Raw genomic sequence first — 51,630 nt, 5'->3', positions numbered from 1 at the left:
GTAGGACTAACAATGAATAAAATTTAAATCTGTAAACTTTTTTCAGGACGGGTCAGTCTTTGAGACCTCGAAGGTTTTTTCGTGAACGCTTAGTAAGAGACGGGGTTCGGAAAACCCCAAAGATCAATATCCGTAACCTTTGGGGTCTTTGAGACCTCGAAGGTTTTTTCGTGAACGCTTCGGAAAAAGACCTTCGGGGTTCGGAAAACCCCAAAGGTCAATATCCATAACCTTTGAGGTCTTTGAGACCCCGATGGTTTTTTTCGTAAACGTACAGGAAAGACCTTCTTTAGATTATTTTATAAGCAACTTCATTTGATAAAAAGTAACCTTATCCTCCTCCACCCCAAAATAATCCTGGTCCTTCAGACCCAAAATAGCTCCCTTTTCATCCAACACACTGCTGAGCGTGATACCCTGTGGAACCGCAATATCCTTTTGCAGTATCCGATGTTCCCGGTCCAGAACCGCCAGGTAGTTTTTGATTTGGTGTAAAAAAGCCCTGCTTTCTTCCATCGTATTCCTGGGAAGGGATTTGGCTTTTTCCTCCTCCATACCCTTGGTGTAATGGATGAGGATCTGGCTGTCCAACACATACAGGTTTTGAATCCTGCCAAAGACATTGTAAAGACTCGCTTCGTAGTAATCATCCATGTTGGCCATGGGAACGCCTTTTATTGCGACGGCATCTTTCAGGTCCAGGTCGATGGTTTTTTGGTAATCCAATTCTCCCCCTGCCTGTGTGTACACGTGATAGGCCAATTCGCCCCTGAAATAGACCAGCCACCCCTCTCCTGCAGGAATCACGGTAGGAAAGGTCCAGTGGTAAAAATTGCCGTCCTCGTATATCGTTCCGGGTGGAAAAGGCATGGTCTGCCTGTAGGCACCTGTTTCCGGATCAACAAGCTCCAGAATGGGACTGCGGTAAATGCTTTCGAACATTTCGGCCTGGTTGGTATAATCCTGTTCTCCCCTTTCCGGTCGGATATAGGCCAGTTCCTTTCCGAAGGCATGAACGGGACTTTTGAGCCCATTGATAAAGGTGTACGGTGGATTTAAATCCAAGCGCTTGACGATTTCTCCCTCCCTGGAAAAAAACAGCAAGCCCTTTGCGGCATCCATTACCGTGAACTGCCCCTTAAAAAAGCCCCATCCCATGGCCCAGGAGATGGCATTGGGGCCATCCTTTGCCAGGTGAAACCGGGAACTGACGGTTCCTTCCCTGTCAAACAGCAGTACTTCATCCGTACCGTTGTCCATGCCCAGAAACAGGTGGGTTGACGAGTCATAGTCATAAAGAAACAGATTCCCCTGATAATCCACCTGAATGGAATCGGTCAGCATCAATTGATAGCCGGAAAAAGGATCGTCTCTTATTTTATCTTTATTCCTGCACCCAAAAAAGGCCAAAGCCAAACAGCATATACAAAGCCCTATTTTCATCTTCCCAAGATTCACAAAAGAAAATGAAACATTACGTAAAAGATGTTAAATTAAATTTACTCTTCCCCTAAATCCAAACTGTATTGATACAAGGTATGAAAATCCTCTTCCACGCCGGCATATTCCTGGTCCTTAAAGGCAACGATCCGTTCTTCTCTGTCAACGAGGGCCTCAAAAGGAACCATGCTTTTCGGAATGGGCAGGTCCACTGCGCGCAGGCCAAACTCGGAATCAAAAACGGCAAACTCCATGGGAAAGGAGTACACCAATTCCCGCCGCTGCGCAGGATCAGACACATCATAGGCCGCTTTCGTTTCGGGAGATACGCCCTTGCTGTAAAAGGCGATCAAATGCTCCTTCAGGGGTAAAAACCGGTGGATCTGGGGGATACGGTAGACAAGCCCGTTTTTTTCGAAAAAGGTATCCATCTGCTCCAATGGGACCGGCTGGTCCGGGAAGGCGTTCTTCGAAGGAATTTTTACCGTCCGCTCAAAGAGCAATTGTTGTTCCTTTTCGCTGTAAACATGAAACTCCAGGGCATTATTGACCGAAAGGAACCATTGGGAGCCGCTATTTTGGATAAGGGGCGTAGGGTATCCATAAAAGAGCCCTTCTTCAAAGGCACCGGTTTCCGGAAACTGCATGGTAGGATAGTATTCGCCGCTGATCGTATCCAGCACCTCCATCATGGGTCCTCCGTCCAGCATGCGTTGGTAGGCTGCCTGCCGGTCTTGGCCTTCTTCCGCCGATTCAGGTTTATGGTACAGCAACTTATCCCCCAGCGAAGAGGCTGCTATATGTGCGCCCCCCACGATCCAAAAATAGGTATAGGGTATCTCCGTCCGGTTCAGCAGCTTTCCCTCTCGGCTCAGGGTATAGATTTTATCACCAAAGATACAGATGTTTCCTGCCGAGAAGGTGGGGTTCAGCCCATAGCCGCTGATGGCCTCCGGGCCGTCGTCTTGCAGGATAAAAAAATGTTGGATAGCTCCTGAGGCATCAAAAATCAAGACTTCCCTTTTTTGTTGGTTATAGGCCAGGTAGCGGTTGGTTTCCGGATCGTAATCCTTTAGTTCCAGGCTGCCCATATAATCGATGCGAACGGAGTCCACCAATTGAAGGGAATAGCTGCCAGCACCGGAAGTTTCCTTTTGGGAGCGGGAGCAGGAAAGCAGGCAAGTTGCTAGTAGTGTTATTAGGACTAGGCGAAGATTCGACATGATTAAAAGTAAAACTATTGGTTTAAAAAAACAAAGCAAAGCTTCCTACTTGCTGCTGTTAGAGGAATTTTTTTCAGACCGTTTAAATGGCATTTATTCAGCTTTAGTTGGTTAACTGTCCATTAGATTTACATGCACTAGTGGACCGCTAGCGCTTTCGGGTAGTGTAACTAAATCCCTCCGCCGCGGCCTTTGAAAGGGGGATTTGCTGAAATGGTAATTTGTGGCTAAAGTCGGGAAATTTAGTCGGTCGGCGGAATGGCAAGGCTTCTGAATTCCGTAAACCCGAACGTGCACAAATCCCCCTTGCTAAGGGGGAAAAAGGGGGATTTTTTCGAGCATACTAATTATTTAAGGGTTGAAAGTTACGTTAGTAATCCCCCTGCCCCCTTTGAAAGGGGGATTTAACTTTTTCAAAATTTGCAAGTACGTTCCTGGATTTCGATATGCTCAACACTTTTTTATGCCCCTTAGGGATCTTTCCCGGGTGGGATCACCTGAATGCTGGGGTTGATGGTGAGCAGGTCGGCAATCAGGGCATCACTGTCTTCCGGGGCAATGTACACATCGTCATACCGGTTGTATTTTACAATCAAGCCTCCGGTAGCCAATGCAGGCTTCACTCCCACCCAGCGGGTTTTGCCTTTAAGGATGGTCCGGATGCTACCTATGTCAATTTCTCCCTTGATATAGCCTGACTTGTAGTAAAAGGTATGACCCCGTACCCAATACCGGGTGTCAAAATACGGCCAGATAATCAATAAGGCCGGAGCGGTAAGGGGGATGATCCTTCGCAACTTTTCCTTCCACGGTTTGGTACCCAAAAACCCGTATGCCAGTGGCAATACCAACATGGCGAGCAGAATACCCTGCATCAGGGGTCCTTTTTTGGCTTTGTATGTTTTCATTTTAAGTGGCGTCATCCCATTATTTTTACTACTAAAAATAGCGAAGATTTGAGATTATTTAAAAATATCAAGGTAATTTTCAATGGAATCCAACACTCTCAGGGCTAAAGGGTCGGGAGGGTTTTGGATTGTTCAGACCTGATTTTTTGTCATTGGAATTGCTTTGAGTAGGAAAAGAGGTGGTTAAGGTTTACTGTTTAATTTTATGTAATTTGAAAGTTTTACTTTCAAATTACATACTTTCTGGTTAATTTTATTAAAAACCTACTGAATTTAAGTAATAATGATCCGTCGGATTCTTGAAGATAAACTGATCCAGGGTTTAAAATCCATGCCAGTAGTCGTCCTATTGGGACCCAGACAGGTCGGAAAGACAACCCTTGCAATAGACCTGACCAAATTAGACCTGGGTAAACCCCTCCATTACCTGGATCTGGAACTTGATTCGGATCTGGCAAAGCTGGATGATGCGGAAAGCTACCTGAGAAGGTTTGAAAACCAACTAATGGTAATCGATGAAATTCAACGTCGCCCCGCGTTATTTAAAATCCTCCGGGGATTGGTGGACGTAAGGAAAAGAGCTGGGGAAAGAACCTGCCAATTTTTGCTTTTGGGGTCTGCTTCGAAAGATCTATTGCAGCAGTCTTCTGAGACCTTGGCTGGCAGAATCAGGTATTTGGAACTCAGTCCATTTTCAGTCATGGAGCTGTATCAGAATGATCCTTCGGGATTCAACTATGAGAAACTCTGGTTTAGAGGAGGGTTTCCAGATAGCTATCTGGCCGAAACGGATAGTGACAGTTGGGATTGGAGATACGATTTTATCACTACCTACGTAGAACGGGACATACCCTTATTTGGAGCCCAGGTTTCAGCTACCCGCATGAAACGATTTTGGTCCATGCTGGCGCATTACCATGGCCAACAAGCCGTGCTTAGCGAAATAGCTAAAAGTCTGGAAGTCAGTCACACCACCATTCGGACGTATTTGGACATTCTTCAGGATTTCTTTATGGTGAGGCAGTTGCAGCCCTGGTCTGGGAATACCAGAAAAAGATTGGTCAAGTCCCCGAAGATTTATATTCGGGATACGGGTTTGTTACACAGTCTATTAACGATCCCCAGTTTCGAACAATTGATGGGACACCCGTTGGTTGGCGCTAGCTGGGAAGGGTTTGTTATAGAAAATATCAGTACGCTCCTGACCCCCGATTGGGTCAGCAGCTATTATCGATCAAGCAATCAAAGTGAAATAGACTTGGTTTTGGAAGGACCTGCCCGGGAGGTTTGGGCGATAGAAATAAAAAAATCGGTTTCCCCAACCTTGAGTTCAGGATTTTACCATGCTTGTGAAGACATACAAGCCACAAGAAAGCTTGTGATTTATTCCGGTTCCGACCAATTCCCTATGAAAGGCGGTATTGAAGTAATAGGATTGGTGGCATTTTTGAAAATGATTAGGGAAAAAAATTAGGACAAATCCGAAATCGAACCATTTGCACATTAGCAAATCAATTTATCAGCCAATCATTCATCAAACCATTGTACCATCATATAATAAGATGATCAATTTGTGCTGGGTGAAATTTGTAATTTCTCCCTGATATTTACGAAAATGCAATTTGGAACACCATATTCCAAAAGGTCATTTGTAATGGCCAGGCGTAAATGAAATTTAGTTATTTCTTCATAAAACCATGTAATCGTTTGAAATCACGTAATTGAAATCACGTAATCAGGATTGTAAATCCTGCTAATCCGGGTTCGGCATGGCAAATTCCGAACAGCACGGGTTACCAATAAAATGCAGATAATTACTAGGAACCTTTGTTTTTTTCAAATCACTCTTTGCTTCTTTGACAAATTTTGTCAAGTTTTAAGTATCCAAAATCCAAAAATTGTATGCGTAGCCTGGGAGAAACCATCAGGGAATTAAGGAATGAAAGGGAACTTCCACTTCGGACGGTGGCTGATCATCTCGGTATTGACCAGGCTATTTTGAGTAAGATCGAACGCGGACTCCGAAGACCAAAGCGGGAGCTGGTAGTCAGGCTGGCTGCTTATTTTCAAATTTCCGAAAAAGATTTATTGCTGGCCTGGTTAGCAGACAAAATAACGTATGAGCTTGGTGATGAAGAGCTCGCTTTGGAAGCATTGCAAATGGCTGAAGAAAGGGCAGCTTATGCCGCATTTCAGAAAATTGACAGGGATCGGATTCTGAGAAAAATACAAAATGGAATCAGCAAATTCAAGCAGGTAAAAAAGGCCTGGATATATGGATCATTTGCCAGGCAAGATGATGGGCCGAAAAGCGATGTGGACATTGCGGTTCAAGCTGATCCCACTTTCTCCTATTTTGATCTGGTGGATATCCAATATGCCTTGGAAAAAACCATCGACCGCAAGGTGGATATAGGATTTATCGATTCATTTAAACCTTATATTTTTGAGCAGGTAAAAAAGGACCTAAAATTGATATATGAAAGATAAGCATTGGGATAGCCAGAGGAGATTAGCGCAAATCCTTAAAGCCATAATTACCATCGACCGATATGTAGAAGGGTTGGATCGGATTGCTTTCTGCAAAAACGGGCTTGTTCAGGATGCTGTATTGATGCAATTTATTATTATCGGGGAGTCAATCGACTACGTGGAAAACGAAAAATTGGTTAAATATGACTATCCATGGTATAAGGTTAAGTCCTTTAGAAATATGATCGCTCACGACTATTTCAACATCAAAATGACAGCCGTTTGGGAAATTATCCAAAAAGACTTACCCCATTTAAAATCAATGGTTTCCGTAATTTTACAATCGGAGTTTTGACTTTTCGTATGCCGGATTGTACTCGTTTGCGGTAGCCATGGTGGTGGTTAAGGGTTAAAGGGCCGGAAACGCTTTGGAAGCTGACAAAAATAGGGATATTCTGTGTTTCTTTTACGGCAATTTGATAAGACGGGTAGGAAAAGGGTTGTTTAGATTTCGTCAGATGATATTGGCCTGGGCAGCAAAGTACCCTGGTAGTCTTTTGGGGTTTTGTATCGAAATCCAGGCCTCCAGACCATGTTTCCGTTACCGATAGGTATTTCTCGCAGAATTGATTGGTTTTTATTATTTTTATCAATCATTGACGTGTTTTGTTAGCCCTATGGAAACGCAACCTGAAAAAAACATAGCCAAAGAACCTGACTTTGCTTACGGCTCCTATACGTATGCGGATTATCTTACCTGGGAGATAGATGAAATGGTAGAACTGATCCGTGGAAAGGTGTTTCGACAGGCAGCCGCACCAGGAGTGATACACCAACGGATTTCCGGAAAAATTTTCTACTCGCTGTACGATTTTCTAAAGGGTAAGCCTTGTGAAGTATTCTCAGCACCTTTTGATGTACGACTGCCAGTGGCTTCAAAAAAGAATGAAGATATCGATACGGTTGTCCAACCGGACTTATGTGTCGTATGTGATGCAGGGAAGATAGACGAACGTGGCTGTCTTGGTGCACCAGACTTGATCATAGAAATACTTTCTCCCGGCAATAATCGAAAAGACTTGAAGTTGAAATACGATGTATATGAGGCTTCGGGAGTGAAAGAATACTGGGTCATCCATCCGGATGAGCGAACGCTACTTGTCTATTCCCTTAATAAGCGGAAATATCGCGCCTCCCGTTTATTCACCTTGGGTGACAGGGTAATTTCTGAAGCCGTGCCTGGATTTGAGCTGGAGCTGGATCATGTTTTTGGAGGATTATAGTTTGGTCTCTGACTTGGGATTCCCAGGCACAAAAAAGAATACTAAAACAGTATCATATACGAAGCCAGTATTTCGGACTACAGTAGAACAACACCTAAGCTATTATAGGGTGAATCAAAAAGAACAATGTATTATGTCCTGATTACAATATCATCCAAGATCCCTCAAGCGCTTGTATTGGAACAATATGTTATTTTTTTGCCATACCTGCGTATCAAAGAAACGAAAGACAGCATTTGCTATCCAGTTATTCAAACCCAAGCACTGAAGGTGCGCAATACCCAAACACAGGGTGTAGCCCTGTGTCTAAACCCGAAACCTAAACCCCAGCCCTGAAAGGGCGAAATATGTTTGGCACACATCGACAGAAAAGAATATGCCGCCCGTTCACGGGATAAAACTGCCAGTTCACGGGGAATATAATTAATCCTATATGAAGTGTATCGCTAATTATTCCAATTTAGGCTAAGGCTTCTCCTCATTTCAAGCCTTCGATGAATGAAAACCGAACGGAATCCCAAGCACTGAAGGTGCTTAATACCAAAGCACAGGGTGCAGCCCTGTGTTTAAACCCAAAATCTAAACCCCAGCCCTGTAAGGGCGAAATATATTTGCCAAACCGCTCATCAGTCCATAGAAAAAAATATGCCGCCCATACAGGGCTCAGAGCAATCGGGGATTCCCATATCGATGGGCTACACCCATCGCTGAGGTATCCCGCCCTTTCAGGGCTTGGATGAATGAAAACCGAACGGAATCCCGAGCACTGAAGGTGCACAATACCAAAGCACAGGGTGCAGCCCTGTGTCTAAACCCGAAACCTAAACCCCAGCCCTGTAAGGGCGAAATATGTTTGGCACACATCGACAGAAAAGAATATGCCGCCCGTTCACGGGAAAAACAGGCCAGTTCACGGGAAATACAATTATTCAATTCTATTTTTTGATTTTATCCATTAGATTGGGAAGTAATAAGAGCAAAAACATATATAGATTCCTACTTTTCTGGTAATCTACCTACCATTAAGCTGTTTGAATCGCATGAATAATTGTTTCCACTGCTCCGGGAAGATTCCTGAATAGCGAAAATTCGCTTTACCAAAGGAATACTGAATCGCAGACATCAAAGAAATAATGCTTAAAAATAGGCATATAAAGATATTCTATTGCGATAAATGGGCACAAATCCCGGGTGTCCTTATTTGGTCCGGGAGAACAATAAACTTTCTTAATCAAAAGAGAAATGAAAAAGTTGAATTTAGAAAAATTAAAGCTGGCGGCAGAGGATGTGCTGCAACGTGGCCAATTGGCTACTATTTATGGAGGTTCAGGAGGTTCTTGCTACCACTCATTAACCTGTATTGATGGAACTGAAATAAATGATAGAACTGGACCATGTCCTTCATCCTCAAGCGGTGGTTGTATAAATAATGGCGGGATAGACCAATGCACCCAGGCAGGTTGCTAAATCATCCATCGATACTATCTTATTTTGTAAGTTAGTATCGATGCTTTTAGAAATGATTTCATTTTTCAGATTAAATTGCTCTTCAATTGGGTTTAAATCATCAAAGCCAATAACGAAATAGCGGCAAAAAAACCTTCAAGATGGTTAAAGAAGTCAAAGAAATAAAAACACAATACATATTGTTACTCTTATTATGGTTTTCATGCGGTAGAGAAAATAATACCAGGTCTCAAAACCAAATTGCACCCACCTATTATCTGGAAAAGGTAGATTCCATCCAAATAGACCGGGGAAACATCATCAGGGTATTGGATTATAGCCCTGTGAACAATCGCTTCCTGGCCTTTGACCAAATCACGCAAGAGTTTTTGGTTTTTAATGATCAAGGACAGATACTGGAATCGGTTTACCGGGAGGGAGAAGGTCCGAATGAGTATAATTCAAGCCTAATAGCTGCCTCCTTTAACGATGAAGACGGGGGGTATTTTATGCTTAGTTCAATTGAATTCCTTCGTTACAATGAAAAATGGGAAGTTGAAGAAAGAATCCGTTTTACTTCTTATGTTCAATTAAGATTTTATTCAGGTCCAAAAGTCGCCATACCCTATTATTCACTTTCGGACACTTCAGAGAATTATTTTTTTACTAGTTTTTTCTCAGGAATAAATACTTTTGTTGGTAGCAATGCCAAAGAAATCAGTCCAGACTATCTTATTGAGCAGTATAACCCAACTAAAAAAAGTATTGAATGGAAGCTACCATTTGAAACCGAATTGCTACCGGAATTTGAATCAAACGAAGAGAGTGGGAAAACTAAACCTACACAGGTATTCTCATTGGATAAGGAAGCAAACCTTCTCTACCTTACTTTTGAACGATCAAAGGAAATTGGTGTGTATGATATAGCTGAAGATTTTAAGTTACAGAAAAAAATAAAATTTGATCACGAGAGCTTCCTTCATTCCAATAAATCAAAGAATACAGGTCTTTTCAACTTTGGGGATGAGAAGTTTGCTGTACTTTATTATAAGGGTCTTTCTGAGGCGGCCACCGAGGCTCGAAAAATCAATAATTCAGGTTTCCCTCTCCACGACCCTTCTTTGTACAGTTTGATCCTGTTGGAAGCTGGTTTTCAGCAAGAGATGGAGTTTCCTATGATCTGTGAACCCCATTTGGAATTCATCAAATTACCTGGAAATCGCATCATGCTGCGGGACAAATTTAAAGGAGCAAAAGAGCCTGAGCATTCCAACTATTCAATTTTTGAATTGAAGCAAAAATGAAAAGTAGAAGGCTTCAAAAATATTTTGTGTGTTTAAAAATTAAAGCTGGCAGCAACGGATGTGCTACAACGAAGTCAGATGGGGACCATTTATTGGGGATCTGGAGGTAGTACGAACTGCCAATGGGTATGCACCTGTGATGGTGGTGAACCTTTTTCCCTTTGGGATTGCTCCGGGGATCCAACCAAAATTTGTGAAGTAGGTAGCCATTGTAGCGGACAAGATTAACAGTACAATTTGTGTTGCGAACTATTGACTAATGAAATGGAGGGTCTGTTGATCCTCCATTATTTAAAACTTTACAACGCTATGTTAGGTAAAAATTCTATTCGTGTTTTTCTATTATTCGTTGCTTCCCCTTTTTTGATATTTGGTTGTAGTAAAACCCCAAAAACGGACCTTACATCGATACATGTCCCAAATAAAATAGATGAACCTGTTCTCCTTTCTGAACTAGCCATCACAGATAAGAAGATAAAATTAGAGACAAAAGATGGCGTTTTTCTTGGAAATATTGTTGATGTTAAATTATATAAAGACAGGTTATTTGTCTCTGATAAAAAAAAGGTTTCAATTTTTGATTTGGAAGGAAATTTTATTCAATTTTTGGGTGAGGAAGGCGAGGGTCCAGGAGAGTATAAACTGGTTACTTCTATGGATATCGATTCTGCTTCAGGTCTAATCTATGTTTCATCATACAATAAGCTTTTGGTTTTTGGAGCTGACTTAGGGCTTGTCGAAGAAAGAAAATTGGGCTATCCTATAGGGTATTTGAAAGTTTTGGATGGAGACCTATGGATAGTTTCTGAGGAGATAGGGATAAAGGTTGGGGATAAAACTGCTAATCAGACCAACCTCTACAAGCTGGGTAATACTTTCGAGATTTCAGATACCATTCCCTTTAGGAGGGTGATTTTGGACAAAATACAAATAGGAGGCTATTGGTTTAGGTATTGGTTGTCAGATACTGGAGAAGGAATATTTTTGTTCATGCCGGTTCTTACACCGGAAAATACGCTCCGGGACACTTTGTACCAGTTATCAGATGGGATGATAAAACCAGCTATTAAGTTCCATTTTGAACGGGCCCAATCCCTGAATGAGCAGGGTTACCAAACGCTTTTGCTGTATAACGTTGTGAACAGTTCTTCATATTATATTTTAGAATATGCCCAAGATTGGGAACCATTCATGTTTCTGTATGACAAGAAAAACAAAATAGGATACAACCTTAGCAAGGGATTGACCGATGCTGATGGCGATCCTGTGTTTTTGAGACCGTTGGATTTGGATGCGGATCTCTTTTATTATACCAAAAAGAAAGCATTTAGCGACCTATCCACTGAGGAAGAAAATCCCGAAATTGGAATTGTTAAGTTAAGATAATCATCAAACCATCACATCATCGAATCATCACACCATTCCGGACAATCATTTCTTTCAGGGCATAAAACCGCCCATTTACGGGGAAGATAATTACCCCTATTTGAATTATATCTTTAATTATTTTAATGCAAGCTGAGGTTTCTCCCCATTTCAGGGCGTGGATGACTGGAAAACGAACAGAATCTCAAGCACTGAAAGTGCGCAATACCCAAACACAGGGTGCAGCCCTGTGTCTAAACCCGAAACGGGAACCCAAGCCCTGCCGGGGCGAAATATGTTTGGCAAACCCCACATCCGATATAGAAAAAAATATACCGCCCGTTCACGGGAAAAATGGGGCAGTTCAAGGGAAATACACTTATTCACTTATATTTTTTGATTTTATCCATTAGATTGGGCAGTAACAAGCTAAAAAGCATAGACAGATGACTTTAACCGGCTGAAACAGGCACAGTTTCCCCTGATCGCCCATTGGGATAAAAGGCACTTTGTGGTGGTGTACCGGATCTATATCTCCCTGCAGGAAATACATTCAATCAATGGATTAATTCCATCCAAGTGTTTTTCTCAAACCGAAATGCCATTTTTAGGTTTTCAATGAAACTTATGACTTTCTGTTGAGTAATTTTACTCATTATATTGAGTAAATTATAAAATGACACCTTTAATGATTGATATTCTGCTATTTATAAAATAATTTTATCCCAGGTAAACCAATAAATGAAAGCCACAAGGTCTGCCATTTAAAACAAATCCAACACATTCGTTTGCAAAAATTCTTGCCAATGAACGCCAGCTTCCCCTATCAGCAGGGATTTTTCAGGTTTGAATTTTTTGTCAAAAGCCCCCAAGCCGGATAGCTTTCCTGTTTTTTCTGTTCTTTGGTATGCCATAATTATTTTACTCAATATATTGAGTAAATGCGAATCTTTAGTTTATTGTAGAGACCAAAAGCATGATGCTCCGAAACGGGGAACTTTTTTCCAAATTTCTAAAAACCTCTTTATCATTTCATAAAGCTCCTCTACTTTACAACTATTTAATAGCATGGGTACTGACACTACGTAAGTAAGAGCCAATAATAAAATAAAAACTCGAATTTAAATTAGGTTTTCCGATTGACAACCACATATCTATTTGTTAAATTGAGTTAACTAAGATAAATTATACCAAATTCAACGGCTAAAATGTATATGAAGAATTTGATCTTCCTTTTTACCATACTCACATTTTTAAGTTCCTGTGAAAAAAAAGAACATACAGCATCCGAAAAAGCGGTTAATACCGTTTCACTCCAAAAGTTGGACAGCATACAGATTTACTATTTAGGTACTCCTATTGTACATGATATTGACCCATTATCTGAAACGGTAGTCTTTATGGAACAAAAGGAGTTCTTGGCAAAAATCCTGGTAGCGGATTTTGATGGGAACATCTTACATTCCTATTTAAAATCCGGGGATGTTCCTGATAGCTACGGTGGCCTTATTTCTACCCTTAAAATTGAAAGCGACAGCTCATTTATTGCCTATGGATCCAATGGGTTTTTAAGATATGATTTTTCAGGAAAGCTTTTATCTCAGGTAGATCACCAAGATTTTCAACCTCCCATATTCAAACAACTTGCTATGCAGTTTGGGATGGAAAAAATTGGGGATCGTTATATTTTTGAGGAACAGGACTATCGCGGCGTAAACGTACGTGACAGTGATCATTATAAGGATTTATATTTGCTCTCTTGGCTTGACCCTGAAACAGGAGAGAGGGAACCGTTTCTTAAGATTCCAGAGACCAGTATCTTTCGAAACGGAAAATATTTCTTTGCTCATTCCTGGAAACCAATTTTCACGATTTCAGAAGATCTAATATATGTAGCATTTGGCATAGAACCCGTTATTTATGCTTTTAAAAGCGTAGCTCCCTACGCCCTGGTAAAGAAAATTCCACTTGATCTTGAGGAATATCGCTATTTTAAAGGTGGAAATGACTATTCTTCCGTCGCTAACTTCATGCATTTACGTAATAGAACCGGCAGAATAGAGGCCATTAATATTATCGATGGATATTATATTATTTCTTATTTTCCAGGATTTAATAGAGTGGATATTGAACAGGCGTTAATGAATAAATCACCAGAAGAGGCAACGTTTTTTCGAGAGCGCATGCAAGAAAAATACCCAAATAGAATTGCCATTTTTGATTCATTGGGTATTCGGTTAAACGATTTTGTTCCAAAGGGACTAGTGGCTGAGGAAATGCTACTCCGCAATGGCGGGCTATGGATGGTAGGAAAGGAAGACCCCAATACAGAAAAAGACTATTTCATGCTATACAATTTAGAGCTTAAAAAAATGGAGTGATAAAAGATGATACTATTAAACGACTTAAGCCCCCCCCAAATGAACAAAAAGCCGGGTAAACATTTTGCGAACGGTGGGAAAATTTGGATTTATGAGAATGGGAATGATGAAATGGGATTTGTCCGTTTGGGGATGAGTAAATTGTAAATGAAATTTAGAAGCCCTGAATAACAGATGTTATTTTTCTATATTATTTATATTAATTTAAAGCCAAACCCACCCCAAAAAACAATGATCTATCTTCGAGGCTTGTCATTATTACTAGCGATTCCTTTTACCGCATCTACATTCATTTTTTCTTGCGCACCAAATACAAAGCGGGCTAAAAACGAAAAAACCTTCACCTTCGAAACGCTGCCAGAGTCGATCTCCCTTCAGGGTAAAAAAATATATTATCCTGAACTAAAAATGCCTTATACCCTGTTCACGAATAATGAATTGTTAATTGTAGGAGAGAGCAGAAGAACCTATGACGAATTCCCTCCCATTCACCTTATTCACAGCCAAAAAATGGATTACCTGGGCGCTAAAGGAGTGATCGGATTTGGTCCAGGAGAACTTTCAGATGTTGCCGGAATGGATGCAGGTTCAAATGAAAATACATTTTGGGTGTACAGTGCCATGGAGAAGCGGTTTTCCGAATTCAGTCTGGAAGACACGGCCTCCCTTTCTTCCAATCAAATCAAACAAGAGGGAGATTTTTTTATGGCAATGGCGATGAAGTTTTCTTCCGATAGCACGGTGATGTGCCGAATGGTCAACGATCCCTTTCGATTCGTAGAATTTAGTTTGGATGGGCAGCGAATTAAAAATTATGGCAAATGGAAAGACATTTTGGTTCGAAAAGATTTTACTAATTACATGATGGCCGATCTGCACCTAGGCTATTTTCAGGGAAATCAACGTAACCAAACCTACGCATATGCCAGTGCATACCGGGACCGCCTGGAAATTTTAGATAAGAAATCGGAACAAATATATCTGGTAGATGGTCCATATAATTTTATTCCTGAGTTTACAGCAGCGACTTCCGGCGGTAAATCCAATGGTGTCATCGTAGACATCAACGAACCCATGGCTTATGCAGCCGTAGAGGTAAGTGATGATTACATTTATGGCCTCTATTGTGGCAGAACATTCAGGGAAGTACGTGAAGGCAGCGAATATGCTACTGAAATCTACGTATTTGATCTACAGGGCACTATTATCTGTGAATTAAAACTGGATACGAGCATCCGGGCCCTTGCCGTAAATGAGCAGGCCGGCAAATTGTATGGTATCACCACAGATGAAGATCCTGGAATTGCTGTTTTTGATTTACCTTCGTTCGACTAACAAAAAAGGCACTATTTCACATCCTTTAACGATACAGACTATATTCATAATTGGATTAGATTTTTAAACAAGCTATTTTCACCTACTGGACCCCTTCCCTAGCTGAGTTTAAGGAGAAATTCTTTAGGCCTCCGATTGTAAACGTAAATCAAACGCTGTTTTGATAGCCTTTCTACAAATACTAAGTGTATTCTCATGTTTTATCCTGTCGCCTTCTGATACCAGTAGGTTTATATCCGTGCCCCTGGACCACCGGGATCCCCGCGGCAAGCAAATAGAAATCAGTTATACCCTCTTCCAACCCTACGAGGAACAAAAAGAAACCATCCTGCTTCTGGAGGATCCACTGGACAGCTATTTTCAGCAAGGCATGGAGCTCCGGGAACTGGCGGATGAATTTAACCTGGTGCAAATCAAAGGCCGCAATACGATGTATTGGCGGAGTTCTACCCCCAGTCCAGCCTGATGCTGCTCCGGGATGGACATGCTTTGGGGAAATTGAGGGCTACCGGATTGCAACGGGAGCTTATCCGCTCCTTTTTACTTGAGGATAATCAGGAAAAAATCGGCGTTTACCAGTCCCTGCAGGAAGCTGGGCTGCTGTATGATAAAAGAGACAGCAATAACCTTTGAGGTCTTTGAGACCTCGATGGTTTTTTCGTGAACGCTCCGAGTCAGACCTTCGGGGTTGGGAAAACCCCAAAGGTCAATAGTCTTAAACCTTTGAGGTCTTTGAGACCTCGAAGGTTTCAAACGTACACGTTCCAAGAAAGACCTTCGGGGTTGAAGAAACCCCAATGGTCAATACCCGAAACCTTTGAGGTCTTTGGGACCTCAAAGGTTTTAAACGTACACGTTCCAGAAAAGACCTTCGGGGTTGGGGAAACCCCAAAGGTCAATGCCCGAAACCTTTGAGGTCTTTGGGACCTCAAAGGTTTTGTTCTTTTCCCTAACCTCACTTTTTCTTAAAAAGCGAATCCACAAATTCCCGGCGGTCAAAGACCTGCAAATCCGTCATCTTCTCTCCCACCCCAATATACTTTACCGGAATCTTGAATTGATCCGAAATGCCGATGACCACACCTCCTTTGGCCGTCCCGTCCAGTTTGGTGATGGCCAGGGCGCTGATCTCGGTCGCTTTGGTAAATTCCTTGGCCTGAATAAAGGCATTCTGACCGGTAGAGCCATCCAATACCAGCAAAATCTCATGCGGCGCCTCAGGGATGAATTTTTGCATCACCCGCTTGATCTTGGTCAGTTCGTTCATCAGGTTGACCTTGGTATGTAGCCGGCCCGCCGTATCCACAATCACCACATCCGCCTTCATTTCCACGGCCTTTTTTACCGTGTCAAAGGCTACCGAAGCAGGGTCGGTGTTCATGCCATGGGAGATAACCGGCACGTCCACCCGTTCCCCCCAGAGGATAAGCTGGTCCACGGCAGCTGCCCGGAAGGTATCCGCCGCTCCCAGCACCACTGACTTTCCGGCCTGCTTGAATTGGTGGGCCAGTTTTCCGATCGTCGTCGTCTTGCCCACCCCGTTGACCCCTACTACCATGATGACGTAGGGCTTTTTGCCTTCCGGAAGGTCAAAGTCGCCCAGATCCTGGGTATTGTTCTCCTCCAAAAGTCCGGACACCTCCTCCCGTAACAGTAGGTCCAGTTCGGCGGTATTCACATATTTGTCTCGGGCCACCCGCTCTTCAATGCGCCGGATGATCTTGATGGTGGTATCCACACCTACATCGGAGGTGATCAGGATCTCTTCCAGCTCATCCAGGATATCCTCATCCACTTTGGACTTGCCCACGATGGCTTTGCCCAGCTTTGAAAAAAGGTTATTGCTGGATTTCTCCAGCCCCTTGTCCAGACTCTCTTTTTCCTCTTTAGAAAAAAAACCAAATATTCCCATAAGTACGTTTCTATGACCCGAATATACGCAAAAATCCCTTTCGATAAGAACCGAAAGGGATGTATAAATGCGTGAATGGCGGGATAATCCTTATTTTTTAAGGGTCTCCTGAACCAAAGGACTGGGCACCATTTCCTCCTTGAAGGTATAGGCTCCGGTCTTCTCGGACCGAACCGCTTTGATCACTTTGGCATACGAGACACCACCTTCTTTTTTCAGTGTTGCTACTACTTTCTTAGCCATAATATTTCTGTTTTATCCCGAAGGAAGTGATTACTTGATTTCTTTATGAACCGTCACTTTTTTCAAAATGGGATTGAATTTTTTCAATTCCAAGCGCTCGGTAGTATTTTTTCTATTCTTGGTGGTGATGTACCGGGAAGTACCGGGCATACCACTTTGCTTGTGTTCCGTACATTCCAGGATTACCTGTACTCTGTTACCTTTCTTAGCCATTGCGTATTATGATTTAGTGTGGTTGGAAGTAGACACCTTATTTGATGACGATTTCTCCTTTTTTCTGCGCCTCTTTCAATACCGCACTGATTCCTTTTTTATTGATGGTCCTCAAAGCAGAAGAGGATACTTTCAACGTAATCCAGGCATCTTCCTCCGGGATGTAAAAGCTCTTCTTGTGCAGGTTGGGGTAAAATCTACGCTTGGTTTTGTTATTGGCGTGTGATACGTTATTTCCTACCTGAGGCCTTTTTCCAGTAATGTCACAAATTTTTGCCATGATATATATGTATCCGTGTTGTTTTTACTTTTTCAATTGGGTTTGCAAATATCGGAAGTTTTCATTAAATAACAAAAGTAGGTAACATAATTATTAAATAAATCCCTGCCTACCAACTTTTTGGTTTTGCCTCCGGTTTCCGAATCCCTTTTCTTATATTTGCCCTTTCGGAAAGAAATTGCTCCGAAACACCATTTAAAAGAATTAAACAGGAGATCCATGATGCAGGAGATCAGTTCAAGCAAGGAAGCGATACAATTAGAACATATCCACGGGGCCCACAATTACCACCCCTTACCCGTTGTACTTACAAAAGGAGAAGGAGTATTCCTTTGGGACGTGGAAGGAAAAAAATATTTTGACTTTCTTTCGGCCTATTCGGCCGTCAATCAGGGGCATTGCCATCCCCGTATTAAGGAGGCCCTTATCGCACAGGCCGGTACCCTGACCCTTACCTCCAGGGCATTTCACAATGACGTGCTGGGGCCCTATGAAAAATACATTACCGAATACTTTGGCTTCGACAAGGTGTTGCCCATGAATACCGGCGTAGAGGCAGTGGAGACCGCCATCAAAATCGCCCGAAAATGGGGCTATGAGAAAAAAGGAGTACCCGAGCAGCAGGCAAAAATCATCGTGGCAGAGAACAACTTCCACGGCCGAACCACCACCGTCATTTCCTTTTCCAATGATGAAAATGCCCGGAAAAACTTCGGGCCCTATACCCCTGGGTTTATACGGATCCCCTATAATGATCTGACTGCTTTGAAAGCAGCCCTGACTAACCATCCGGAGACAGTGGCCTTTCTGATCGAACCCATTCAGGGCGAGGCGGGCGTCAACACTCCGGATGAAGACTACATGATGCAGGCTAAAAAACTCTGTCAGGAACATCAGACATTATTACTGGCAGATGAAATCCAAACAGGAATCGGAAGAACGGGGTCCCTGCTGGCGGTCTGTGGCAACTGTAGCTGCGAGGGCCACTGCGAAAAACAGGAATCCTATGTGGAACCGGATATTTTGATCCTGGGCAAGGCACTTTCCGGAGGATTTTTTCCGGTTTCAGCCGTTTTGGCCAATAATCCCATCATGGAGGTCATTCACCCGGGACAACACGGGTCTACCTTTGGAGGCAACCCCCTGGGTGCCAAAATAGCCATCACTGCGCTGGAGATCGTGCGGGATGAAAAACTGTCCCAAAACGCCCGAGCGCTAGGAAAGGTATTTCGGGAACGCATGGAACTGCTTGCCGAGAAATCCCATTGGGTAAAACTGGTACGGGGCTGGGGCTTGCTGAATGCCATCGTAATCAATGACAGCCCGGACAGCAGCACGGCCTGGGACATTTGTGTTGCTTTAAAAGACAACGGCCTACTGGCCAAACCCACACACGGCAATATCATTCGTTTTGCTCCTCCGCTGGTTATGAGCATGGAAGAGTTGCACAGCTGCTGCGATATCATCGAAAAGACCATACTGGCATTTGAAAAAACCGAAGTAGAATGAAGGAGCAGGCCATCATTTTCGATATGGACGGTGTGATCTGTCATACCAATCCTTTCCACTCGGAGGCGTTTCGCGTGTTTTTTGGCAAACGGGGTTTGAATCCCAGCGAAGAAGAATTTGCCCGGCACATGTACGGCAAAAGCAACAAATACATCTTTGCTCATTTTCTGGGCAGAGAGGTGGTTGGGACTGAGTTCACGACACTGGAGCAAGAGAAAGAGGGTTTATTTCGGGAAATTTATGCCGATAAGGTAGAGACACTACCCGAATTTCTGCCTTTTCTTCAGGCACTCAAAAAAGAAGGCTACAGTACCGGAGTCGCTACCTCTGCCCCCCGTGCCAACCTGGATTTAATTATGGGGCATCTGGGTTTCGGGCCCAGTATGGAGTCGGTTATGGCCAGCGAAAATGTAACAAAACACAAACCCGACCCGGAAGTGTACCTCAGCTCTGCCAGAAACCTGAATGTAGACCCGGCCCGATGCCTGGTCTTTGAGGATTCTCATTCCGGTGTATCCGCTGCCCGAAACGCTGGCATGCGCGTGGTGGGTGTGCTTTCTTCCCATAGCAAGGAGGAATTGCCCCCTTGCGATCACTATATTAACGATTACCGGGACATTAATCTGGAGATGGTTTCAGGCTTATTTTCCTGATTGAAAAACCAGCCCAATTAGCCCACCTTCAGTTTACTCCTATAGTATACACCTTTCCAGAACCTTATTCGCCATGCTTAGAAGACCCCGAAGAAACCGAAAATCCGCCGCCATTCGCTCTCTGGTAGAGGAAACCAGGCTCTCCGTCAGCGATTTTATTTTTCCATTGTTTCTGATCGATGGAATCAACCAAAAAGTAGAAGTAAAATCCATGCCGGGTATTTACCGGTATTCGCTGGACCTGATGCTGGAGGAGATTGATTCCTGTCTAAGGCTGGGGATCAATGCATTCGATATTTTCCCGGCCTATCCGGAAGACAAAAAGGATCGCTTTGCCACGGAGAGTTACCGCGAAGACACCTTTTATTTAAAGGCTTTGCGAACCATCAAGCAGAGCTTTCCCCAGGCCTGCATCATGACCGATGTGGCCATGGACCCCTACAATTCCGACGGGCACGACGGACTGATAGAAAATGGTAAAATCCTGAATGATGAGACGCTGGAAATTCTGGGCAAAATGACCCTGGCTCAGGCAAAAGCAGGGGCAGACATCATCGGTCCCTCCGACATGATGGACGGCAGGGTGGGCTATCTTCGTAAATTGCTAGACGAAAACGGCTACAAGGAAGTCTCGATTATGTCCTACACGGCCAAATACGCCAGTGCTTTCTACAACCCCTTTCGGGATGCCCTGGATTCTGCACCCAAATCAGGAGATAAAAAAACCTATCAGATGGATCCTGCCAACAGCCAGGAGGCTTTGATTGAGGGGCGGTTGGATATGGAAGAGGGAGCGGATTTTCTGATGGTCAAGCCTGCCCTGGCCTATCTGGACATCATCAAACTGCTTCATGACCGTTTCCCCCTACCCATTGCCGCCTATAATGTGAGCGGTGAATATGCCATGATCAAGGCTTCGGCAGCCAATGGCTGGCTGGATGGAGAACGAGCCATGCTGGAATCCCTACTCAGCATCAAGAGGGCCGGCGCGAAAATCATTTTGACCTACTTTGCCAAAGAAGTGGCCACAGTTTTAGCATAATTTATAAAGAATTCTTTTTTAATTTCAGCAGGAAACCGGTCCCCAGTCCAAAAGGGACCATTTTTTCTGGATTCCGAATTCAGGTTTCGTCGTCCAACTCCCTTATATTTATTTAGCAAGCTTATTGACAGTTCGGGTAACGTACCTGAAGTAGTACCGCATGCCATAACGAAACCTCAATCGAACACCACCTTTACAACGGAAACTCGCACTCCCGTTCGTTTTTAAACCAATTTATCCTGATTTTACATAAATTGACGAAAACCTCCTTAAAATTATCATAACCAAGCTTGTTCTTCGAGAATGCTATAAAAAATAAGCATTAAGACTAATATTCCAATCAAATTTCAGTGTTCTGCCACTGGTCATTTATTTTTACGGACCTAATTCAATGCAGGTAATTACCAAAACCGTATATCAAAATCATTTTTTATGAAAAAAAAGCAACAATTTTATTTTTTTTTAATAAAAATGAAAAATAAAATAAATCTTTGAAAATTCACATCTTACTAATCACATCAGAAACATTTTTCAACCACCTATTTTAAAAATAAAATTTTACATTATACTATATCACCCATATTTTTACTTATTTTATAGTTTTAAACAAACTATTTTTCCTTTATTTTATATTTAATCAGTTTTTTGTAAATGATTATTAATAGGTATCACGTACATATGATAAACAATTTATTAACATATTTTTTTATATTTTAAGATAATTTTATACCCTACAGAACTCATATTCATGCTGATCTTCATTTTTTTGGTTATTTTTTTAACCAATTTATGTTTAGATTTGAAAAATACTCTTGTTATTTGCTGAAAGAGTAGCTTATTATTAACCCTAAAATTTAGATTCTATGGAAGGTATTTTCCCAATTTTAACTCAGGTTAACGCAGATGCGGTATCTGAGGGAATGGATTACGGTAGTGCTATCACCCAAAACTTATTGACTACCAATAATGTCTGGATGATGTTGGCCACCGCACTGGTCTTTATCATGCATTTAGGTTTTGCCGGGGTAGAGGCTGGATTTGGTCAGGCCAAAAACACGGTAAATATTCTCTTTAAGAACACCGTAACACCTATTATAGGAATAGTGTCCTATGCATTGATTGGATTCTTTTTAATGTATCCGGGATTCGATGTTCCGGGTTGGTTTGGATTTGATGGAGCTGGCTGGAGCATGTTCTGGTTTAATCCCGGAGATGCAGACATCACTGCGGGATATGCCGATGCTGGATATACGTACTGGACGGACTTCTTATTTCAGGCCATGTTTGCAGCTACGGCCGCTACCATTGTATCAGGAGCGATTGCTGAAAGGGTAAAGCTCTGGGCATACCTGGTGTTTACGGTCATTTTTGTAGGAATTGTATATCCGCTCATTGGAAGTTGGAAATGGGGAGGAGGCGCATTGGATGCCATGGGATTTTATGACTTTGCCGGTTCCACGCTTGTTCATTCCGTAGGTGGATGGGGAGCATTGGCTGGTGTCATCATGGTAGGGCCTCGGATCGGAAAATATGTTAATGGAAAAACCATTGAAAAACCTGGATCTAGTGTTCCTTTGGCCGTGATAGGTGTTTTCCTTTTATGGTTAGGTTGGTTCGGATTTAACGGGGGCTCTGTGCTTTCAGCAGATCCTGGATTAGTCTCTCTGGTTTTGGTAACCACTTCATTGGGAGCTTGTGCGGGAGGATTAGGAGGATTTCTTACCGCCTACCTCACTTTTAAACGATTGGACCTGGGTATGGTGCTAAATGGCATATTAGCAGGCTTGGTGGGCATTACCGCCGGAGCAGATGTTATAAGTCCAATATTCGCCTTGCTTATCGGTTTTATTGCTGGCATCCTGGTAGTGCTTTCCGCTATACTCCTCGACAAATTAAGGTTAGATGACGTAGTGGGAGCTGTATCTGTTCACCTTACCTGTGGGGTTTGGGGTACGCTAGCCGTGGGATTGTTCTCCAACAATCCAGACCATTCATTTTTAACCCAATTAGTCGGTGTCCTTATATGTGGTGGAGTAGCTTTTCTTTCCGCATTGATCATCTTCTATGTGCTAAAAGTTACGATTGGAATACGGGTATCCGAAGAACACGAACGATCCGGGCTGGATAGTCATGAGCATGGAATAAGAGGATACACCATAGTGTATGACGAATAAAATAAATAATAGTACCCCTAGTAAATAAACAAAAAAGCAGAACCCTGCCCACAAAAGAAATTGAAGCCTTTTTACCTGTGGGCAGGGATTCTCATCAGTCAACTTATTATTAACTAACTCACAAAATTAAAATGAAAAAATTCCAACTACTAATTGTCCTAGTTCTTTTATCAACACTGACCTTAGTTAAAGCGCAAGATGCGACAGAAGATTCAAATTTATCCATCTCAGGCTCTGTTGACGCTTATTTCAGAACTAACTTAAACGCTCCGAACAAAGGAGATGAATTCCAGGCACCAGCCACCTCTTTTGCCAACTTACCTGGTTTTTCACTAGGTATGGCCAATATCATTGCAGCCTATGAAGGTGAAAAAGTAGGTTTTGTGGCCGACCTTGTCTTCGGGCCTAGAGGGGAAGATGCCGTATTCGGGTCTCCTTTATACGCTGGCTTCGAAGCCGGAAGCTCTCAAATAGTAAATCAATTGTACATGTACTGGAATGCGGGTGATGTCGTGACTTTCACAATCGGAAATTTCAATACCTATTTAGGATATGAAGTAATTTCGCCTACTGGAAATTTCAATTACTCTACCTCTTACATGTTTTCGTATGGTCCATTTTCTCATACTGGTTTGAAGGCCGATTTCCAGCTTTCAGATAACTGGTCATTGATGGCTTCCATTATGAACCCAACCGACGTTACAGAATTTAATTCCATTGGGTCTTATACTCTGGGTGGTCAACTAGCCTATACTACCGATGCCGGAGGAACTTATTTGAATTTGCTTTATGGAGATCAGGATGGAAAACTGGACATGAACACCATCTCTTCCTTTGGCAATAGCTCCATGGGAAATACCTTCCAAATTGACCTTACGACAGGATATGACCTTACGGAATCGGTATATGCCGGACTGAACGCCACCTATAATACCACTTCTCCTGGGCAAGTTCTCAGTGGGAACACCATTCAGGACGCAACCGGTGATGGTTATGGCTTCTACGGAATTGCCGGATACCTTCAGCTCGCTACTTCGGATGCATTTTCATTGGGAGCAAGAGGAGAATATTTCAGCGTTTTCAACGGAGGTTTAGATAGCGTAGTTGGACTAAACAATGAGGGTGACGGAAATGTCTTTGCAGTGACGCTTTCCGGAAACGCAAAGGTAATGGACAATCTTACGCTAATTCCTGAGGTTCGTCTTGACTCCATGTCAGAAAACTTCTTTTTGAACAATGACTACGAAAACTCGAACAATTTGACGTCTTTTCTCCTTGCAGCCGTCTTTTCCTTCTAATTTTTCGTTTTTTTTTCTAAAAATCACCAAAAAACCGCAGTGTTTCAAAAAAACTGCGGTTTTTTGCGTTTTTACCGAAGTGTATTCAAATCCGCTTCAAAAATCACCCTTCCCAGGTGATTTTTTTGTTTTTTCCTAAAATTTAGGTCAAAACAAAAAATACTTTTTTGACTGTAAATAGTTTATTTTCAGTATATAATTTTAATTTTTAAAAATACTTCACTTTTACCCTGAAAAAACGTGACCTTCCCCGTCCAATACGTATGGATAGGTAAAGAATAATTAAAAACTTAACGAAATAGTATAATGATCAGATTCACATTTATGTTAGCTGCATGTTTTCTTGCCTTTAATGTATTGAATGCGCAATCTCATCAGGATCTCAAAGGCCCGGCTGCCAAGAACTACAAACCTTGAAAACAGCAGGCCAGAAAAAGGTACCTTGTTGGTAAAAATTGACGAAGAGAAACTTAAAGAACCCGCTTACAAAAACAAAAAGCACCAGGCAGGTGAAGTTGAAGTAGTGGAGGTAAATGCAGATTTGAGAAAAAGTAACAGGTCCAACATCAAAAAATAGCAAGCCCTGGAAAAAAGATTAATGACGACAGGCAAATAAAATGCCTGACAAAAACGAAGGCCTGGGAGAAACCATAATTGGTTTTTTCCAGGCCTTTTTACTTTCAGACTCCTTGCAAATTACTGGGAAGATGTTACAGGTCCTCCTCCCTCTCCAGCATCAGAATGGCATTTTGAGGCACGATGTAATATTTATCTCCTTCAAACATAACTTCAAATGCTCCGTTCATCAGGAAAACAGCCAAATCGCCTTCTTTTGCCTGCAGAGGAATGTATTTTACGTTCTCTCCGTGATCTTTCCATGGCTCATCCTCTTCCACCGGAAGTGGAATGGGATATCCGGGCCCAGCCTTGATAATATACCCCTGCTGCACTTTCTCCTTTTCCTGGACACCAGGTGGCAGGTACAAACCGCTGGAGGTCTTTTGATCCGGTTTCTTTAACTTGATCAACAAGCGATCCCCCACAATAATAATTTTCCGTAACTTATTTTCAGAGGTCAATTGCATACTTATACGTATTTAGGCTAACATTAACTTGTCCTTCTTGGACTAAAAATAATGGCATCCCCACCTCGGTGAAGACGCCATTATATCATGTAATCGTAAACGTTGAAGAGGAATTATTTTTTATCTTCCTCATTCACTTCTTCGTAATCTACGTCAGACACCCCATCTCCGGAGGCAGCATCTGCTGATCCACTATCTTCAGGTCCTCCCTGGGCAGCACCGCCCTGGGCTCCTTCGGATGCGTTATACATCTCCTGAGACGCGGCAGTCCAGGCGGTGTTTAACGCTTCCATTCCTGCGTCTATTGCCGCAAGATCCTGGCTTTGGTGTGCTGATTTCAATTTTTCCAGTGCTTCATTCACTGCGGCTTTATTGCCTTCAGAAAGTTTCTCTCCGAATTCTTTAAGCTGCTTCTCGGTTTGGAAGATTAGGCTATCTGCCTGATTAATCTTATCGATTTTCTCTTTTTCAACCTTATCAGTGGCCGCATTGGCTTCTGCTTCTTTTTTCATTCGGTCAATCTCTTCCTGAGAAAGCCCGGAAGAAGCCTCAATCTTGATCTTCTGCTCTTTACCGGTTCCCTTATCCTTAGCAGACACATTCAGAATACCGTTGGCATCAATATCAAAGGTTACCTCAATCTGCGGAACTCCCCTGGGAGCCGGAGGAATGTCGGTCAACTGAAACCTACCTATGGCTCTATTATCCTTCGCCATGGACCTTTCTCCCTGAAGCACGTGGATATCCACTGCTGGCTGGTTGTCTGCCGCCGTAGAGAAAACCTCCGACTTTTTGGTAGGGATGGTCGTGTTAGATTCAATCAACTTGGTGAACACACCGCCCATGGTTTCGATACCCAACGAAAGCGGGGTAACGTCCAGAAGCAACACATCCTTCACCTCTCCAGTTAAAACACCTCCTTGAATGGCAGCACCGATGGCAACCACTTCATCCGGGTTTACCCCTTTAGACGGTTTCTTACCGAAATATTTCTCTACTTCTTCCTGAATTTTCGGAATTCGAGTAGAACCTCCTACCAAAATCACTTCGTCGATGTCAGAGGGTGATAATCCTGCATCCTTGATCGCTTTCCGTACCGGGTCCATAGATCTTCGAACCAGGTCATCGGATAGCTGTTCGAACTTCGCCCTGGAAAGGTTTTTTACCAAGTGCTTGGGTCCGGACTGCGTAGCGGTGATATACGGAAGGTTGACCTCTGTGCTGGAAGAACTGGAGAGTTCAATCTTGGCTTTTTCGGCAGCTTCTTTCAATCGCTGAAGCGCCATGGGATCATTCCTTAGGTCTATTTCCTCTTCAGCCTTAAATTCATCGGCCAGCCAGTTGATAATTACCTGGTCAAAATCATCGCCTCCCAGGTGCACATCTCCGTTGGTCGATTTCACCTCAAACACACCATCTCCTAATTCCAACACCGAAATATCGAAGGTACCACCACCCAGGTCATACACGGCGATTTTCATGTCCTGGTTTTTCTTATCCAGACCGTAGGCCAGTGCGGCGGCGGTTGGTTCGTTAATGATTCTTTTCACGTCCAAGCCAGCAATCTGACCGGCTTCCTTGGTAGCCTGACGCTCTGAGTCATTGAAATAGGCCGGAACGGTGATCACCGCTTCGGTTACCTCTTGTCCCAGAAAATCTTCTGCCGTAGATTTCATTTTCTGAAGAATCATGGCAGAAAGTTCCTGTGGCGTGTAGGACCGATCACCAATTTTTATAGCCACGGTGTCGTTCGGACCCTTATCCACTTTATAAGAAGCATGCTTCCGCTCTTCCGAAATTTCGGTGAATTTTTTCCCCATAAATCGTTTTACAGAAGAAATGGTATTCGCCGGGTTTGTAATGGCCTGCCGCTTGGCGGGATCCCCCACTTTTCTTTCTCCATTTCCGTTGTCCAAAAATGCCACGATAGAAGGTGTCGTCCTTCTACCTTCACTGTTTTGAATGACCACGGGCTCACTACCTTCCATTACTGCGACGCAAGAGTTGGTCGTTCCCAAGTCTATACCAATAATTTTTCCCATAATTATATTTATTTTATCGTTTTCGTTTCGTTTTCATTTTACTTACGGAAACAAGAACAACAACCAATGTGCCAAGTGGATGAATGCAAAAATAAATGCCACATTGTCATAATTCCTGACAGTTTTCAGATTCGATTTGTCAGCATTTATCCCTATTTTCCGATCTGGTATGCAGCCACCACCAAATTACTATCGTATGAGAATTTCAGAACTCCACACCTATCCCATCAAATCCCTTGGCGGAATCTCTTTATCAGAAAGCCAACTCGGAAAAGCCGGATTGCAATACGACCGGCAATGGATGCTAGTGGATCGCAATGGGAAATTCCTGAGCCAGCGAAGCCAGCCCCAAATGGCCCTGTTTCAGGTGGCACTCCAAGGCGATCAGTTGCAGATCACCCACAAAGAACACTCGGGTAACGGGATTCAAATTCCCGTTTCCGCTGACTCCGGCGAACTAAGAAAGGTTAGCATCTGGGAAGACGAGGTAAATGCATTGGCAGTAGACCCCCTCGCCGACGAGTGGTTTTCAGACATGCTCCGCTCCCCTTGCAGCCTGGTGAAAATGAGTCCCCAACACAAGCGTTGGTTAAAGAAAAAGTACCAAATAGATCGGGAACATGTGGGGTTTGCCGATAGCATGCCTATTTTACTTATTGGCCAATCCTCTTTGGAAGATTTAAACCAGCGGCTCCAAACACCGGTACCCATGTCTAGATTTCGTCCAAATATCGTATTTACGGGCGGGCCAGCTTATATGGAAGATACCTGGGATCGATTTACCATCGGGTCGTCCGCCTTCAAAATTACCAAACCCTGTGCCCGTTGCATAATGATCACAGTGGATCAGGAATCAGGAAAAAAAGGCAAGGAACCGCTGTTGACATTAGCTCAATACAGAAAACAAGGAAAGAAGGTGATGTTCGGACAAAATGCCCTTGTCCTTCAGGAATGCCGGGTAAGGGTTGGCGACTTATTACAACCAGAATAAGGTATTTGGTGTTGTGTAAACCTTATACAAATTGTGGGTTAAATTTACAGATTACCCAGTTTTTTTTCTTTAATTCTACATAGTAATATATCTGATAATTTTTTTTTATGGATTAGATGATAGCATTTTAAATACATTTTTCTTATTATTAGGTGCTGAAAAATAGGTTTGAAACAAGATTTTATCTTTTTCAGTTATGCTAAGAACCAATGAGGTAAGGACAGAATGGATGCAATTAAAAACAATTCTTACCTTTGGCATGAATTTTAAATGCTTGAGCCTTAAAGTCGACCAACTTAATTACCCAATTAGCTACCAACGGCTAAGTACTCAAGTAGAAAATAATCACATTTCGTAGGGGAGATTTTTGATGAAGTTTGATGTGTTATTTCAAACCAACTAGAATAACTATGTCCTTATCTTAAGGATGGATCACAAAAGTATGAATATAAAAAATCCGAATAAATCAACCACCAACTAAATTAAGTCTCAATGAATACAGTTTTATACAAAGTAATCCTGTGTTGCACATTATTATTGGCTGGATTATCTGTCAACGCCGCCAATTATTATTTCTCCAACGAGATTGGAGATGATTCGAGAAGCTTTTCTCAAGCTCAGAATGCAGCCACCCCTTGGAAATCAATAAGCAAATTAAATGCCATCATTTCCGGTTTAAATCCAGGTGATAAGGTTTTCTTCCGCAGAGGCGAGTCCTTTTACGGTACAATTCGGGTTAACGTTTCCGGAAACTCCGGGGCTCCCATCACTTTTGGTGCGTACGGCTCCGGGCCTGATCCGATTATCACCTCCATGGTTAGACTTTCCAATTGGCAGTCAGTAGGGAATGGTGTTTACGAAGCTTCGGATGGCCGCTTACCCTATAACAGGGTAAATATGTTGGCTATTGACAATAATCCTCAGGAGATGGGGAGGTATCCTAATTCCAACACTTCCAATAAAGGCTACCTTACCTATGAATCCCACTCCGGAAACCGTTCGATTACCGATGACCAGCTATCTTCCAGTCCCAACTGGTCAGGTGGTGAAGTGGTCATACGGAAAGTATATTGGATCACGGACCGGCACAGAATCAGCTCCCATTCCGGAAACACCCTTAATTATGCTTCCAACTCGGATACCTCTTACGAACCGAGAGCTGGCTATGGTTATTTTGTTCAAAATCATCCCAGCACCCTGGACCGATATGGGGAGTGGTATTACAACCCCAGCACAAGAAAAATGCGTGTCTATTTTGGCAGCGACCCGGGATCAACCCGCGTAGAAGTAAGTACCAATGACTTTATTGTACAAAACACCGGTTCCGCTAAACACATCCGGTTCGAAAACCTTCAATTTAAAGGTGCCAACCGAAATGCATTTCAATTTGAAAGTGGAAACGATATTAAAATCATCAATTGTAAAATAAACCTTTCTGGTGAAGACGGCCTTTTTCTCGCCGGCGTTTCTAATTTAGTAGTGGAAAATTCGGAAGTAAACCATTCCAATAATGTTGGAATGAATATTAAAATTTCCGATGGAGCCATCATTCGTGGAAATAACATACAAAACACCTACGTATTTCCGGGACATGGAAGAAGTGGGGACAATGTAGGATTGGCGATATTTTCGGACGGAGATGACAATCTTATTGAATACAACGAGATCAAAAAAACCGGGTATATCGGAATCCGATTTGGCGGACATAACTCCCAAGTCAAATCCAATTATATTGATGGTTTTTGTGTCACCAAAAATGACGGTGGCGGGATTTATACCTATCAGGGAAAATACGACAATTATAAAAATAGAAAAATCACAAATAACATCATTATCAATGGTGTGGGGGTGAAAGAAGGAACGACGATTAAGAATCATGTAGACAAACCACAAGCCGAAGGAATTTATTTGGATGATAATGTCACTGACGTGGAAGTGTCGGGCAATACCGTAGCCCACATTACCTCTAAAGGCATCTACCTCCATAATACTGACAATATCCGGGTTATCAATAATACGATTTACGATTCGGATAATTTGATTTTTTTGAGGAATGACTTGATGGGAAATCCCCTTGCAAATACAACTATCGAAAACAATAAATTACTGGCAAAAGACGCCTTCCAAAACTTCGTCTATGTTTATACGCTTTTCGACGATGTAGCTGACCTGGCCACATTCAACTATAATAAATATTCAGCCCCTTTTTCTGATAATTTTAGGTTTAAGGTCCGATACAATGCGAACTCCAGTAACGAAGCCAACAAGTTTTTTGATTTGAAAGGCTGGCAACGAATGTATAATAAAGACTGGAGTTCCAAAACCGGAACCCAGCTAAACGATTTATACCAAATTTCAAAAAAGGTAGGTTCCAATCGGTATTCAAACGGCACGTTTGACCAAAACGTGAACTACATCAGCTGCTCGGATTGTAGCAAGTCCTGGGATAGTGGGAAATTGGATGGAGGCTCCTTAAAAATCAGCACAAAAGGTACCAGCCAAACAACTTTAAGCGTCGGGTCCATTAAAAAGGGTAAGTATTACCTGTTGAAATTCAGTGCAGTTGCAGACAAAACCATCCCGATTTCTTTCTATTTGCGTCAGGGAGGTTCGCCTTGGTATACTCTTTCTTCAGAACACAAGGTGGGTATCGATTGGCAAAAAAGTGACAACGAAGTATTGATCCAGTCGCTGGCAGATATAGAAAGCACCCGTCTTGTTATGGAAATAGGCACCGGAGAAACCGGTGAATTATGGTTGGATAATCTTGAATTTCACGAGGTGGAGGCCAGTGTCATTCATCCGGAGGAAAAAGTTTTATTCGAAAAAAACCCCTCTAGACTAGAGAAGAGTTTTTCCACTTCAGGTGGGTTTGTTAGCCTGTTGAACGAATGGCTATCACCAACCCTGACGATAGGCCCCTATTCTTCCTTGCTATTGCTGAAAAGCGGAAGCGGGGTAGTTGAGCAGGAGCTACCAAAGCCCTCTGTCAGCCTTACCAAACCAGAGCCCGACCAAATTGGTGACGAAGGGCAAACGGTAATGATCGAAGCAGCCGCCGCAGTTCAGGGGGGAGAAATCTCCCGGGTTGATTTTTACAACGGTTCCGAAAAACTGGGGTCCGCAAACACCGCTCCGTTTACCTTTGCCTGGGAAAAGGCTCCTTCGGGAACGCACAACCTGTCTGCCGTTGCGATTGCCGATAATGGCCAGGAAGCCAGTTCGGCGACCATAAACTTTTCGATCACCTCTACCTCTACGTCGACCGAACCCGAAGCCTTCTCCACTTATTTTATCAATGCGGGAGGTAAAGTGGATACAGATTGGAATTCTATGAGATTTTCAGGAGAAAATTCTACGAATAATTTCTACAATTCCTCTAAGGTATTTGAGGAGCCAACTGCCAGTTCCTACACATTATTTCAAACGGAACGCTATGGTGAAAACCTCTCTTATGCAATTCCGGTACCAAATGGCACTTATTACGTATATACCCTGCATAATGAGCTTTGGTTTGGAAAACAAGGTCCAAATAGCCAGGTGGGACAACGGGTTTTTGACATCAGCATAGAAAACACCAAGGTAAAAGACGACTTTGACTTGTACAAAGAAAACGGAAACCAGCCCATGGCACTTACTTTTACGGGAGTCTCCGTAGATGACGGGGAGTTGAACCTCGATTTTTCTTCTTCCCTTGACAATGCCACCGTTTCCGGCATTGTCATCAGCCAAAACCCAATCAATATTCCTGAGGATTTAAAAGCAGGTGCGGCTACCCCTCCTGCCGAAACAGACGGGTATAGTGACTACCTGATGATTAATGCCGGTAGTCGGGATGACGTTACTTTTGATGGAAAGCAGTTTATCTCCGACTATAAAACCAATTATTTCTCAAGCTATTCTGCCAATTTCAACTATACCGTAGAAGGAGAATCGCTGTTTCAAACAGAACGGTACGGCCGGAACATGAGCATCCGAATCCCTGTAGAAAACGGCACCTATCAGGTCAAAACCTATCACAATGAACTTTGGTTTGGATCTTTTGGTCCAAGTGCAGGCGCCGGTAAAAGAGTTTTTGACATCACTATTGAAGGAATACTCAAAAAAGACGACTTCGACATCTATGCCGAAAAATCCAATGCCCCGACGATTCTGACCTTTAATGATATTGAGGTAACAGATGGCTGGTTGGAGTTAGCTTTATCTGCAAGTAGCGATAATGTCACCCTTTCCGGATTGTACATCGGAAAAGCTAGCGGAAACACCAATTCAGAATCGATCAAATCCCAGCAGGAACCCATATTCCTTAATGCAGGTACCTATGATGAAACGGCCTATAATGGGCAGCTTTACACCGGAGATCGGAATACGGACTATGCGAATACCTCCAAAGTTAATTTTAACTTTACGGTCAGCGGTTCCGAATTATTCCTTACCGAAAGGTATTCACATACCCTGGATTACAGCATCCCAGTGAAAAACGGAACCTATACGGTCATCACCTATCACAATGAACTTTGGTTTGGATCATACGGTCCGCCAGCTTCATCTGGCAACCGGGTTTTTGATATCAACATCGAAGGAAATCGCGTTAAGTCAAACTTTGACATCTACCGGGAATCGGGTAACAAACCGACTACCTTGACCTTTAGATCGGTTAAGGTAGGGGATGGAATTCTAGATATCTCCATGATCGCCACCACTAATAATGCTACCGTAGCGGGCATCGCCGTAATACCCGAAGGGGATTCCTTCTCCTCCAACTTGAGAATGGCAACGGATGAATCCGCCCAGACTCAGTCGGCTATGGACACCGGTACAGGGCAAAGGCCTGGCACAAGCGTCTATCCCAATCCGGCTTCCTATCAAGCTACGGTATCCATCGGTGAGGACGTAAGCGTAAGAGAAATCTACATTCAAAGTACGTCCGGAGCCCTGGTCAAAAGCATTGATCCCAAGTCTGCTTCTGATGGCTTTGGCACCTACACACTACCTCTGGAAGGACTTCAATCGGGAATTTACATTGTGACCGTTTCGGATGGCGGCAATTGGACCAAAAAAATGAAACTGATTGTGGAATAACCTCCCAAATAACAAAGCAAAAAAGCCGGACTGTGATCAAGTCCGGCTTTTTTTTATCTAACCCGACTAATGTCAAGTCGGAGCATTCACTCAAATGGCTACTTTAGTTTTTTATTTGCCTGATGCCTATCCTTATCACGTAAATCTTTTTTCTCAAAATTTTTCTCCAGTGCTTTTGTCAGGTCAACGCCAGTTTGATTGGCCAGGCAAATCAGTACCCACAATACGTCCGCCATTTCATCGGCCAAATCCTTGTCTTTGTCACTTTCCTTAAAGGACTGTTCCCCATATTTTCTTGCCATGATCCGGGCCACCTCTCCTACTTCTTCCGTCAGAATAGCCATGTTGGTAAGTTCATCAAAATACCGGACACCTGTAGAATTGATCCAGGCATCTACCTTTTCCTGTGCTTCAGATATTGTCATCATTTCGTGGTTAATTCACTAATTTTTCCTTGATTTAAAACCATAACCCTATTTACCCCGGCCGGAACATCCTCTTCGTAATGGCTAACAAATAAAAGAGACATTCCCGTTTCTTCACAGAAAAATGAAATGGCCTGCCGAAAACGAATCCGTTGCTCTTCATCCATGCCCTGGGAAGCTTCATCCAGCACCAGAAGCCGGGGGCTTTTGATCATGGCCCTGGCCAGCAAGCAGAATCGCTGCTCCTCCAAGCTAATTCGGTGAAAATTTAAATCCGCTACATGAGGCAACTGAAAGGCCTCCAACCAGGCATCTGCCAGTGACTCCTGAGATGCAGTTGGTTTTTTGAATAAGCCCATGGTATCGAATAAGCCAGATAACACCACCTTTTTGCAGGTCTGATTGGAGGGGAAATACCTTCCCAACTCCGGAGAAACGAAACCAACCGGCCTCTTGACATCCCATATGCTTTCCCCAGTACCCCTTTTCCTGTCAAATAATACGATATCATTGGCGTAAGACTGTGGATTCTCTCCCAATACCAGGCTAATTAAGGTAGACTTCCCAGCACCATTGTGTCCCCGGATAAGCCATTTTTCACCTGGCAATACCTTCCAGTTGACACCATCCAACAATACGCTGTCCTGGTACCGAATGGTAACCTCCCGCATTTCAATGACAGTAGAAATCCCGGATTCCTGAAACACCTTTTTTAGCAAGCCCCTAAACGCTTCCTGCTGCACCAGCCCTTGCAATAGCGAACGATTCTCCCATTCCTTCAGGATGTTGGGATCTTCAATTGCGACCAACCTACCCTGGCCCAACCAGCCATGCCGGTTGATACACGAAGGAATTTCCCCGGCAGTGCAGGTCATCACCACCTGAATACCCGATTCTATAATCGCACCTATTAGTTCGTTAAAATGGCCGCGGGTTTGCACATCCAGTCCTGTCATGGGCATGTCCATCAAAAAAAGACGGGGGTTTTTTAATAGTGCCAGGGCCATGGCTAACCTCCTGGTTTCCCCGTTGGATAATTTAATCAGGGATTTATCTTTGAATTCGTGCAGGTTAAATAAAGAAATAACTTTCTCCAGGGTCCAGGGCCCTGGAATGTTGCTCTCTGCCTGTTTTAGGTACCTTGCCACTGTTTCGGTATCTTCCGATTCCGAACTGTTGAACCGCTGTTGGTAATAAAAATTCTGTTGGCTGGATTTGTTTTTAAAGGTGTATTTCTGGGAAACAGAAGCGATTAAATCCCTAAAACTGTTAACGATCCCCTTACTACTTTGCTCCTCTTGGTAATCTGCCGCAAAGGGTCTCGAAATGCTTCCCGCCACCAAAGTGGTTCTTCCCATCAGCGTTTCAAGAAATGCGGTCCGCTCCTTTCCGGAACCACCCAAAATCACCCAGGATTCTCCATTCAATAGCGTAAAATCCAGCTGCTGGAACAGGGTCTTTCCTTGATGGAGCACGGTCGCCTGCTTGATGACTAAAAATTCATCCGCAGGGCTGTGCGTAACTTTCGGTTCGCTATTAATCAATTTTTAAGGTGTCTTTTACTTTACGCATCCCTCTATTATCGACGGGTAAAATTAGATTAGACTTTATTTTTAGAATCAAGTAGGATGGTCACCGGACCATCGTTTATCAGGGAAACCTGCATGTTCGCACCGAATACACCTGTTTTTATGGATTTACCCAATTGTTGGCTCATTTCTTTGATACATGCCTCATACAAGGGAATCGCGATATCCGGTTTGGCTGCATTGATATAAGAAGGTCTGTTCCCCTTTTTGGTACTGGCATGAAGGGTAAATTGACTGATTAGCAGTACCTCTCCATTAGAGTCCAGGATACTCCTATTCATTACGCCTTCCGTATCTGCAAAAATCCGCATCTGTATCGTTTTACGGCTGATCCACTCCAGGTCTTCCGTACCATCAGCTGCTTCGATTCCCAGCAGTACCACCAGACCAGACCCGATGGCAGCACTTTCCCTGCCTTCAATATGTACTGCTGCCTGAGAAACCCTCTGAATAACTGCTATCATACAACCATGCCATGCATTTCGGAAGACGTAATCGTCTCGTTACCGGTAATATCTGCTTCACCATCTTTGACCACCATGGCCTGGGCCACCTGATGACCGTAAATGGGTTTGTATTTTTTCAATATCCCAAGAAAAGTAAGTCCTTTCATCAGTATCTTGCCTACTTCCTCTCCAATGCGGTTTTCGTTTCGCTCTCCCAGCAAAAGGGAGGGTTGGAAAATACCCACATAAGTAAAGTCCATCCGTTTCAGGTCATTTTCTACTTCTCCCTTTACCTTACTATAGTAAATAGATGATCCTGCATCAGCTCCAAGAGCACTCACGTAGAAAAAACGGCTGGCACCGATTCGCAACACCATGCGTGCAAAGCCTATTACAAAGTCATGGTCTATCTGATAAAATTTTTCTTTGGAACCGGCTGCTTTAATGGTTGTCCCCAAGGCACAATATGCGGAAAGCTGTGCGGACGCTGTCTCCAGGCTTCTGATCAAAGGCTGAAAGTCACCTCCACTGTTTTGAATGCGAATCGCTTCAATGACATTTACCCGGTCCATCTCCTTAAAATCCACCTTGATTTGAACCAGTTTTGGGTGCTTGAGAGCAAGGTCCCTTCTACCGAAAGATATGACCCAGTCGTAAGCGGCATTTTGGAATAACTGGTGCAACAATTGCATCCCTACCAATCCGGAAGAACCGGAAACCAGTGCCACCTTGCTCATAATTGCCGGTCGTTTTCCCATTCCAGAAAGCGCTCAACATCTGATTGAAGGCTCTTAAAAACGGCTAATAATACGGTAATGTCATCCACATACCCGATAAATGGAATAAAGTCCGGGACCAAATCTGTAGGAAGGGCAAAATAAAAGAGCCCCAAGACCAACAAGCCCAGCGAGCGGCTGGAAAGACCGGTGTATTGTTTATTGAGATGCGCTCGTATCATCCTGATGAATACTTCTACCTGGTATTTCACCTGTGCAAAGGTGGGGTTTTGCGAAAGCTCCTGCCATTTTTGGCTGGCTTTGTCCAGCAACGCACGTAATCTTCGCTCCGTGTTCGCAATATGCATGGCCCGGTTAAGGTAGATGGCTTTCGCCTTTTCATAGAAGCCTTGCTCTTGGGTGGATTTTTGCATAATTATGTATATGATTTGTACGAGTATCAATAGTACACCCGAATTTCATCCTTGATTCTTTTTAGTGCCAGAGCAATGATATCCTTTTCCTGCTCTAAGGCAAACTGAAATATTCTTTTTGCCAGTTCCAGGCTTTTTTCGTTCCCATCTACCTGCTGGTAGGACCGATTGATGAGGGAAAGTGTCTGCTCCACAGCCGTTCGAACGGACTCCCAGGTGTCATCCGAAAAGTATACCTGCTGAGATAGGTTATGATTAAATTCATTCCTGACTTCCTCTACCAATCTGCTGTGCAACTCTCCGGCGGTGAATCCGGGTTCGTTTATCCTGCGAACCAGATTGTTTGGCGAAATGCGCTCCATCAGCAGACACAACCGCTCCCCCGCCTGCAAACGCATGGGTAGCAATAATTCCGTGTTTTTTGTTTTTAAATCAAGCCATTTCATTTCTTTTTCCTTCTTCAAAAATGATACCGCAATGATAAACATACCATAGATTACCAATCCGGCAGGAAGGACTATACTCGCTATCTGTATCAGGGATTCCATTCGATGCTGTTTTAAATCACAATATCCAAAATATTGTCAATTTATGCTATGTCCGTCGGCATTTCTCTGGTAATTTTGAACCATTCTCAAAAGTTTGACCTTTTCTGAACATGCGGATACCGATTCACATTACATCCCGGGCACTGAGTGAGATCAAAAACATCATCACCAACAAGAATATTCCCGAAAATTACGCTTTACGGGTAGGGGTCAAAGGTGGTGGCTGCGGAGGTGTATCCTATGCACTGGGATTTGACCAGAGCCGGGAAGGAGATCAGCAATTTGACGTGGAGGGGCTCTCTGTATTGATAGAAAAAAAGCACGTCATGTTTCTGATGGGCATGGAGGTAGATTTTCATGAGAGCAATGAGGCCCGGGGCTTTGTATTCACCAATCCTGAGATACCGAAAAGACACGATGCCTAATCTAAATGGCTAGAGGCTTTCCGCCTTCAACCTAGTCCCTCAAAGCCATATTGTGCCTGTGACCAAAAGGCATCTAATCCAATGATCCGGGGCTTCAAAAAAGAAATGATTTCAGGCCAATCGTTTTTATCCAACACATTCACTTCCGACAGGCATTTTTCCACCTTATAACTGGTATTTACCGTTTCTGCTTCTCTGGCAGGTAGCCAGGTCCAGGATTCTTCCAGTTCATTTTCCAGTAATCTTCGCAAAGAAAGAAGCTGTTCAAAAAAGATTTCTCCGATATCCGGGTCAGGATGCCGTATTTCGATGGCAACACAAGCCCCATCCCTCTCGGCAGACATGCGGAAATAAATGTGGCGAATTCCGGTTTTATAGTTTTTCCAATTTACAGGAGTACCGTCGGCAGAGGGCACCGGCTTCATATATCCACCGAATGCGGTCCAGAACTCCTGCTTTAACTTGCTGACCTCGTTTTTGGTGTACATGTAACTTTATTGGTAGTCCTGTGGATAATTAACTTCTACCACCGAATAGTTTACCACCCCACCAAGTGCGGGATTGTGCTTTTTTATGATCACACAGATCTTTGGGGTGTCCGGATATACTTTCAATATATCCTGAATCATCAAGTGGGCCAGGTGCTCCAATAATTTTACAGGGACCTGCATGTGACCTTTTGCGATCTGATAAAGTTTAAAATAATCCACGGTTTTCTTGAGGTCGTCATGAAGCATTGCCTGACGAAAATCCGTTTCGACATGCACGTCTACTGTGAAACGGTTGCCCAATTTTTTTTCTTCGGAAAAAACACCATGATAGGCGTGAAATTCAATACCTTCTAACGAAACCTTACCCATCAGTCAAACTGGTCAAAAAAAGATCCGGATTGCTTCTTTTCGGTATTGTCTTCAGACTCGTTTTTTTTTCGAATGGGATCTTTCGGCTGACCTGTTGATTCGGACGGTACCTCTGAGGGGCTTATCTCAGAAAGATCTACGTCCTTAGTTTCCGGGGAGTCGGGTTCTTCCTTGGGAGAATTACCAGGAACAGGTTGCTGCCAGGAATAAGTAGAAGAAGATTCCTCACTGGTTTCAGATGGGCTAGCCCTTTTGGACTCCCTGCTCAGGGCGGAATAATAGGAATCTTTCCGTTGCAGATCCTTCACCATCCGCGTATGGGCTCCGGCATCAATTTCACTAAAATCGTCTTGTACGGTTTTCACATTTTCCAGGGTCTCGGCGGCTGTTTTTTTAAGGTTTTTTAATAGATAATCCCTTTGAGATTGCAATTTCTCGTAATTATCCACGAGCAATTGCACATCTTCTTTCAAATCTTCGATGATATTTTTGGCCTGGGACTCCGCCTGATCAACCACGTTTCTCGCTTTATTTTTAGACTCTGCATTGAGTGCATCTGCATTCATCTGAGCCTCTTTCAGGATAAGTTCTGCCGTTTTATTGGCTTGTTCGATGATACTGGCACCGGTATCTTCAGCAGTTTTGAGGGTTTTAAAAAGGGACTGCTCCACTTCTCTTAACTTGGACGCTTCCTTTTCTGCCTGCTCGTATTTGGCTTTTAGCGCATTTTTTTCTTCGATTAGTTTTTCCCATTCCTGAGAAAGGTAATTCATAAATGCCGCTACTTCCTCTTTGTCGTATCCTCTGAAATTCTTTTCAAAGGTCTTTTGGCGGATATCCAGGGGTGTTATTTTCATCTCGTTGTTTTTAAATCCACTGCAATAACGGCGGAATTCATTGGCTAATGTGTATATCCCAAATCGATATGGTTTTATCATCGCTGATAGCAACCACCTGATCCTTATAGTCCGACCAGATTACTTTATTTATCGAAGTACCATGTCCTGCATGCCTGGCCTTATCGATTACTTTAAGTAATTTATATTCGGATGCGTCCCAAAGCTTGATCGATTTGTCCATGCTACAAGTTACAAAATACCTTCCGTCTTTTCGAAAAGACAGGTAATTGATGGCATACATATGGGCGGCCACACTGGACAACTGGCTAAAATCAGAGGTATCCCAAAATTTGAGCAAGGCATCCCTACCTCCACTGATCAGGGTTTTGCCATTCGGGGCATATTCCAGTGCAAATACCGAATTGCTATGTCCTTCCATTTTGGCGACCGGCTTCCATTCTTCCCATTCAAACACCGTTACCTGATGATCGCTGGCTCCTACACTGAACTGCCGGCGAAGGGGATCCACTGAAAGCACCCGTAATGATTTGTCGCTGATTTTCAAATGCTTGAGTGGAGAACGGGCTTCAATATCCAAAACCACCAGCACGCCATCCCCAGTGGCGACCAAAAGCATGTCATCTACCACTTTTAAATCAAATATCGCACTGGAGGTGATTTTCAGCGACCAAGCTTCTTGATTATTTGTCAGATCTATCGCATGAACGCCTTCAAAATTATGGCCAATAAAGAGCAAGTTCCGCTTTTTGTCGATGGCAAGTGCGTAAACTGAATGGGGTAGTTTTGCTAACAAAATTCCATCCTTTGGCTCCCGGAGATCCCAGCCGACCACCATACCATCTCCCGAACCCGTGTAAAAAAGCTCCGGAGACACCCCCCCGCACAGGGCAAAGACAGAATGGTTGTGACCTCGTAATGTGTGGAGTTTATTTACTTGAATTTTTGGCATATATTGCAATCTATCTTTATCACCCAGCTCATTTTGAGTAACCATGCAAACAAAAATAGAAAAAATTAGCCCTTTATCTGCTTTTGCTGTCAACAATATTCAGGAATCCAGTACCCTTCCAATGGACTTTTTAAGCTTTCGTGAAAAACTTTCCCTGGCCAATATTAGCCACCTCCAAAAAAAAATGGAATGGAAAGGAGCTAGAATGGCCATAAAGCTCGCCCTGGAAAGCATTCAACTCCCTTATCCGGGCTTTTACAAAGACTCCCATGGAAAATCACACACCATGGACGGATATGGTTTTGTTTCCCTTACACACCATGGCGATTTGGCAGCCGCCATCTTTCACAAAGAAATGCCGGTGGGAATAGATCTGGAAAAGGTGCGGGAAAAAACCGTTCCTCTTGGAAAAAAATACCTGGACCCGAAAGAAATGGATTTTTTAGGCAAGGATCCTTACCTGTATTCGCTGGCCTGGTCGGTGAAAGAAACCATTTTTAAATGCCAGGGCAGGAAGGGCATCAGCTTACGGCAAAACATCCTGCTACAGCCCTTTACCCGAAACGAATCCGTGATCAAAGGGAAAATATACGGGACGGATTTTGCGGACCACCACTATTCTGTCAAGGTCATCTCCGAAAATGATATCATTCTCACCTATACCATCTGGTGATTTTTTTTATCTTTGTTTAATTAAAAAACTTGTTCCATGCGACGTTTTGGATGTTTTCTGGTATATTTTTTTTGTGTTTCCCTGGTCTGGGGACAGGAAATGGCGCACATCGAACTGATAGATGCCTATTCAGGGCAGCCTGTATCTATATCGGAACAGAGCTCGGCTACGACCATGGTTTTTATCGTTACCAGCCTTAATTGTCCCTATGCGAGGTTATATGAGGAAAGAATTCTAGACCTGCATCGGCAATACTCAGGCGAAAATGTATTTTTTGCTCTTGTTAATCCCCATTCCTGGATGGAAGAGGAGAATCAGCAACGCATGCAACAGCTAACCTGGGCCCGAGATGCAGGAATTCCATTTCTAATGGACAGCGAGCAGGAATTTACCCGGCAAACGGGTGTAAGAAAAATTCCCGAAGCCGTGGTCATCTCCTCCGGGCCGACAGGCTATTCGATCGCTTACAAAGGTGCCATTGACAACAACGCCCAGTCCCCTGCGAGCGTTTCCGTTCAATACCTGGATAATGCAATCGAAGCCATTTTGTCCAGAAAAAGGCCCGGACCGGCCGTTACCCGGGCCGTAGGATGCAACATCCGAAGCATGCTCTAATCCCTATCGAGAATTTCAAGCAATCCCTTAATTTCCTTGCTCTTATCAACTTCGCCGATTTTATCAAAGGCAAACACCAGGTTTCTTAACATTCTCCGGATGATATCCGTGTTTTCACAGGGTTCATAATAGGCTGGCTGCGGCTCCAGTTTAAGGTGTTCCAGGTAATTATTAATATCCTGCCGGGTAAAAATCAGCCCTTTGTTGAAAGCGTTGATATAAAATTTGAATTTACCGGATTTATACGTTAGCACGAATAGGTTTGGCAGGTTGACACCATATATGGGTAATCCGAGTTTTCTGGCCACCAATAAATACACGGAACAGAGGCTAATGGGATTTCCCTTCTTGGTTTCCAGAACGGTTTTAATCATGCTGTTCCCAGGACTATGAAAATTCTTGGTGTTAGCCGAAAACTTCAGGTCATTGAACAAAACATTGTTGATCAGCTTAATTTTATCATAAACCGAAAGTTCGTTTTTGAAATTGGTCCAGACCTGAAAATAGATTTGCTGCATGATGGCATTTAACTGCTCGAACTCCAATTCGGGGTACAAATAGGTGTTGATGATCCAGAGCCCTTCAAGTAGTTCTTTTTCCTCCGAGTTTTTCCATTCTTCCAGGCGTTGCCGAAGCAGGTTTATCTGCAGCTCGTGTACCAGTTCCTCTATTTCTTTTTGCAACTCGGGGTTAAAAGAGCTTTCCCATTTGTTTTCCAAAAAAGGGATCACATCATTTCCCAATGAAATGATTTTTCCCCTGACGTGATCCTTGATTTCCTGATCGTTATCATCCAATAAGGAAACCAGCGCGTTTAATTCCTTGTCTGTTAGCTGACTGTCCATCAAATAAACTACTTCTTAATTTTACTTACCCAAGGTACTATTTTTTCTTAATTTCTCCTTGAGCCTACCTTCCGGGCCGAATTGTTAGCGCTCCAGCGTTACAAGGATTCGATCTCTTCTTTGTAAGCTTTGATTGCGCGGAAAATGCCGGATGCAACAAAGGTTTGGCCGCTTTTACTGTTTAGATAGCGTTCCTCACTATTATTGGAAAGGAAACCCGCCTCGATCAAAACACTGGGCATGCTGGTGGTCCACAACACATAAAAGGGTGCTTGCTTTACCCCCCTTGAGTGTCGATTAACGCGTGTGGAAAAGTCGGTTTCAATTTTCTCGGCCAGAGATAAACTATTGGAAAAATAAGCTTTTTGCATCAGGTTAAACATCATATAGGATTCAGGCGACTGGGGGTCAAAACCCTCGTAATTCTCCTGATAGTCATCCTCCAGCAAGATCACCGCATTTTCCCGTTTGACAATTTCAAAATTAGCGTTGAAATTTTTGTTCCCCATAACAAACGTTTCGGTGCCATGAACCCGGGAGGAAGTGGTGGCATTGCAATGGATGGAGATAAAAAGATCAGCCCTGTTTCGGTTGGCGATATTGGCCCGCTCCTTCAATTCGATAAACCTGTCTGTGGTACGGGTATAAATCACTTCTACCTCCGGCAATAATTCCTCCACGTAGCCCCCTACTTTAAGTGCCAGGGCCAGGACGACGTCTTTTTCACGGGAAGTAGAACCGATCGTTCCAGGGTCTTTTCCTCCATGCCCTGCGTCAATAACGATTCGTCGAAGTTTAAACTCTGTTTTTTTCTCTCCTACCCTGGTAAAAGCGGAAAAAACAAAGGCTACAGAGAGCAATGAAATTAAAAGAATATTTTTCAACCTGGTTCGTTTCATAAACGTTAATAACCTTAACTTTACGCAAAATTTAGAAATTTTTAAAGCAAACAGAAATTATTGGTGCATTATCTTACCCGCGCTTTTCTTTCCATAGGTATCCTTACGCTTTTTGGGCAGGCGGTGTTTGGTCAGGAAACCGAAAAAGACAGCTCCGGCGAATTGGAACTAGCCGCACCAGATAGCCTGGGACGACCTACAGTGGAGTCCGATACCCTGCTTCCTACCCTTCCCGATAGTATCCTACAGATATCCCCCGAAGAACTGGAGGCAGCCATCCAGGAAGAAATCGGAGATATAACTACCACTATCAATTATTACGCCGAAGACAGCATTATTTCTGATTTTTCCCAAAACAAAGTCTTCCTGTATAAAGGAGCCTGGTTTGAATACGGCAACATCCGGCTGGATGCCGATTACATCATTATTGACTGGGAGAATTCAGAATTGTTTGCCTCCGGTCTGGAAGACAGTACCGGCGTGGCCCAGGGAAACCCTGTCTTTAAAGAAGGCAACAGCACCTACGAGATCCGAAAACAGATGCGCTATAATTTTGAAAGTCAAAAAGCCATCATTTCCGATGTGGTGACCCAACAGGATGAAGGGCTGCTACGTGGAGAAACCGTAAAAAAAACCAAAGATGGATCCGTATATCTGAGCAATGGTTTTTACACGACCTGTGATCTGGTCGAACCACATTGGCATATCTCCTCTTCCAAAATCAAGTCCGTTCGCGGCAAACACGTGATTTCAGGACCTTTCAACCTGTATTTTAATAACATTCCAACACCTTTGGGACTTCCTTTTGGAGTCATTCCGGATACGCCGGAAGAACAAACCTCCGGGATTATCTTCCCTTCCTACGGAGAGGAGCAGCGACGTGGCTTTTTCCTTAGGGACTTTGGGTACTACTTTGCGTTCAATGATTACGTTCATACCCGGGTGACGGGAGAAATCTTCTCTAAAGGAGGCTATGGACTGAAAACAGCCTCCGTTTATAATAAAAGGTACCGATATAGAGGTGGGCTGAATATCGACTACCAGAAATTCCAGAGCCCTGAAACAGCCGAGCAACCACTTGAATACGATGCCTTTTGGTTTCGCTGGAATCACAACCCAGAGACAAGAGGCAATTCCCGCTTCTCGGCATCCGCTAACTTTGGAACCAAATCGTATAACGATAATATTTTGAATCAAGGGAATTTTCAGCAAAACCAGCAATCTGACTTCTCTTCCAATATTTCCTACAGCAAAACCTTTACCGGCACCCCCTTTAGCATGTCTGCTAACCTCCGGCATTCCCAAAATCAGGTAACCGACGAAGTAAACCTACTGCTTCCGGATGTGGCAGTAAATATGAACCGCCAAAACCCCTTTCGAAACATTCGCTTCGAACCCCTGAAAACATTGAATGTTGCCTGGAATTTTAATGCCCAAAATTCGATCAACAACCGGATTACACCGGAATTGGGAGTGGACCCCAACTTGCAACAACAAATTGAGGAGCTGGGACAGCCTTCCGCTCCGGATGTGCTTCCTTTTACCTTTGCCAATCTCCCGCAATTGCTTCGTGACGCGGACAATGGCTTTCGACATACCGTCCCCATTTCATCTAATTTCAGTCTTTTCCGCTTTTTCACAGGAACAGCTTCCATGAATTTTACTGAAATCTGGTACCTTGATCGGATAAATTACTACTATAATCCTGCCGAAGAACGGCTGGATCGTATACTGGAAAACGGCTTCAACCGGATTAATTATTACAATTCCTCCTTTAACCTGTCAACCAATATTTATGGCTTCTACACCTTTCGGGAGGGGTCAAAAATCGAGGCCATCCGTCACCACATGCAGCCTACTTTTGGCTTTACCAGTACGCCGGATTTTTCAGATCCCAAGTACGGATATTACCAGGAAGTGCAAACCAACAGCAGCGGCCGTATGCAACGACTTTCCCGCTACCAGGGCTTTATTTACGGAGGAGCCCCCATGGGTGAATCCAAGGCCTTGACTATCAGTATCCGGAATGTGGTGGAAGCCAAGGTGAGAACTGAAAGCGATACGGCAGAAGCCGAAACCAAGAAAGTACCCATCCTTCAAACCTTAAACGTATCGACCGGCTATAACTTCGCCGTGGATTCTTTCAATCTGGCTCCGTTGAATTTCAACACCCGAACCACTCTTTTTGACAAGAAATTATCGGTAAACCTGAATGCAAACTTTGACCCTTACGCCACCAGAACTTTCACCAATGGAGAGCAGCAGGTGACTCGCCGAGTCAATGAATTTGCCTGGAAAAGAGGACAAGGTCTGGGTACCATCCGCAGGGCCTCCCTAAATATCAATGGCAGCCTCAACCCCAGTAAAACGGAACAATCCCCGGGAGAGGTTCGGGACGAACTTACCAATGAATTTTTAAATCAGGGAGGACAAATGGATGAATTTGTGGAAAACGAAATCAACCGGATCGCCAATGACCCTAGTCAGTATATTGACTGGTCTATTCCCTGGAACATGAACTTCAGTTACAATCTTAGTTACAGCAAAGCTACTACCGGGTCAACAAACATTACCCAGGCAGTCAATTTATCCGGAGATCTGAGCCTTTCGGAAAAATGGAAAATTAATTTCAACTCCGGATATGATCTGGCAGCAGCCAAGATCACCCAAACCATGATCGGTATTGCCAGGGATCTGCACTGCTGGCAAATGAATGTCAATTGGGTGCCTTTTGGCAGATTTACCTCCTACAATATCGACATACGCGTGAAATCCAATATATTGAGAGATCTAAAAGTATCCAGAAGACGGTCCTTTTTTGATAATTTTTGAGAAATATTCCGCTTTAGGGTCAGTATTGATTTTAAACAATAACCGGGGGCGCAGCCCACGGCTTGTTGACCACTAAATACCTCCAAGGAGGAACTGCCATTCCGTTGTTTTATTCCGATATAGCCTGTCAGCCCACAGGATTTCTGCTAATAGGCATACTCATGCACCTGGGCCCTCCCAAACCACGGGATAACTCCGAGGACGGCATTTCCAGCACCTCCACACCAAATTCGCGTAGGGCCCTATTGGTATGCTTGTTTCGATTATAAGAGATCACCTTTCCGGGCGCAATGGTAAAAACATTCGCGCCATCAAACCATTGCTCCCGGAGTGCATATTCCTGATTTACCTTATCTGTTCCAATAATCTCCAGGCCATGAATCTCTCTTTTTAAAATTTCCCGCAAGGGTTCTTTGACATGCTGCCGCTTGATATGCACCTTGTCACCATCATCTTCCTTTCGGGTATACAATAGTATCTGCTGTACGGATTGAATGGCATCGGGATACGTCAACACTTTGTTTTGATCCAGAATGGTAAACACCGTATCCAGATGCATAAAATTCCGTTTTTTGGGAAGGTGGACTTCATAGACGCGCTCCACGCTACCGGAAGCAATGAGCTTTTTAGCGACATGGTAAATGGCCTTTTCTTCCGTCCGTTCGGAACATCCTATCGCTACGGCCTTTTCATTTAAAATAATAACATCTCCCCCCTCCAGCGATGCCGGGCTGTTGTGTGCAGTTGGAGGATAACATTTTTTGATTTTGTCCTTGAACAAGGGATGATTTTCAAAAATCATGCGTACCATGTTTGCCTCCCGTTGTCGTTCGGGTAGTCTCATCGAAGAAAATAGCACCCCGCCGGGTACGATTGCAGCGGTATCTCGCTGAAAGTACAAATTGGGGCAGGGAGGAATTAAGAATGCTACATCCAGTAAATCTACCAGTGAACGGGAACTTAACTTACCCCTAACTTCATGTACCTTAATACCCGAAATAAGCGCCCGGGTACACTCGGCCACCGAAAGAACTCCCAGCAAATCACTGGCGAGGTGTTCCAATCGTGAGGCAGCCAGGGCCTCCCGCATCAATGTCTGCAAAAGTTCCTTTTGACTCAGAATATCAGCCAACAAATCTTCGAAAAAATAAATCGTTGCCCCACAACTGTCTCGAATCAGGCGGGTAAACACATCGTGCTCCCGCTGCATCTCCTCCAAGTAGGGAACCTCCTCAAACAATAACAATTCCTTGTTATAGGGGGTCAGCCGGTCAATTTCCTTTCCGGGACGGTGCACCAACACCTCCCGAAGGGATTGGAATTCTGAATCTATGTTCAACTGCATATTAATAAAATTACAAAAAAAATCGAGATAATTTTATCAATCGGAAAAAATAGCCGCTTATTAATCCTTTAAATCTAAAATATCTCTGATTTTGTTTGCTTCGTTCATTTCCGAATTCAATCCGGTTTCGTCTCCATCTGCAATGAGTTGACGAAAGTGAGAGAGATGTTGGATGTAACTGTCCAAAGCCTCCAATACATTTTTTTTGTTTTCAAAAAAAATGGGGGCCCACATATCGGGAGAACTCTTAGCCAGACGAACGGTGGAAGCAAAACCACTGCCAGCCATATCAAAGATGTTTTTTTCGTCTTTGGTCTTATCCAATACGGTTTTTCCCAGTACGAAGGAAGAAATATGGGAAAGATGAGAAACGAAAGCTAAGTGCAGATCGTGTTCCACCGGATCCATAAAACGAAGTTTCATGTTCACTGCTTCAAAAACTTCATACGCCAGCCCCTTCAGGTGTACATCTGTCTTTTCCATTTCGCAAATGATCAACACCTTGCCATCAAACAAGTTGGCTTCCGCTGCCTTTGGACCGGAATTTTCAGTCCCGGCAATGGGGTGAACCGCCAGGTACTGCGCTCTTTTGGGATGGCTGCTCATTTTTTGGCAGAGTTCATCCTTGGTAGAACCGAAATCCATTAACAGGGTACCGGGTCCTACCTGAGCCAATGTTTTATCTATCAGAGGATACAACGTATCTACCGGAGTAGCGACGACGACCAGGGAGGTATCCGCGTCAGGAATTTCGAGCTTTTTACTAATCAACCCCATTTCGTGAGCAATATTCAGGTGTTCCGGATTCTGGTCAAATCCGGTCAGTTCCCATCCGGGAAGGGCTTTCTTTATTGCCAGGGCAAAAGATCCTCCCAATAATCCAAGGCCAATTAGGTGTACTTTTTTCATTTTGCTTCTAATTTGCAAGTCTATTCAATGCTTCTTTTATCTTTTCTTCTTTAACGCAGAGCGAAAATCGAACATAATCCGTTCCCCTGCTTCCAAAAATCTCTCCCGGAGTGATGAAAATATCTTTTTCGTACAATAGCCGATCCACCAGCTCGGGTGCGGAAACGGATGTAGGAACTTTAGCCCAAACAAACATGCCGGCACCTCCCGGCTGCACCTTCAAATGCAAAACGCCTGCCATTTCCAACACCAGCTTCTTTCGTGCTCCATAAATAGCGTTCATAGAGGTAATCCAGGCCTCGTCCAGATTTAAAGCGGCAATGGCCCCTTCCTGAATTCCCAGAAACATACCGGAATCCATATTGCTTTTGACACGCAATACGGCCTGCAGATAATCCCGCCTTCCCGCCAACATGCCTACACGCCAACCGGGAATATTGAAGGTTTTACTGAGAGAATTTAACTCTAGTACCTGGTCTTTAGCTTCGGGTAATTCCAGTATACTTCTCGGTTGATCGTTCAAAATAAAACTGTACGGATTGTCGTGTACCAGCAAAATGGAATTTCTTTTGGCGAAGTTGAGTAGTTTACCAAAGAGCTCCTGGCTGCCACTTTCTCCGGTAGGCATGTGAGGATAATTAACCCACATCAGCTTTACTTTGGTTAAATCCATGTTTTCCAACGCCTCCCAGTCGGGTTCCCATTGGTTGTTTTCCAGCAGGTCAAAATAAACCGGCGTAGCGTTTAGAAGCCTGGTTACGGATGTATAGGTAGGATAGCCCGGGTTCGGCACCAACACTTCATCCCCTTCGTTTAAAAAAGCCAGAGAAATATGCATGATCCCTTCTTTCGAGCCCATTAGTGGGAGAATCTCAGATTGAGGGTCCAGCGATACACCGTAATTTCTGGAATAAAACTCCGACATGGCCTTTCTCAACCGGGGGATACCCTGGTAGGATTGGTAACCATGGGCTTCCGGAAGATCTGCCGTCTGCTTGAGGGCCTCGATCACCCGCGGGTCGGGAGGTAAATCAGGGCTTCCAATCCCCATATTGATTATGGGCCTGCCAGCTTCCCGAAGCTGCTGTACCTCCTTGAGCTTTTTGGAAAAATAATATTCCTGAACTTCTCCCAGCCGGTCCGAGTATCCCTTCATCATTTTCTGTTTTGGTATTCACCTAAAATTTTAACTGCTCCGTACTTTGCCTCTATCTGCTTCATGGCTTCGCCGAATTGATTTTCATCAGCAATGAGGGTATCTATAAAGAAGGTGTACTCCCAGGGCTTACTCATGACTGGAATCGACTGGATCTTGGTTAGGTCCAGATCGTATTCACTCATCACGGTGAGCAGTTTAGCCAAAACACCTTTTTCATTTCGAACGGTTATTTTGAGGCTTGCCTTAGTAGGAGGCATTTTCAGTACCGGTTTTTCCTTTGACAAAATTATAAAACGAGTGAAATTGTTGGCCACGGTTTGAATATCCCTGGCCAATATCTCCAACCCATAAAATTCTGCCGCTTTGGTACTGGCCACCGCAGCCAAACCGTTGATTTTTTGTTCGGCGATTACCTTGGCAACATAGGCAGTATCCACATCGTCTACTGCTTTAATTTCAGGATGCAAGGCAAAAAATTGCTTACACTGCAAAAGCGCCATGGGATGTGACCGGGCTTCCCGAATAGCTCCCAATTGCTGGCCGGGAAGTGCCATCAGATTGTGCGAAATGGGCAGGTAATGTTCGTCGATTACAAATAAGGCATGCCTGTCTATGATATCGTAATTAGGTAGAATAGCTCCTGCAATGGAATTTTCTATGGCCATTACCGCATAGTCTACACTACCCTCTTCCACGCTGCGGGCAACTTCCTCGAAGGTATGAAAACCGGCCACTTCCAATTGCTCGCCAAAATACTGTTGGGCAACCTGATGGTGAAAGGAACCCAACACACCCTGAATGGCTACTTTTACTTTTTTCTCCAAAACCTGTTAATTTTTTATCTGTATTATAAACTGAAATTTCCTGAAAAAGAAAGCTACAGAAAATGTGTAAAACACAGCATTTTCATTTTGCCCATCGGTTCCAAGCTACTCTCCAATAAGGGGCTGTATCCCCAGCAATTCGCAATGTTTCCAGAAACTCGGATAGGACTTGTTAACCACTTCCGGGTCTTCAATTTTCAACCGTGTTCGGGTCATCAAAGGCATAAATGCCATGGCCATCCGATGGTCGTCATAGGTGTGTATGTTCACGGCTTCTGGTATTTCCTGGGCAGGTAGCAGCGTAAACACACCGCCCCCCCCTTCTTCGAGTTTGGCACCGATTTTTGCCAGTTCTTGCTGCAAAGCATAAATTCGGTCCGTTTCTTTGATTCTCAAACTCTCCAATCCCAAAAAATCAGCGGTTTGTCCGGTCAGCGCGCAGGTCACGGCCACGGTCTGGGCCAGATCCGGGCAATGGGTAAAATCAAACGATGGCAAGCCCAACACCTCTGTCTTTTGCAGGCGAACGCCTCCTTCTTCAAAGGTGCTTTTTACCCCTAGCTGCTCCATGATTTCCACAATCCGGGCATCTCCTT

Annotated in this window: 51 protein-coding genes (1 of these 51 running past the window's edge); 24 read left to right on the top strand and 27 right to left on the bottom strand. The window is 43.6% G+C overall.

Annotated elements, in window-relative coordinates; translation table 11 throughout:
• Positions 1 to 294: 294 nt before the first annotated feature.
• The 3 genes from GJS45_RS11270 to GJS45_RS11260 all read right to left on the bottom strand — a co-directional run bounded on the left by GJS45_RS11270 (position 295) and on the right by GJS45_RS11260 (position 3,586).
• A complete protein-coding gene (locus tag GJS45_RS11270; RefSeq protein ID WP_162341928.1) occupies positions 295 to 1,443 on the bottom strand; it encodes a hypothetical protein in 1,149 nt (382 codons plus the stop codon).
• A gap of 56 nt (positions 1,444 to 1,499) precedes the next feature.
• Positions 1,500 to 2,663 (bottom strand): hypothetical protein, encoded by a 1,164-nt coding sequence (locus GJS45_RS11265; protein ID WP_162341927.1) that lies wholly within the window; start codon positions 2,661 to 2,663, stop codon positions 1,500 to 1,502.
• Positions 2,664 to 3,133: 470 nt separating this feature from the next.
• Complete coding sequence (locus GJS45_RS11260) at positions 3,134 to 3,586, bottom strand: PH domain-containing protein (protein WP_162341926.1); 453 nt, start codon at positions 3,584 to 3,586, stop codon at positions 3,134 to 3,136.
• Between the two features lie 268 nt (positions 3,587 to 3,854).
• Between GJS45_RS11260 and GJS45_RS11255 the strand changes: the two genes are divergently transcribed.
• The 8 genes from GJS45_RS11255 to GJS45_RS11220 all read left to right on the top strand — a co-directional run bounded on the left by GJS45_RS11255 (position 3,855) and on the right by GJS45_RS11220 (position 12,063).
• Positions 3,855 to 5,045: an ATP-binding protein gene (locus tag GJS45_RS11255; protein ID WP_162341925.1), complete on the top strand. Its 1,191-nt coding sequence runs from the start codon at positions 3,855 to 3,857 to the stop codon at positions 5,043 to 5,045.
• 428 nt (positions 5,046 to 5,473) lie between these two features.
• The gene (locus GJS45_RS11250) at positions 5,474 to 6,061 is read left to right on the top strand and encodes an XRE family transcriptional regulator (protein ID WP_162341924.1); all 588 of its coding nucleotides are present in this window, start codon (positions 5,474 to 5,476) and stop codon (positions 6,059 to 6,061) included.
• A complete protein-coding gene (locus tag GJS45_RS11245) occupies positions 6,051 to 6,398 on the top strand; it encodes a HepT-like ribonuclease domain-containing protein (protein ID WP_162341923.1) in 348 nt (115 codons plus the stop codon). The genes GJS45_RS11250 and GJS45_RS11245 overlap by 11 nt, the downstream gene beginning before the upstream one ends.
• A gap of 322 nt (positions 6,399 to 6,720) precedes the next feature.
• On the top strand, positions 6,721 to 7,326 hold the full coding sequence (locus tag GJS45_RS11240; protein WP_162341922.1) for a Uma2 family endonuclease: 606 nt from the start codon (positions 6,721 to 6,723) through the stop codon (positions 7,324 to 7,326).
• A gap of 1,242 nt (positions 7,327 to 8,568) precedes the next feature.
• Complete coding sequence (locus GJS45_RS11235; protein WP_162341921.1) at positions 8,569 to 8,793, top strand: hypothetical protein; 225 nt, start codon at positions 8,569 to 8,571, stop codon at positions 8,791 to 8,793.
• A gap of 140 nt (positions 8,794 to 8,933) precedes the next feature.
• Positions 8,934 to 10,076 (top strand): hypothetical protein, encoded by a 1,143-nt coding sequence (locus GJS45_RS11230; RefSeq protein ID WP_162341920.1) that lies wholly within the window; start codon positions 8,934 to 8,936, stop codon positions 10,074 to 10,076.
• A 309-nt stretch (positions 10,077 to 10,385) separates the two neighbouring features.
• Positions 10,386 to 11,462 (top strand): 6-bladed beta-propeller, encoded by a 1,077-nt coding sequence (locus GJS45_RS11225; RefSeq protein WP_162341919.1) that lies wholly within the window; start codon positions 10,386 to 10,388, stop codon positions 11,460 to 11,462.
• A gap of 439 nt (positions 11,463 to 11,901) precedes the next feature.
• Entirely contained in the window at positions 11,902 to 12,063 is a 162-nt protein-coding gene (locus GJS45_RS11220; RefSeq protein ID WP_162341951.1) for a cysteine peptidase family C39 domain-containing protein, read from the top strand.
• Between the two features lie 142 nt (positions 12,064 to 12,205).
• Here GJS45_RS11220 and GJS45_RS11215 read toward each other — a convergent pair whose 3' ends face one another.
• A complete protein-coding gene (locus tag GJS45_RS11215) occupies positions 12,206 to 12,355 on the bottom strand; it encodes a hypothetical protein (protein WP_162341918.1) in 150 nt (49 codons plus the stop codon).
• 300 nt (positions 12,356 to 12,655) lie between these two features.
• Between GJS45_RS11215 and GJS45_RS11210 the strand changes: the two genes are divergently transcribed.
• From GJS45_RS11210 to GJS45_RS11195, 4 genes are all read left to right on the top strand, one after another.
• Entirely contained in the window at positions 12,656 to 13,822 is a 1,167-nt protein-coding gene (locus tag GJS45_RS11210; protein ID WP_162341916.1) for a hypothetical protein, read from the top strand.
• A gap of 249 nt (positions 13,823 to 14,071) precedes the next feature.
• A complete protein-coding gene (locus tag GJS45_RS11205) occupies positions 14,072 to 15,157 on the top strand; it encodes a TolB-like 6-bladed beta-propeller domain-containing protein (RefSeq protein ID WP_262887937.1) in 1,086 nt (361 codons plus the stop codon).
• A gap of 160 nt (positions 15,158 to 15,317) precedes the next feature.
• Positions 15,318 to 15,623: a hypothetical protein gene (locus GJS45_RS11200; RefSeq protein ID WP_162341912.1), complete on the top strand. Its 306-nt coding sequence runs from the start codon at positions 15,318 to 15,320 to the stop codon at positions 15,621 to 15,623.
• Positions 15,593 to 15,790: a hypothetical protein gene (locus GJS45_RS11195; RefSeq protein ID WP_162341910.1), complete on the top strand. Its 198-nt coding sequence runs from the start codon at positions 15,593 to 15,595 to the stop codon at positions 15,788 to 15,790. The genes GJS45_RS11200 and GJS45_RS11195 overlap by 31 nt, the downstream gene beginning before the upstream one ends.
• A gap of 322 nt (positions 15,791 to 16,112) precedes the next feature.
• On the opposite strand, the gene ftsY is transcribed toward GJS45_RS11195, so the two are convergent.
• From ftsY to rpmB, 4 genes are all read right to left on the bottom strand, one after another.
• Entirely contained in the window at positions 16,113 to 17,069 is a 957-nt protein-coding gene (gene ftsY, locus GJS45_RS11190) for a signal recognition particle-docking protein FtsY (protein ID WP_162341908.1), read from the bottom strand.
• A 90-nt stretch (positions 17,070 to 17,159) separates the two neighbouring features.
• The gene (locus GJS45_RS11185) at positions 17,160 to 17,312 is read right to left on the bottom strand and encodes a DUF4295 domain-containing protein (RefSeq protein WP_162341906.1); all 153 of its coding nucleotides are present in this window, start codon (positions 17,310 to 17,312) and stop codon (positions 17,160 to 17,162) included.
• A gap of 30 nt (positions 17,313 to 17,342) precedes the next feature.
• Positions 17,343 to 17,525 (bottom strand): 50S ribosomal protein L33, encoded by a 183-nt coding sequence (gene rpmG, locus GJS45_RS11180; protein ID WP_092174477.1) that lies wholly within the window; start codon positions 17,523 to 17,525, stop codon positions 17,343 to 17,345.
• A gap of 37 nt (positions 17,526 to 17,562) precedes the next feature.
• The gene (gene rpmB / locus GJS45_RS11175; protein ID WP_162341904.1) at positions 17,563 to 17,805 is read right to left on the bottom strand and encodes a 50S ribosomal protein L28; all 243 of its coding nucleotides are present in this window, start codon (positions 17,803 to 17,805) and stop codon (positions 17,563 to 17,565) included.
• A gap of 219 nt (positions 17,806 to 18,024) precedes the next feature.
• Here rpmB and rocD point away from each other — a divergent pair, with 219 nt between their 5' ends.
• From rocD to GJS45_RS11145, 6 genes are all read left to right on the top strand, one after another.
• Positions 18,025 to 19,314: an ornithine--oxo-acid transaminase gene (gene rocD, locus GJS45_RS11170; protein ID WP_317165101.1), complete on the top strand. Its 1,290-nt coding sequence runs from the start codon at positions 18,025 to 18,027 to the stop codon at positions 19,312 to 19,314.
• Entirely contained in the window at positions 19,311 to 19,967 is a 657-nt protein-coding gene (locus GJS45_RS11165) for an HAD family hydrolase (protein WP_162341902.1), read from the top strand. The genes rocD and GJS45_RS11165 overlap by 4 nt, the downstream gene beginning before the upstream one ends.
• Positions 19,968 to 20,040: 73 nt before the next feature.
• On the top strand, positions 20,041 to 21,009 hold the full coding sequence (gene hemB / locus GJS45_RS11160) for a porphobilinogen synthase (RefSeq protein ID WP_162341900.1): 969 nt from the start codon (positions 20,041 to 20,043) through the stop codon (positions 21,007 to 21,009).
• Positions 21,010 to 21,929: 920 nt separating this feature from the next.
• A complete protein-coding gene (locus GJS45_RS11155) occupies positions 21,930 to 23,183 on the top strand; it encodes an ammonium transporter (protein WP_235954719.1) in 1,254 nt (417 codons plus the stop codon).
• A 131-nt stretch (positions 23,184 to 23,314) separates the two neighbouring features.
• Complete coding sequence (locus GJS45_RS11150) at positions 23,315 to 24,481, top strand: porin (protein WP_162341896.1); 1,167 nt, start codon at positions 23,315 to 23,317, stop codon at positions 24,479 to 24,481.
• A 361-nt stretch (positions 24,482 to 24,842) separates the two neighbouring features.
• A complete protein-coding gene (locus GJS45_RS11145) occupies positions 24,843 to 25,058 on the top strand; it encodes a hypothetical protein (protein WP_162341894.1) in 216 nt (71 codons plus the stop codon).
• A gap of 133 nt (positions 25,059 to 25,191) precedes the next feature.
• On the opposite strand, the gene GJS45_RS11140 is transcribed toward GJS45_RS11145, so the two are convergent.
• Positions 25,192 to 25,566 carry a co-chaperone GroES gene (locus GJS45_RS11140; protein WP_162341892.1) on the bottom strand — a complete coding sequence of 125 codons (375 nt, stop codon included), beginning with the start codon at positions 25,564 to 25,566 and terminating at the stop codon, positions 25,192 to 25,194.
• 113 nt (positions 25,567 to 25,679) lie between these two features.
• Positions 25,680 to 27,608, bottom strand: a complete 1,929-nt coding sequence (dnaK, locus tag GJS45_RS11135) for a molecular chaperone DnaK (protein WP_162341890.1) — start codon at positions 27,606 to 27,608, stop codon at positions 25,680 to 25,682.
• A 196-nt stretch (positions 27,609 to 27,804) separates the two neighbouring features.
• Here dnaK and GJS45_RS11130 point away from each other — a divergent pair, with 196 nt between their 5' ends.
• Together GJS45_RS11130 and GJS45_RS11125 are read left to right on the top strand one after the other, a co-directional pair.
• Complete coding sequence (locus GJS45_RS11130; protein ID WP_162341888.1) at positions 27,805 to 28,599, top strand: MOSC domain-containing protein; 795 nt, start codon at positions 27,805 to 27,807, stop codon at positions 28,597 to 28,599.
• 492 nt (positions 28,600 to 29,091) lie between these two features.
• Positions 29,092 to 33,681, top strand: a complete 4,590-nt coding sequence (locus tag GJS45_RS11125) for a malectin domain-containing carbohydrate-binding protein (RefSeq protein WP_162341886.1) — start codon at positions 29,092 to 29,094, stop codon at positions 33,679 to 33,681.
• Positions 33,682 to 33,779: 98 nt separating this feature from the next.
• Here the strand turns inward: GJS45_RS11125 and GJS45_RS11120 are convergent, their stop codons facing one another.
• The 6 genes from GJS45_RS11120 to GJS45_RS11095 are packed head-to-tail and all read right to left on the bottom strand — an operon-like array spanning position 33,780 to position 37,839.
• Positions 33,780 to 34,106: a nucleotide pyrophosphohydrolase gene (locus tag GJS45_RS11120; RefSeq protein WP_162341949.1), complete on the bottom strand. Its 327-nt coding sequence runs from the start codon at positions 34,104 to 34,106 to the stop codon at positions 33,780 to 33,782.
• Positions 34,106 to 35,650, bottom strand: coding sequence for an ATP-binding cassette domain-containing protein (locus GJS45_RS11115; RefSeq protein WP_317165100.1), 1,545 nt, complete (start codon positions 35,648 to 35,650; stop codon positions 34,106 to 34,108). Before GJS45_RS11115 ends, GJS45_RS11120 begins: the two co-directional genes overlap by 1 nt.
• A 56-nt stretch (positions 35,651 to 35,706) precedes the next feature.
• On the bottom strand, positions 35,707 to 36,159 hold the full coding sequence (gene dtd / locus GJS45_RS11110; RefSeq protein ID WP_162341884.1) for a D-aminoacyl-tRNA deacylase: 453 nt from the start codon (positions 36,157 to 36,159) through the stop codon (positions 35,707 to 35,709).
• Positions 36,156 to 36,878, bottom strand: a complete 723-nt coding sequence (locus tag GJS45_RS11105; RefSeq protein WP_162341882.1) for a Rossmann-fold NAD(P)-binding domain-containing protein — start codon at positions 36,876 to 36,878, stop codon at positions 36,156 to 36,158. Before GJS45_RS11105 ends, dtd begins: the two co-directional genes overlap by 4 nt.
• Positions 36,875 to 37,291 (bottom strand): YkvA family protein, encoded by a 417-nt coding sequence (locus tag GJS45_RS11100; protein WP_162341880.1) that lies wholly within the window; start codon positions 37,289 to 37,291, stop codon positions 36,875 to 36,877. Before GJS45_RS11100 ends, GJS45_RS11105 begins: the two co-directional genes overlap by 4 nt.
• Positions 37,292 to 37,317: 26 nt before the next feature.
• Positions 37,318 to 37,839: a DUF7935 family protein gene (locus GJS45_RS11095; protein WP_162341878.1), complete on the bottom strand. Its 522-nt coding sequence runs from the start codon at positions 37,837 to 37,839 to the stop codon at positions 37,318 to 37,320.
• A gap of 110 nt (positions 37,840 to 37,949) precedes the next feature.
• On the opposite strand from GJS45_RS11095, the gene GJS45_RS11090 reads away from it, so the two are divergent.
• A complete protein-coding gene (locus GJS45_RS11090; RefSeq protein WP_162341876.1) occupies positions 37,950 to 38,264 on the top strand; it encodes a HesB/IscA family protein in 315 nt (104 codons plus the stop codon).
• 26 nt (positions 38,265 to 38,290) lie between these two features.
• Here the strand turns inward: GJS45_RS11090 and GJS45_RS11085 are convergent, their stop codons facing one another.
• Genes GJS45_RS11085 through GJS45_RS11070 form a run of 4 tightly spaced genes read right to left on the bottom strand, consistent with a single transcriptional unit; the run spans position 38,291 to position 40,933 of the window.
• Positions 38,291 to 38,752 carry a DUF4268 domain-containing protein gene (locus GJS45_RS11085; RefSeq protein ID WP_162341874.1) on the bottom strand — a complete coding sequence of 154 codons (462 nt, stop codon included), beginning with the start codon at positions 38,750 to 38,752 and terminating at the stop codon, positions 38,291 to 38,293.
• Between the two features lie 6 nt (positions 38,753 to 38,758).
• On the bottom strand, positions 38,759 to 39,124 hold the full coding sequence (folB, locus tag GJS45_RS11080; RefSeq protein WP_162341872.1) for a dihydroneopterin aldolase: 366 nt from the start codon (positions 39,122 to 39,124) through the stop codon (positions 38,759 to 38,761).
• The gene (locus GJS45_RS11075) at positions 39,124 to 39,981 is read right to left on the bottom strand and encodes a DivIVA domain-containing protein (RefSeq protein ID WP_162341870.1); all 858 of its coding nucleotides are present in this window, start codon (positions 39,979 to 39,981) and stop codon (positions 39,124 to 39,126) included. Before GJS45_RS11075 ends, folB begins: the two co-directional genes overlap by 1 nt.
• 37 nt (positions 39,982 to 40,018) lie before the next feature.
• Complete coding sequence (locus GJS45_RS11070) at positions 40,019 to 40,933, bottom strand: WD40 repeat domain-containing protein (RefSeq protein ID WP_162341868.1); 915 nt, start codon at positions 40,931 to 40,933, stop codon at positions 40,019 to 40,021.
• A gap of 43 nt (positions 40,934 to 40,976) precedes the next feature.
• Here GJS45_RS11070 and GJS45_RS11065 point away from each other — a divergent pair, with 43 nt between their 5' ends.
• Positions 40,977 to 41,606, top strand: coding sequence for a 4'-phosphopantetheinyl transferase family protein (locus GJS45_RS11065; protein ID WP_162341866.1), 630 nt, complete (start codon positions 40,977 to 40,979; stop codon positions 41,604 to 41,606).
• 36 nt (positions 41,607 to 41,642) lie between these two features.
• Positions 41,643 to 42,221: a redoxin family protein gene (locus GJS45_RS11060; RefSeq protein WP_162341864.1), complete on the top strand. Its 579-nt coding sequence runs from the start codon at positions 41,643 to 41,645 to the stop codon at positions 42,219 to 42,221.
• Here GJS45_RS11060 and GJS45_RS11055 read toward each other — a convergent pair.
• Both GJS45_RS11055 and GJS45_RS11050 read right to left on the bottom strand, forming a co-directional pair.
• On the bottom strand, positions 42,218 to 43,066 hold the full coding sequence (locus tag GJS45_RS11055; RefSeq protein ID WP_162341862.1) for a transglutaminase-like domain-containing protein: 849 nt from the start codon (positions 43,064 to 43,066) through the stop codon (positions 42,218 to 42,220). The genes GJS45_RS11060 and GJS45_RS11055 overlap by 4 nt on opposite strands.
• A gap of 98 nt (positions 43,067 to 43,164) precedes the next feature.
• Positions 43,165 to 43,965, bottom strand: a complete 801-nt coding sequence (locus GJS45_RS11050; RefSeq protein WP_162341860.1) for an N-acetylmuramoyl-L-alanine amidase family protein — start codon at positions 43,963 to 43,965, stop codon at positions 43,165 to 43,167.
• Between the two features lie 63 nt (positions 43,966 to 44,028).
• Between GJS45_RS11050 and GJS45_RS11045 the strand changes: the two genes are divergently transcribed.
• Positions 44,029 to 46,797 carry a putative LPS assembly protein LptD gene (locus tag GJS45_RS11045; RefSeq protein ID WP_235954712.1) on the top strand — a complete coding sequence of 923 codons (2,769 nt, stop codon included), beginning with the start codon at positions 44,029 to 44,031 and terminating at the stop codon, positions 46,795 to 46,797.
• Between the two features lie 127 nt (positions 46,798 to 46,924).
• Here the strand turns inward: GJS45_RS11045 and GJS45_RS11040 are convergent, their stop codons facing one another.
• The 5 genes from GJS45_RS11040 to GJS45_RS11020 all read right to left on the bottom strand — a co-directional run.
• On the bottom strand, positions 46,925 to 48,142 hold the full coding sequence (locus GJS45_RS11040; protein ID WP_162341858.1) for an arginine deiminase: 1,218 nt from the start codon (positions 48,140 to 48,142) through the stop codon (positions 46,925 to 46,927).
• Positions 48,143 to 48,202: 60 nt separating this feature from the next.
• Positions 48,203 to 49,051: a prephenate dehydrogenase gene (locus GJS45_RS11035; RefSeq protein ID WP_162341856.1), complete on the bottom strand. Its 849-nt coding sequence runs from the start codon at positions 49,049 to 49,051 to the stop codon at positions 48,203 to 48,205.
• A gap of 7 nt (positions 49,052 to 49,058) precedes the next feature.
• Positions 49,059 to 50,207, bottom strand: coding sequence for a pyridoxal phosphate-dependent aminotransferase (locus GJS45_RS11030; protein ID WP_162341946.1), 1,149 nt, complete (start codon positions 50,205 to 50,207; stop codon positions 49,059 to 49,061).
• A complete protein-coding gene (locus GJS45_RS11025; RefSeq protein WP_162341854.1) occupies positions 50,207 to 51,034 on the bottom strand; it encodes a prephenate dehydratase in 828 nt (275 codons plus the stop codon). The genes GJS45_RS11030 and GJS45_RS11025 overlap by 1 nt, the downstream gene beginning before the upstream one ends.
• A gap of 105 nt (positions 51,035 to 51,139) precedes the next feature.
• Positions 51,140 to 51,630, bottom strand: partial view of a 3-phosphoshikimate 1-carboxyvinyltransferase gene (locus GJS45_RS11020; RefSeq protein WP_162341852.1) — the final stretch only. It continues 736 nt past the right edge of the window; 491 of the gene's 1,227 nt are visible here — the last part of the coding sequence; the start codon falls outside the window, past its right edge — the gene reads right to left on this strand; it ends in the stop codon at positions 51,140 to 51,142.

The organism is Cyclobacterium salsum, assembly GCF_010119245.1.
Classification (GTDB): Bacteria; Bacteroidota; Bacteroidia; order Cytophagales; family Cyclobacteriaceae; genus Cyclobacterium; species Cyclobacterium salsum.
This window is presented reverse-complemented; position numbering and strand designations above follow the sequence as displayed.

Coding starts and splice junctions, on each gene's coding strand:
- hemB (WP_162341900.1), top strand. CDS start 20,041: ATGCTTAGAAGACCCCGAAGAAACCGAAAATCCGCCGCCATTCGCTCT.
- GJS45_RS11230 (WP_162341920.1), top strand. CDS start 8,934: ATGGTTAAAGAAGTCAAAGAAATAAAAACACAATACATATTGTTACTC.
- GJS45_RS11165 (WP_162341902.1), top strand. CDS start 19,311: ATGAAGGAGCAGGCCATCATTTTCGATATGGACGGTGTGATCTGTCAT.
- dtd (WP_162341884.1), bottom strand. CDS start 36,159: ATGATAGCAGTTATTCAGAGGGTTTCTCAGGCAGCAGTACATATTGAA.
- GJS45_RS11240 (WP_162341922.1), top strand. CDS start 6,721: ATGGAAACGCAACCTGAAAAAAACATAGCCAAAGAACCTGACTTTGCT.
- GJS45_RS11095 (WP_162341878.1), bottom strand. CDS start 37,839: ATGGAATCCCTGATACAGATAGCGAGTATAGTCCTTCCTGCCGGATTG.
- GJS45_RS11040 (WP_162341858.1), bottom strand. CDS start 48,142: ATGCAGTTGAACATAGATTCAGAATTCCAATCCCTTCGGGAGGTGTTG.
- GJS45_RS11210 (WP_162341916.1), top strand. CDS start 12,656: ATGAAGAATTTGATCTTCCTTTTTACCATACTCACATTTTTAAGTTCC.
- GJS45_RS11185 (WP_162341906.1), bottom strand. CDS start 17,312: ATGGCTAAGAAAGTAGTAGCAACACTGAAAAAAGAAGGTGGTGTCTCG.
- GJS45_RS11120 (WP_162341949.1), bottom strand. CDS start 34,106: ATGACAATATCTGAAGCACAGGAAAAGGTAGATGCCTGGATCAATTCT.
- GJS45_RS11055 (WP_162341862.1), bottom strand. CDS start 43,066: ATGGACAGTCAGCTAACAGACAAGGAATTAAACGCGCTGGTTTCCTTA.
- GJS45_RS11260 (WP_162341926.1), bottom strand. CDS start 3,586: ATGACGCCACTTAAAATGAAAACATACAAAGCCAAAAAAGGACCCCTG.
- GJS45_RS11150 (WP_162341896.1), top strand. CDS start 23,315: ATGAAAAAATTCCAACTACTAATTGTCCTAGTTCTTTTATCAACACTG.
- GJS45_RS11090 (WP_162341876.1), top strand. CDS start 37,950: ATGCGGATACCGATTCACATTACATCCCGGGCACTGAGTGAGATCAAA.
- rocD (WP_317165101.1), top strand. CDS start 18,025: ATGATGCAGGAGATCAGTTCAAGCAAGGAAGCGATACAATTAGAACAT.
- GJS45_RS11030 (WP_162341946.1), bottom strand. CDS start 50,207: ATGAAGGGATACTCGGACCGGCTGGGAGAAGTTCAGGAATATTATTTT.
- GJS45_RS11250 (WP_162341924.1), top strand. CDS start 5,474: ATGCGTAGCCTGGGAGAAACCATCAGGGAATTAAGGAATGAAAGGGAA.
- GJS45_RS11145 (WP_162341894.1), top strand. CDS start 24,843: ATGCGCAATCTCATCAGGATCTCAAAGGCCCGGCTGCCAAGAACTACA.
- GJS45_RS11235 (WP_162341921.1), top strand. CDS start 8,569: ATGAAAAAGTTGAATTTAGAAAAATTAAAGCTGGCGGCAGAGGATGTG.
- rpmB (WP_162341904.1), bottom strand. CDS start 17,805: ATGGCAAAAATTTGTGACATTACTGGAAAAAGGCCTCAGGTAGGAAAT.
- GJS45_RS11155 (WP_235954719.1), top strand. CDS start 21,930: ATGGATTACGGTAGTGCTATCACCCAAAACTTATTGACTACCAATAAT.
- GJS45_RS11125 (WP_162341886.1), top strand. CDS start 29,092: ATGAATACAGTTTTATACAAAGTAATCCTGTGTTGCACATTATTATTG.
- GJS45_RS11265 (WP_162341927.1), bottom strand. CDS start 2,663: ATGTCGAATCTTCGCCTAGTCCTAATAACACTACTAGCAACTTGCCTG.
- GJS45_RS11245 (WP_162341923.1), top strand. CDS start 6,051: ATGAAAGATAAGCATTGGGATAGCCAGAGGAGATTAGCGCAAATCCTT.
- GJS45_RS11130 (WP_162341888.1), top strand. CDS start 27,805: ATGAGAATTTCAGAACTCCACACCTATCCCATCAAATCCCTTGGCGGA.
- dnaK (WP_162341890.1), bottom strand. CDS start 27,608: ATGGGAAAAATTATTGGTATAGACTTGGGAACGACCAACTCTTGCGTC.
- GJS45_RS11075 (WP_162341870.1), bottom strand. CDS start 39,981: ATGAAAATAACACCCCTGGATATCCGCCAAAAGACCTTTGAAAAGAAT.
- GJS45_RS11065 (WP_162341866.1), top strand. CDS start 40,977: ATGCAAACAAAAATAGAAAAAATTAGCCCTTTATCTGCTTTTGCTGTC.
- GJS45_RS11060 (WP_162341864.1), top strand. CDS start 41,643: ATGCGACGTTTTGGATGTTTTCTGGTATATTTTTTTTGTGTTTCCCTG.
- rpmG (WP_092174477.1), bottom strand. CDS start 17,525: ATGGCTAAGAAAGGTAACAGAGTACAGGTAATCCTGGAATGTACGGAA.
- GJS45_RS11140 (WP_162341892.1), bottom strand. CDS start 25,566: ATGCAATTGACCTCTGAAAATAAGTTACGGAAAATTATTATTGTGGGG.
- GJS45_RS11085 (WP_162341874.1), bottom strand. CDS start 38,752: ATGTACACCAAAAACGAGGTCAGCAAGTTAAAGCAGGAGTTCTGGACC.
- GJS45_RS11105 (WP_162341882.1), bottom strand. CDS start 36,878: ATGAGCAAGGTGGCACTGGTTTCCGGTTCTTCCGGATTGGTAGGGATG.
- GJS45_RS11100 (WP_162341880.1), bottom strand. CDS start 37,291: ATGCAAAAATCCACCCAAGAGCAAGGCTTCTATGAAAAGGCGAAAGCC.
- GJS45_RS11225 (WP_162341919.1), top strand. CDS start 10,386: ATGTTAGGTAAAAATTCTATTCGTGTTTTTCTATTATTCGTTGCTTCC.
- ftsY (WP_162341908.1), bottom strand. CDS start 17,069: ATGGGAATATTTGGTTTTTTTTCTAAAGAGGAAAAAGAGAGTCTGGAC.
- folB (WP_162341872.1), bottom strand. CDS start 39,124: ATGGGTAAGGTTTCGTTAGAAGGTATTGAATTTCACGCCTATCATGGT.
- GJS45_RS11070 (WP_162341868.1), bottom strand. CDS start 40,933: ATGCCAAAAATTCAAGTAAATAAACTCCACACATTACGAGGTCACAAC.
- GJS45_RS11215 (WP_162341918.1), bottom strand. CDS start 12,355: ATGGCATACCAAAGAACAGAAAAAACAGGAAAGCTATCCGGCTTGGGG.
- GJS45_RS11255 (WP_162341925.1), top strand. CDS start 3,855: ATGATCCGTCGGATTCTTGAAGATAAACTGATCCAGGGTTTAAAATCC.
- GJS45_RS11270 (WP_162341928.1), bottom strand. CDS start 1,443: ATGAAAATAGGGCTTTGTATATGCTGTTTGGCTTTGGCCTTTTTTGGG.
- GJS45_RS11035 (WP_162341856.1), bottom strand. CDS start 49,051: ATGAAAAAAGTACACCTAATTGGCCTTGGATTATTGGGAGGATCTTTT.
- GJS45_RS11050 (WP_162341860.1), bottom strand. CDS start 43,965: ATGAAACGAACCAGGTTGAAAAATATTCTTTTAATTTCATTGCTCTCT.